The 57,671-nt window shown below is 43.0% G+C and carries 55 protein-coding genes; 36 read left to right on the top strand and 19 right to left on the bottom strand.

Features of this window, described 5'->3' with window-relative positions; all coding sequences use genetic code 11:
• The first annotated feature begins 175 nt into the window (after window positions 1–175).
• Genes AC1MCB_RS01935 through AC1MCB_RS01950 form a run of 4 tightly spaced genes read left to right on the top strand, consistent with a single transcriptional unit; the run spans window position 176 to window position 2,985 of the window.
• A complete protein-coding gene (locus tag AC1MCB_RS01935; RefSeq protein WP_479967062.1) occupies window positions 176–619 on the top strand; it encodes a thioredoxin family protein in 444 nt (147 codons plus the stop codon).
• Window positions 600–1,556 (top strand): FAD:protein FMN transferase, encoded by a 957-nt coding sequence (locus tag AC1MCB_RS01940; protein WP_479967063.1) that lies wholly within the window; start codon window positions 600–602, stop codon window positions 1,554–1,556. The genes AC1MCB_RS01935 and AC1MCB_RS01940 overlap by 20 nt, the downstream gene beginning before the upstream one ends.
• A gap of 2 nt (window positions 1,557–1,558) precedes the next feature.
• Entirely contained in the window at window positions 1,559–1,786 is a 228-nt protein-coding gene (locus AC1MCB_RS01945) for a DUF4266 domain-containing protein (protein ID WP_479967064.1), read from the top strand.
• A 14-nt stretch (window positions 1,787–1,800) separates the two neighbouring features.
• On the top strand, window positions 1,801–2,985 hold the full coding sequence (locus AC1MCB_RS01950; protein WP_479967065.1) for a DUF3570 domain-containing protein: 1,185 nt from the start codon (window positions 1,801–1,803) through the stop codon (window positions 2,983–2,985).
• Between the two features lie 75 nt (window positions 2,986–3,060).
• Here the strand turns inward: AC1MCB_RS01950 and AC1MCB_RS01955 are convergent, their stop codons facing one another.
• Genes AC1MCB_RS01955 through AC1MCB_RS01965 form a run of 3 tightly spaced genes read right to left on the bottom strand, consistent with a single transcriptional unit; the run spans window position 3,061 to window position 6,422 of the window.
• The gene (locus tag AC1MCB_RS01955; protein WP_479967066.1) at window positions 3,061–3,954 is read right to left on the bottom strand and encodes a CvfB family protein; all 894 of its coding nucleotides are present in this window, start codon (window positions 3,952–3,954) and stop codon (window positions 3,061–3,063) included.
• A gap of 59 nt (window positions 3,955–4,013) precedes the next feature.
• Window positions 4,014–5,069, bottom strand: a complete 1,056-nt coding sequence (locus tag AC1MCB_RS01960) for a PAS domain-containing sensor histidine kinase (protein ID WP_479967067.1) — start codon at window positions 5,067–5,069, stop codon at window positions 4,014–4,016.
• Between the two features lie 42 nt (window positions 5,070–5,111).
• Entirely contained in the window at window positions 5,112–6,422 is a 1,311-nt protein-coding gene (locus AC1MCB_RS01965) for a serine hydrolase domain-containing protein (RefSeq protein ID WP_479967068.1), read from the bottom strand.
• A gap of 415 nt (window positions 6,423–6,837) precedes the next feature.
• Here AC1MCB_RS01965 and AC1MCB_RS01970 point away from each other — a divergent pair, with 415 nt between their 5' ends.
• Both AC1MCB_RS01970 and lepB read left to right on the top strand, forming a co-directional pair.
• Entirely contained in the window at window positions 6,838–7,962 is a 1,125-nt protein-coding gene (locus AC1MCB_RS01970; RefSeq protein WP_479967069.1) for an alpha/beta hydrolase-fold protein, read from the top strand.
• A gap of 153 nt (window positions 7,963–8,115) precedes the next feature.
• Window positions 8,116–9,216 (top strand): signal peptidase I, encoded by a 1,101-nt coding sequence (lepB, locus tag AC1MCB_RS01975; protein ID WP_479967070.1) that lies wholly within the window; start codon window positions 8,116–8,118, stop codon window positions 9,214–9,216.
• 9 nt (window positions 9,217–9,225) lie between these two features.
• On the opposite strand, the gene AC1MCB_RS01980 is transcribed toward lepB, so the two are convergent.
• The 4 genes from AC1MCB_RS01980 to AC1MCB_RS01995 all read right to left on the bottom strand — a co-directional run bounded on the left by AC1MCB_RS01980 (window position 9,226) and on the right by AC1MCB_RS01995 (window position 12,502).
• Window positions 9,226–9,702, bottom strand: a complete 477-nt coding sequence (locus tag AC1MCB_RS01980; protein ID WP_479967071.1) for an ankyrin repeat domain-containing protein — start codon at window positions 9,700–9,702, stop codon at window positions 9,226–9,228.
• 73 nt (window positions 9,703–9,775) lie between these two features.
• Window positions 9,776–11,386: a catalase gene (locus AC1MCB_RS01985; RefSeq protein ID WP_479967072.1), complete on the bottom strand. Its 1,611-nt coding sequence runs from the start codon at window positions 11,384–11,386 to the stop codon at window positions 9,776–9,778.
• A gap of 222 nt (window positions 11,387–11,608) precedes the next feature.
• Window positions 11,609–11,983: a YybH family protein gene (locus AC1MCB_RS01990; protein WP_479967073.1), complete on the bottom strand. Its 375-nt coding sequence runs from the start codon at window positions 11,981–11,983 to the stop codon at window positions 11,609–11,611.
• A 9-nt stretch (window positions 11,984–11,992) separates the two neighbouring features.
• Entirely contained in the window at window positions 11,993–12,502 is a 510-nt protein-coding gene (locus tag AC1MCB_RS01995; protein WP_479967074.1) for a GNAT family N-acetyltransferase, read from the bottom strand.
• A 410-nt stretch (window positions 12,503–12,912) separates the two neighbouring features.
• On the opposite strand from AC1MCB_RS01995, the gene AC1MCB_RS02000 reads away from it, so the two are divergent.
• Window positions 12,913–14,346 (top strand): APC family permease, encoded by a 1,434-nt coding sequence (locus AC1MCB_RS02000; protein WP_479967075.1) that lies wholly within the window; start codon window positions 12,913–12,915, stop codon window positions 14,344–14,346.
• An 87-nt stretch (window positions 14,347–14,433) separates the two neighbouring features.
• Entirely contained in the window at window positions 14,434–14,979 is a 546-nt protein-coding gene (locus AC1MCB_RS02005; RefSeq protein WP_479967076.1) for a class I SAM-dependent methyltransferase, read from the top strand.
• Window positions 14,980–15,061: 82 nt separating this feature from the next.
• Here AC1MCB_RS02005 and AC1MCB_RS02010 read toward each other — a convergent pair whose 3' ends face one another.
• From AC1MCB_RS02010 to AC1MCB_RS02020, 3 genes are all read right to left on the bottom strand, one after another.
• Window positions 15,062–16,402, bottom strand: a complete 1,341-nt coding sequence (locus tag AC1MCB_RS02010) for a serine hydrolase (RefSeq protein ID WP_479967077.1) — start codon at window positions 16,400–16,402, stop codon at window positions 15,062–15,064.
• A 117-nt stretch (window positions 16,403–16,519) separates the two neighbouring features.
• Window positions 16,520–17,794 (bottom strand): hemolysin family protein, encoded by a 1,275-nt coding sequence (locus tag AC1MCB_RS02015; protein ID WP_479967078.1) that lies wholly within the window; start codon window positions 17,792–17,794, stop codon window positions 16,520–16,522.
• A 22-nt stretch (window positions 17,795–17,816) separates the two neighbouring features.
• Complete coding sequence (locus AC1MCB_RS02020; RefSeq protein ID WP_479967079.1) at window positions 17,817–19,271, bottom strand: PQQ-dependent sugar dehydrogenase; 1,455 nt, start codon at window positions 19,269–19,271, stop codon at window positions 17,817–17,819.
• A 141-nt stretch (window positions 19,272–19,412) separates the two neighbouring features.
• Between AC1MCB_RS02020 and AC1MCB_RS02025 the strand changes: the two genes are divergently transcribed.
• A complete protein-coding gene (locus tag AC1MCB_RS02025; protein WP_479967080.1) occupies window positions 19,413–19,541 on the top strand; it encodes a hypothetical protein in 129 nt (42 codons plus the stop codon).
• Window positions 19,542–19,659: 118 nt separating this feature from the next.
• Here AC1MCB_RS02025 and AC1MCB_RS02030 read toward each other — a convergent pair whose 3' ends face one another.
• Window positions 19,660–20,115: a cold-shock protein gene (locus AC1MCB_RS02030; RefSeq protein ID WP_479967081.1), complete on the bottom strand. Its 456-nt coding sequence runs from the start codon at window positions 20,113–20,115 to the stop codon at window positions 19,660–19,662.
• Window positions 20,116–20,470: 355 nt separating this feature from the next.
• Here AC1MCB_RS02030 and AC1MCB_RS02035 point away from each other — a divergent pair, with 355 nt between their 5' ends.
• From AC1MCB_RS02035 to AC1MCB_RS02055, 5 genes are all read left to right on the top strand, one after another.
• Complete coding sequence (locus AC1MCB_RS02035) at window positions 20,471–21,190, top strand: hypothetical protein (RefSeq protein WP_479967082.1); 720 nt, start codon at window positions 20,471–20,473, stop codon at window positions 21,188–21,190.
• Between the two features lie 267 nt (window positions 21,191–21,457).
• Window positions 21,458–22,636, top strand: a complete 1,179-nt coding sequence (gene dinB, locus AC1MCB_RS02040) for a DNA polymerase IV (protein WP_479967083.1) — start codon at window positions 21,458–21,460, stop codon at window positions 22,634–22,636.
• Complete coding sequence (locus AC1MCB_RS02045) at window positions 22,626–25,580, top strand: DNA polymerase III subunit alpha (RefSeq protein ID WP_479967084.1); 2,955 nt, start codon at window positions 22,626–22,628, stop codon at window positions 25,578–25,580. The genes dinB and AC1MCB_RS02045 overlap by 11 nt, the downstream gene beginning before the upstream one ends.
• A gap of 47 nt (window positions 25,581–25,627) precedes the next feature.
• A complete protein-coding gene (locus AC1MCB_RS02050; protein ID WP_479967085.1) occupies window positions 25,628–25,804 on the top strand; it encodes a hypothetical protein in 177 nt (58 codons plus the stop codon).
• Window positions 25,805–25,912: 108 nt separating this feature from the next.
• Window positions 25,913–26,662 (top strand): hypothetical protein, encoded by a 750-nt coding sequence (locus AC1MCB_RS02055; RefSeq protein WP_479967086.1) that lies wholly within the window; start codon window positions 25,913–25,915, stop codon window positions 26,660–26,662.
• Here AC1MCB_RS02055 and AC1MCB_RS02060 read toward each other — a convergent pair.
• Window positions 26,659–28,491, bottom strand: a complete 1,833-nt coding sequence (locus AC1MCB_RS02060) for a serine/threonine protein kinase (RefSeq protein ID WP_479967087.1) — start codon at window positions 28,489–28,491, stop codon at window positions 26,659–26,661. The two genes, AC1MCB_RS02055 and AC1MCB_RS02060, sit on opposite strands and share 4 nt — an antisense overlap.
• Window positions 28,492–28,704: 213 nt before the next feature.
• Here AC1MCB_RS02060 and AC1MCB_RS02065 point away from each other — a divergent pair, with 213 nt between their 5' ends.
• Window positions 28,705–28,896: a hypothetical protein gene (locus AC1MCB_RS02065; protein ID WP_479967088.1), complete on the top strand. Its 192-nt coding sequence runs from the start codon at window positions 28,705–28,707 to the stop codon at window positions 28,894–28,896.
• Between the two features lie 11 nt (window positions 28,897–28,907).
• The gene (locus AC1MCB_RS02070; RefSeq protein ID WP_479967089.1) at window positions 28,908–29,825 is read left to right on the top strand and encodes a PRC-barrel domain-containing protein; all 918 of its coding nucleotides are present in this window, start codon (window positions 28,908–28,910) and stop codon (window positions 29,823–29,825) included.
• Between the two features lie 22 nt (window positions 29,826–29,847).
• Here AC1MCB_RS02070 and AC1MCB_RS02075 read toward each other — a convergent pair whose 3' ends face one another.
• Window positions 29,848–30,522: a hypothetical protein gene (locus AC1MCB_RS02075; protein ID WP_479967090.1), complete on the bottom strand. Its 675-nt coding sequence runs from the start codon at window positions 30,520–30,522 to the stop codon at window positions 29,848–29,850.
• A 192-nt stretch (window positions 30,523–30,714) separates the two neighbouring features.
• On the opposite strand from AC1MCB_RS02075, the gene AC1MCB_RS02080 reads away from it, so the two are divergent.
• Entirely contained in the window at window positions 30,715–31,107 is a 393-nt protein-coding gene (locus AC1MCB_RS02080; RefSeq protein WP_479967091.1) for a DUF1398 family protein, read from the top strand.
• Window positions 31,108–31,270: 163 nt separating this feature from the next.
• Here the strand turns inward: AC1MCB_RS02080 and AC1MCB_RS02085 are convergent, their stop codons facing one another.
• The 4 genes from AC1MCB_RS02085 to AC1MCB_RS02100 form a co-directional block, all read right to left on the bottom strand.
• Entirely contained in the window at window positions 31,271–32,809 is a 1,539-nt protein-coding gene (locus tag AC1MCB_RS02085; protein WP_479967092.1) for a SulP family inorganic anion transporter, read from the bottom strand.
• Between the two features lie 134 nt (window positions 32,810–32,943).
• A complete protein-coding gene (locus tag AC1MCB_RS02090; RefSeq protein WP_479967093.1) occupies window positions 32,944–34,182 on the bottom strand; it encodes a hypothetical protein in 1,239 nt (412 codons plus the stop codon).
• Between the two features lie 4 nt (window positions 34,183–34,186).
• Window positions 34,187–34,756: an RNA polymerase sigma factor gene (locus AC1MCB_RS02095; RefSeq protein WP_479967094.1), complete on the bottom strand. Its 570-nt coding sequence runs from the start codon at window positions 34,754–34,756 to the stop codon at window positions 34,187–34,189.
• Window positions 34,757–34,921: 165 nt separating this feature from the next.
• Window positions 34,922–35,626 carry a DUF4397 domain-containing protein gene (locus tag AC1MCB_RS02100; protein WP_479967095.1) on the bottom strand — a complete coding sequence of 235 codons (705 nt, stop codon included), beginning with the start codon at window positions 35,624–35,626 and terminating at the stop codon, window positions 34,922–34,924.
• A gap of 211 nt (window positions 35,627–35,837) precedes the next feature.
• Here AC1MCB_RS02100 and AC1MCB_RS02105 point away from each other — a divergent pair, with 211 nt between their 5' ends.
• The 12 genes from AC1MCB_RS02105 (at window position 35,838) to AC1MCB_RS02160 (ending at window position 46,020) form a co-directional block, all read left to right on the top strand.
• On the top strand, window positions 35,838–36,140 hold the full coding sequence (locus tag AC1MCB_RS02105; RefSeq protein WP_479967096.1) for a hypothetical protein: 303 nt from the start codon (window positions 35,838–35,840) through the stop codon (window positions 36,138–36,140).
• 42 nt (window positions 36,141–36,182) lie between these two features.
• Window positions 36,183–36,968 (top strand): exodeoxyribonuclease III, encoded by a 786-nt coding sequence (xth, locus tag AC1MCB_RS02110; protein WP_479967097.1) that lies wholly within the window; start codon window positions 36,183–36,185, stop codon window positions 36,966–36,968.
• A 143-nt stretch (window positions 36,969–37,111) separates the two neighbouring features.
• Window positions 37,112–38,479, top strand: coding sequence for a 3-keto-disaccharide hydrolase (locus AC1MCB_RS02115; RefSeq protein ID WP_479967098.1), 1,368 nt, complete (start codon window positions 37,112–37,114; stop codon window positions 38,477–38,479).
• A gap of 5 nt (window positions 38,480–38,484) precedes the next feature.
• The gene (locus AC1MCB_RS02120) at window positions 38,485–39,843 is read left to right on the top strand and encodes a Gfo/Idh/MocA family protein (protein WP_479967099.1); all 1,359 of its coding nucleotides are present in this window, start codon (window positions 38,485–38,487) and stop codon (window positions 39,841–39,843) included.
• 275 nt (window positions 39,844–40,118) lie between these two features.
• Complete coding sequence (locus AC1MCB_RS02125) at window positions 40,119–41,558, top strand: MATE family efflux transporter (RefSeq protein WP_479967100.1); 1,440 nt, start codon at window positions 40,119–40,121, stop codon at window positions 41,556–41,558.
• 360 nt (window positions 41,559–41,918) lie between these two features.
• Window positions 41,919–42,221: an ArsR/SmtB family transcription factor gene (locus AC1MCB_RS02130; RefSeq protein ID WP_479967101.1), complete on the top strand. Its 303-nt coding sequence runs from the start codon at window positions 41,919–41,921 to the stop codon at window positions 42,219–42,221.
• A gap of 13 nt (window positions 42,222–42,234) precedes the next feature.
• Complete coding sequence (locus AC1MCB_RS02135; RefSeq protein WP_479967102.1) at window positions 42,235–42,738, top strand: SRPBCC family protein; 504 nt, start codon at window positions 42,235–42,237, stop codon at window positions 42,736–42,738.
• Window positions 42,739–43,830: 1,092 nt separating this feature from the next.
• Window positions 43,831–44,448 (top strand): DUF6266 family protein, encoded by a 618-nt coding sequence (locus tag AC1MCB_RS02140; RefSeq protein WP_479967103.1) that lies wholly within the window; start codon window positions 43,831–43,833, stop codon window positions 44,446–44,448.
• A gap of 66 nt (window positions 44,449–44,514) precedes the next feature.
• Window positions 44,515–44,706: a hypothetical protein gene (locus AC1MCB_RS02145; RefSeq protein WP_479967104.1), complete on the top strand. Its 192-nt coding sequence runs from the start codon at window positions 44,515–44,517 to the stop codon at window positions 44,704–44,706.
• A gap of 65 nt (window positions 44,707–44,771) precedes the next feature.
• Window positions 44,772–45,167, top strand: a complete 396-nt coding sequence (locus tag AC1MCB_RS02150; RefSeq protein WP_479968774.1) for a hypothetical protein — start codon at window positions 44,772–44,774, stop codon at window positions 45,165–45,167.
• Between the two features lie 239 nt (window positions 45,168–45,406).
• Window positions 45,407–45,784: a cupin domain-containing protein gene (locus AC1MCB_RS02155; protein ID WP_479967105.1), complete on the top strand. Its 378-nt coding sequence runs from the start codon at window positions 45,407–45,409 to the stop codon at window positions 45,782–45,784.
• 11 nt (window positions 45,785–45,795) lie between these two features.
• Entirely contained in the window at window positions 45,796–46,020 is a 225-nt protein-coding gene (locus tag AC1MCB_RS02160) for a YdeI/OmpD-associated family protein (protein WP_479967106.1), read from the top strand.
• A gap of 308 nt (window positions 46,021–46,328) precedes the next feature.
• Here the strand turns inward: AC1MCB_RS02160 and AC1MCB_RS02165 are convergent, their stop codons facing one another.
• The gene (locus AC1MCB_RS02165) at window positions 46,329–47,780 is read right to left on the bottom strand and encodes a PAS domain-containing sensor histidine kinase (protein WP_479967107.1); all 1,452 of its coding nucleotides are present in this window, start codon (window positions 47,778–47,780) and stop codon (window positions 46,329–46,331) included.
• 262 nt (window positions 47,781–48,042) lie between these two features.
• Between AC1MCB_RS02165 and AC1MCB_RS02170 the strand changes: the two genes are divergently transcribed.
• From AC1MCB_RS02170 to AC1MCB_RS02195, 6 genes are all read left to right on the top strand, one after another.
• On the top strand, window positions 48,043–48,528 hold the full coding sequence (locus tag AC1MCB_RS02170; protein ID WP_479967108.1) for an acyl-CoA thioesterase: 486 nt from the start codon (window positions 48,043–48,045) through the stop codon (window positions 48,526–48,528).
• A gap of 63 nt (window positions 48,529–48,591) precedes the next feature.
• On the top strand, window positions 48,592–48,825 hold the full coding sequence (locus AC1MCB_RS02175) for a hypothetical protein (protein ID WP_479967109.1): 234 nt from the start codon (window positions 48,592–48,594) through the stop codon (window positions 48,823–48,825).
• Window positions 48,826–49,104: 279 nt separating this feature from the next.
• The gene (locus AC1MCB_RS02180) at window positions 49,105–49,701 is read left to right on the top strand and encodes a hypothetical protein (RefSeq protein ID WP_479967110.1); all 597 of its coding nucleotides are present in this window, start codon (window positions 49,105–49,107) and stop codon (window positions 49,699–49,701) included.
• A 2-nt stretch (window positions 49,702–49,703) separates the two neighbouring features.
• Window positions 49,704–50,033 carry a DUF6438 domain-containing protein gene (locus AC1MCB_RS02185; RefSeq protein ID WP_479968775.1) on the top strand — a complete coding sequence of 110 codons (330 nt, stop codon included), beginning with the start codon at window positions 49,704–49,706 and terminating at the stop codon, window positions 50,031–50,033.
• Between the two features lie 8 nt (window positions 50,034–50,041).
• Complete coding sequence (locus tag AC1MCB_RS02190) at window positions 50,042–50,587, top strand: hypothetical protein (protein WP_479967111.1); 546 nt, start codon at window positions 50,042–50,044, stop codon at window positions 50,585–50,587.
• Between the two features lie 211 nt (window positions 50,588–50,798).
• Window positions 50,799–51,872, top strand: a complete 1,074-nt coding sequence (locus AC1MCB_RS02195) for a polysaccharide deacetylase family protein (RefSeq protein ID WP_479967112.1) — start codon at window positions 50,799–50,801, stop codon at window positions 51,870–51,872.
• 116 nt (window positions 51,873–51,988) lie between these two features.
• Here AC1MCB_RS02195 and AC1MCB_RS02200 read toward each other — a convergent pair whose 3' ends face one another.
• Window positions 51,989–56,065 carry a chemotaxis protein CheB gene (locus tag AC1MCB_RS02200; RefSeq protein ID WP_479967113.1) on the bottom strand — a complete coding sequence of 1,359 codons (4,077 nt, stop codon included), beginning with the start codon at window positions 56,063–56,065 and terminating at the stop codon, window positions 51,989–51,991.
• A 268-nt stretch (window positions 56,066–56,333) separates the two neighbouring features.
• Between AC1MCB_RS02200 and AC1MCB_RS02205 the strand changes: the two genes are divergently transcribed.
• A complete protein-coding gene (locus tag AC1MCB_RS02205; protein WP_479967114.1) occupies window positions 56,334–57,599 on the top strand; it encodes an ice-binding family protein in 1,266 nt (421 codons plus the stop codon).
• The last annotated feature ends 72 nt before the right edge of the window (window positions 57,600–57,671 follow it).

Here is a 57,671-nt window from a genome sequence, read left to right on the forward strand (position 1 = left end):
TTTCAACGCAACGCCAGCCATGTAAGCAGTTGCTTTTCTGCTTAATTGTCACGCAAAAGAAATTTATGTATATCAATCATTAAAAATGATCGTTGAGCACGGCAAAACTTCCATTTGGCAGGTTCTTTGACTGCTAGTAACAATTTAACATTCAACTCCCTATTTGCCAATATATATGAAAATATTAATAGCATCCCTCTTGCTGGCGTTTCTTGTTCCCAGCGGACCTACCTGGCTTACCGATTATAGCAAGGCAAAAATTGAAGCCTCCAGCACACACAAACTCGTTTTAGTTAATTTCTCGGGTTCTGATTGGTGTGGTCCGTGCATCAGAACTAAAAAAGAAATCTTTAATACGGAGAGCTTTCAGAGTTTTGCAGAGGACAGGCTGGTGTTGGTGCAGGCCGATTTCCCCCGGTCTAAAAAGAACCAATTAAGCAAAGAACAGACACAGAAAAATGAGGCTCTAGCCGAGAAATATAATAGGGAGGGTGTTTTTCCGCTCACCCTGCTTCTTAATGCAGATGGCAAAATTCTCCATAAATGGCAAGGTATACCCGCTAATTCTCCTTTAGAATTTGTAAACGAGATAAAATCCATTGAACGAGCTTCAAAATAAACCGTTGACTCAGCCTAAGGTATATAAACGGGTACTTAAATTGATGGGTAACCGTTTTGAGATCAGCGTAATTAGTCAGGATGAACAATGGGCTCAGCAGCGGATTGAAGAGTCGATAGCCGAGATTCGCAGAATTGAAAACCTTTTAACCACATTCAGCCCTGAAAGCGAAACGAGCCGCATTAATGAGAATGCCGGAATCCGTCCTATTGAAGTCAGTCGCGAGATGTTTGACTTGATAAAACGGTCTATCCGAATATCTGACCTTACAGGCGGCGCCTTTGATCTTACATACGGTTCACTGGATAAGCGCTTCTGGAATTTCGATACAACGATGACTTCACTTCCTGATGCGGACAGTGCTCGTGAGATGGTCAAACTTATCAATTATAAAAAAATAGTATTAGATGAGGAGCGATCCACTGTTTATCTCACTGAACATGGCATGCGAATAGGCTTCGGAGGAATAGGGAAGGGCTATGCTGCCGACCGGGCAAAAGCAGTCATGGTTGCAAAGGGAGTAACGAGCGGAATAGTTAATGCTGCCGGCGATTTAATTGCATGGGGGCAACAGCCTCGTGGGCAATCATGGACGGCGGGAATAGCTGATCCTGATGCAAGCACCAAAATCTTTTCCAGGTTAAATATCAGCAATCTGGCAATCGCGACATCAGGAAATTATGAAAAATATGCTGTTATCAACGGTGAAAAATATTGCCATACCATTGACCCAAAAACGGGTTTCCCTGTTAAGGGCATTAAAAGTGTAACCATTATAAGTCCTATAGCAGAGTTGTCCGATGCCCTCGCTACGCCGGTGATGGTTATGGGAATAAAGGCAGGAATCGATTTGATCAACCAGATAAACAACGTGAACTGCATAATACTGGATGATCAAAATAAGTTATATATTTCCAAAGGCATTAATATAAATTAGATATGAGCAGATCAGTTAGTTATATGCGGACTGTAATAGTGGTTTCACTATTGTTTATCCTGGGCTCGTGTACAACCGTTAAACAATATCAAAAAGCTCAGCTGAATGATTCAGAAATGGCCCTTTCGGCAAGAAAGGTTCAAAAGTTTGAGCAAAGTTTTCAATTATACAGGGAAGGTGCTTCAGGGGCGAACGGCGGTAAAAGCGGTGGAGGCTGTGGCTGTAATTAGCTATTTTTAAAATCATGCGGAAATTACCTCTGACTATCATTGCAATGTACTTGGGCATTTTGAGTGCTTTTTCTCAAAATAGTTCTGTTAAGGATACTACCTATAGAAGCCGTAAACTCAAAGTTGAAGAGATTCATTTAGTATCAGGTTATTATCAGCAAGACGGAGATAACTCGGCTGTAACCGGTGGAAGAGGCACAGAACATTTAACCGACCTGGCGAATACCATAGATCTGACTGTTTCCCGGTATGGTCGCAAATCGTTTATTAAACACAAGTTCAATTTCGAATTGGGGATTGATACCTATACTTCTGCCTCGTCTGATAAAATAGATCCCACAACGATTTCATCAGCGTCCGTGTCTGATCTACGCATTTATCCTTCAATTTCCTGGAATATCGAAAATGAGGAGAAAAGAACAAGCGTTGGGCTGGTAGGGTCTTTTTCTAATGAATTCGATTATACTTCGATTGGTGGCGGTATTAATTTTTCGAAAGCTTCTAAAGATCAGAATACCGAAGTAGCACTTAAACTGCAAGCTTTTTTCGATACATGGAAAGTTATTTATCCAATTGAATTAAGAAATAACCCAAATCTGCTCAGTAGTAGTCCAAGAAATTCATACAGTGCCTCTATAGCCCTCTCGCAGGTCATAAACAAACGCTTTCAGGCACTTTTAATGATTGACCCCACTTATCAGGAAGGCTTACTGGCCACAAAATATCAGCGCGTCTATTTTACAGACAATACCGTTCAGGCGGAAACTTTGCCCGACAGCAGGTACAAGCTGCCCATCGGATTAAGACTTAATTATTTCTTTGGTGACAGAGTTATCTTACGGTCGTTTTACCGTTATTATACAGATAACTGGGGTATAACGGCCAACACCTTCGAGCTGGAAACGCCCGTCAAAATAACACCATTTGTATCTGTGAGCCCGGTTTACAGGTTTTATCAGCAGTCGCAGGCAGACTACTTCGCGCCCTACGCTGCCCACATTGCCTCTGAAAATTATTTTACAAGCGACTATGACCTGTCGAAATTTAATAGCAATTTCCTTGGACTTGGAGTCCGGCTTTCTCCTCCAAAGGGTGTGTTAGGCTGGGAGCGTTTAAAGAGTATGGAACTACGATACGGTCACTATAACCGGAGTAATGGACTCAATTCAAACATTATCAGTATGGACTTGAAATTTTAAGAGAATACTAAAAGAGTCGGCACAAAAAAGGAGAGGGTTAAAACCTTCTCCTTTTTTATTTTTCACTTGGTACTATTATTCCGCTTCAGGATCATGTGTTTCAGTAACAAGCCTGATCTCATAATCAGAAATTGTTATTAACCGGTGTTTGTACAGTCCGCCAATCACTTGTTTAAAAGCTTTCTTACTCATCTTCATCTGCTGGCGGATATCCTCAGGCGAACTCTTGTCGCCCAGCGCTATAACGCCGCCACTCTCCTTCAACATATCCAAAACCGAATCCCTTGAATCCAAAATGAACTCAAAACCCAATGGACGCATACTAAGGTCGACTTTGTTATCTTCAGGACGAATCTTCTTAATATAACCCACGCGCGATTCACCAATCTCCAGCTCTTCATAAACCTCGTTCCGATAGAGCAGGCCCATATATTTATTGTTGATGATGGCACTGTATCCCAGCTCACTGGTGTCACAGATTAACAGACTCACTTCGTCACCTTCTTCCAGGTCACTCAGATCTGTGTCTACTTTGTCATCCAGCCAGGTGGTGGCTGTCAGCTTGCCGTCATGTTTATCTACGTAGACATATACCACATACTTTTTTCCAAGGTGCAATGGATGTTCCTGTTTATTTGCCGGAACAAAAAGGTCTTTGTCAATGCCAATATCCATGAACGAGCCGTTATCTGTCTCATCTACCACTTTCAGGAATGCAAAATCACCAACAGCTGCATAAGGCCGTTTGGTCGTAGCCATCACCCGGCCATCTTTATGATGGTAAACAAAGACAAATAATTCTTCACCCTCCTCTGCATCAGGCTTTTCAGGAAGCAGGGCCTCCTGTTCCCCGTCTGTAAGAACGAGTCCTTCAGGGGTTCTATTTTTTACTTTAAGATAATTATAAGTACCAATCTGAATCATGATGTTTTGAGTATGCTTTTTACGGGATTGTGTTTGCAGGGGCAAAGGTAACCATTTACGCAAATGAAATAAGGCGAAAAGGCAGCATTAGATGGCTGGTCATCTTAGTTCCGGGGAATTTCTATAAAAAAAGTAGTTCCCGCACCTTCGTCACTTTCAACCCAGATCCTTCCGTCATGCCATTCAATGATTGTTCTTACAATAGATAGTCCAAGACCTACAGTCGCCTCGCCCCTTAGACCTGTTCGTCGGGCATCAGTAAATTTTTCAAATAGGGTAGGTTGATGATGTTTTGGAATTCCAATGCCGTCATCAGAAAAGGCAAATAAAACCGAATCCTGCTGATCCGTTATAGTCAAAGAAATGCTTCCGTCGTCTTTAGTAAATTTCAGCGCATTCGTCATCAAATTGTTCATAACCTGCATGAATTTTGATTCATCAAGACTTAAAAAAATGCTCTTACTGGAGCTGTAAAAATTAAATGTCCTCTGCTTCATAGCAGATGATCGCTGCGCTTCCTCCATGTATTCTTTAAGCTTCTCTGCAATATTGACGCGCTGTTTGACAAGTTCTACGCCAGTTGTTTCCAGAAACTCCCTTCCGGTAAGATCGGTTATCAGGTCTATGCTTTGATCTAGAATTTTGGAAACTGTTCCAATCATATCAATTAACTTGGGGTCCTCAACTTTTTTTGTTAGCAATTGCGTTACGGTATTGGCGATACCCAGCGGCCCCCGCAGGTCATGTGAAATTATGTTGAGCACTGAATTCTTTTTGTTTGCATACTTCTTCATCATCTGAAGGTTGTTAGTATCAGCAGTAATGTCTGCTGCGTATACTATAATTAACCTTCCGGATCCTGACGTCAGAAGAATGGGGGTTAGGCGAACATACTTTTCTTCGTTATCTGATACGAGTCGTAAGTCAATCGTTTGCTCATTAACCCCCTTGAGTAAGGCCTGAAAGCTTTCTGACAGATATTGCCGGTCTTCCGGATGGACAAGTTCAAAAAGTGAATTAGCAGACACTTTATCTCCTCCGGAACCGGTTAATAATTTAAAAGCCTGATTGACATACACAAACCGATCAGAATTCAGATCATATACAAAATTTGCATGAGGCGATTGCTCTGCAATTGCTTTATAAATCTCGTCTGCCATACTTTTTTATTTATTGGACCGGCATCTTATAAAAGGTGAATACTAACGCAAAGTCTTAGTACTATTTTCGCTATAGAATTCCATGCCATCCAGCGCTATATTAACTTGCTTTTCAAACTCGCTAAAAAGTCGACGTTCATCATCACCCGGAAATACCTGGGTCATCAATATCGCTATAGAACGTCGCTGTGGATCTATCCAAAACACCGTGTTAAAAGCGCCCGACCAGGATAATTTACCTGGCTTAATCCGCAGGTCCGGATCCTCTTCATAAGTGATCATAAATCCCAGCCCGAACTTATGGCTGCCATCCATCTCAACTTGTCCGGAGGTCATGAGGTTCACCGTTTCCGGACTCAAAATTTGTTTGCCTTTATAACTGCCCTTATCCAGAATCATCCGAAGGAATTTAGAATAATCATAGGCCGTAGAACTTAAGCCACCGCCTCCGCTAAAATAGGTGCGAGCTCCTTCTGAAGGGAAATTGACATCTGGATATTTATCTTTTGACATTCGGTGCAAATCTTCTCCTTCTTTCCAGCTATACATTACGCCTAACCTGTCAATCTTGTTTTCCGGCAGGAAGAAATAAGTGTCATTCATTTCAAGCGGTTTCATGATGTTCTGGCTGAGAAATTTATCAAGAGGAACGCCGGAAACAATCTCGATCACCCTGCCAAGTACATCTATGCTTAATCCGTAATAAAAGCTGGTTCCAGGCTGCGCCCCCAGGGGGACAGCGGCCAGCTTGTCCACCGTAGCCCCAATGGTGGTGTTTCTGATAGTGGTAATATCCGGAATATTATTTTTTCCATATATGGTAGCCAGTCGTTTGTCAATAAAGCCATAGCCAATGCCTGAGGTATGGGTCATCAGGTTGCGGATGGTAATTTCTTTCCGGGCAGGTTCAGTTGTATAGGAGCTGTCTTTAGAGTTGAATTCTGTTAGTACCGCCATATTTGCAAATGCGGGAACGTACTTTGAAAGCGGCGAATCGAGGCTAAGTTTGCCTTGCTCAACCAATATCATCGCAGCTGCGGTTACTATCGGCTTAGTCATAGAGGCGATTCTGAAAATATCCGAGGTTTTCATGTCTTGATTCGCTTCAATGTCTTTTTTGCCAAATGCTTTGTGATAAATGATCTTGCCGTTTTTCATCACCAGGGCCGTGCTGCCGGCAGCCCATTTGCCGTTAGCGGCGGTAAGTAAACTATCCAGGGAAAGGAACCTTCGAGCCTCCGGGTTGCTCAGGGTGCTGGTAGTTGTTACGACCTTTTGCTGCTGGACGTTGCATGACTGCAGGCTCAGCAAAACAGCCAGTCCGACGAAAAAAATTCTTCTAGATGTGTTCATAGGTGTTAGTTAGCTTACCTAAATATAATTTAATTTTAACTGATGAAGGGGAGGATGGAGACCTGATTTTCAAATAACTAGCAATTTATCCGGATAGGATTTGTAGCATTACCAAATTAGAGATTTCTCATTGGCGGTGACTGAGCTCCGCAAGCTTTAGTTCATGGCGCAGTGGCCGAAATCGGATCAGCTCAGTGCCTGCTACTGCTCTTCTTCGGTGATCCTTAGATTAGGATCGTTTTAATCTTAGGATGGTCGAAGGAGACTCGAACATGGTAGGTAGCCAGACAATCTGCTTTAGTTAGTGCTATGCTTTTTAATTATCATTATTCGTCGATTAATCGCAAACAATATTTATCTTACTAACTGGAACGTATCGTCACATATTCTTAATATCAAAGCTAATCAAGCAATTATGAGAATGCTAATTACAGTTGTTTTGCTTACTGCCACATTGGTAGTGAACGCCCAAACCAATGGCCGTCCGCCAGTGTTAGTTAAATCTCCTGAGGTAGAACAGGGCGGGAAGGTAACCTTCAGATTCCTCGCGCCGAATGCACAGCACGTGATGTTGCAGCGGGATGGAGCTACTCCAAAAGCTATGAATAAAGATTCCAGCGGCGTTTGGGCTTATACCGAAACACTCGCACCGGATATTTATCCTTATACGTTTAATGTAGATGGCAATAATCTGCCCGATCCGACCAATCCGGCGTTAAAGCCAATCTATAAGATGTCGCTTGGTCAAAGCATGGTCCATATTCCCGGTGCGGCTTCTTTAAGCTGGGAACAAGGCGATGGGCCGCATGGTACTATAAGCCGTCATTTAAATAAGTCTGCCATAATTGGTACTGACCAGGATCTGTATGTATATACTCCACCAAAATATGACGCGAACAGAAAAAAGCCTTATCCAGTGTTATACCTTTTTCATGGTTTAACGGATGAGGCAAGTGCATGGACTGCTGCAGGAAAAGCCAATGTAATTTTGGATAACCTGATCGCCCAGGGGAAAGTTGAACCGATGATCATGGTAAACACCCTTGGATATGGTGTGCCCGATCTGCTTGATAAAGGTTTTGCCGGAATGACGGCTGAAAGATTTAAAAAGAATAACGAGTTGTTTGTGTCATCACTCATCAAAGAAGTACTTCCGATGATCGAAAGGAGTTACAATACGGGGAAGAGTCAGAATACCAGGGCTGTTGCCGGTTTATCTATGGGCGGTGGTCAAGCCCTGCTGGCAGGACTTAACAATCCTGGTTTGTTTAACTATGTAGGTGCTTTTAGTCCGGCAGTATTGGTGGGCCCGGATTTTAAAGCAGGCTTTCCACAATTGAATAATGGGATTAATAAGCAGTTAGCTTTAATATGGATCGGCATAGGCAAAGATGATTTCCTTCTGTCTCAGAATCAACAGTTCAAGCAATTGCTTGAAACTAATGACATTAAATTCGACTACAAGGAAACTGAGGGTGCTCATACCTGGATGGTGTGGAGGCGCTACCTTACGGAGTTTGCACCATTGCTCTTTAAGTAAATTAAATTGACTCTTAATGAGTGACAGTGCTTCGTTCAGGCAGGCTTACTCGATAGTGTTTGTGCACCATTTCGTACGCTAATTGTAACAAAAAGCAATTTCTACAGTCTTAATTTGGGGTGTGAACACTGCATTCCAATAATCTTTAAGGCTATGAAATTTCCTTTCATTACAAAGAGTAATCATTCAATCGCAGGAAAAAAAAGAAGTAAGGGTCGTGAATGGCTGGATGCCATTTTATTTGCCGTCATCGCATCCACAATAATCCGGGGACTTCTTTTTTCTGCTTATGCGATACCTACAGCATCAATGGAAGGCACACAGCTGGTTGGAGACTATCTTTTTGTTAGCAAGATAGCCTACGGTCCGCGGATGCCTATTACACCGGTTTCAGTTCCTTTTATGGAGTCGACGGTGACTTCAAATAAAATAAAGACCTATTGGGATGGCATTCAGCTGCCGTATTTTCGCTTGCCAGGCCTTGGAAGGGTTGAGCGGGGGGATGTGGTGGTCTTCAACTATCCCCCAGAAGCCGGCAGCAAACCTGTTGACATGCGTACGCACTATATTAAACGCTGTCAGGCGCTTCCGGGAGATGAGCTAGCCATCATTAACTCAAGAGTTTATGTAAACGGTAAACCAATGCCTGTGCCGCCAAAGGGACAAACATCATATATGGTCCGTACTGATGGAGAAAGCTTAAACCCGGAGCTTCTTAAAGATCTCCAGATCCAGGTTCGTCAGCAGTTTAGCCTTTCCGACTACGAAATGATCATGCCTGTTAAAAGCTTCGAAAATTTCAAGAAGAGGGAAAATATCCTGGCGATTGAACCGGTGATCGTTTCACGGGAGCAATCTGATGGCAGAGTCTTTCCGCATAGCGATTTATTCAAATGGTCTGAAGATAATTATGGGCCAATAAGAATCCCAAAGGAAGGCTTAAGAATTGCCTTGAATGACTCCACACTTGCATTGTATCAATCAACGATAGAGAATTACGAGCAGAATAAGATTACCCGGTCGGGAGATGATATCTATGTGAACGGCAAGCCGGCAAGCAACTATACATTCAAATCGAATTATTATTGGATGATGGGCGACAACCGGCATAATTCAGAAGACTCACGCTACTGGGGTTTCGTACCTGAAGACCATATTGTTGGCAAAGCCATGATTACCTGGATGAGCATTGACAGTACTCAGGATTTGCTCCACAAGATCCGGTGGAACAGGATATTGGGCCCCATTAACTGAAAAGCCACGTTAAGCACTTTGCAAAATTTCAACAGCTTCTACATTGCCCTGCTGAACGGCGAGGTCCAGGGCAGTTAATCCCCGGTTTTCACGTATTTCTTTATTGGCGCCGTGAGCGAGAACGAGTTTAACCAATTCATTCCGTCCAAACAGGGTGGCAAACATCAGTGCAGTTCCGCCATTGCCATGGCGGGCATCCAGGTCAGCACCATGTGCTATCAGAAGTTCAGCAATCTCGGGATAACCCTTAAAGCATACTCCCATTAAGGCAGTATTGCCACCATGATCAAAAGCATTTACATCAGCACCGGCTTCCAGAAGAGTTCTCGTTGCTTCCAGCTGTCCGTTATATGCGGCTATGATTAAAGGGGTGTAACCCTTGGGGTCTTGAATATTGAGGTCTTCAGTTTCAGGGATAAGTTTTTCTAAAAGAGCTGTATTACCCGTGCGGGCGGCATTGAAGAAATCATCAATTAAGTTGTCCATTGTCAATAGTATGTTCAGGGTAAAAAAAAGGAGCACTTTAATTAAAGCACTCCTGAAATAACATTCGAATATATTAATACTGATCCGCTCCTTTTGAAACGCTTTCTGCTTGTTGTACGGCTTCCTGATCAGACGTTTGTATATTGCTGGCTTTATTCTTTAAGCCCTCAGATACACGTCGGCCATAGTCTTCATCGCAGGCAGTAAACAGTTCTACCATCTTATCCTTTATATGCTGTTTAACTGGTGCAAGCGTATTTACCAGGTTTGTGATCAGTTCATCACGTTCCCAGTCTTCAAAGTCGCGATAGGTTTGCCCGGCCTGCTGAAAGTTGTTTTGCTTTTCGATCTTGGCTCGTACCAAAGCAGCATTGTACTGTGGCGTGTGATCTTTGCCTGCTTTTTCAGCTTCTTTCAGTCCGCCTAAAGTCGATGGTTCGTAATTTACATGCGGATTCATCCCTTCTACAATGTCCTGGTGGTATGCCATCTGACCGTCGCGCTGATTGGTAGCCACATGCTTTCTGGCGGCGTTAATCGGCAGTTGCAGATAGTTTGTCCCTACGCGATAGCGTTGCGTGTCTGAGTAGGAGAAGGTACGACCCTGAAGCATTTTATCGTCAGAGAAATCCAGTCCGTCTACAAGCACCCCGGTACCAAAGGCAGACTGCTCTACTTCGGCAAAGAAGTTTACGGGATTTTTATCCAAAGTCATTTTACCCACCGGTAACCACGGGAACTGTTCTTTGGGCCAGATCTTGGTATCGTCAAGCGGATCAAAATCGAGTTCAGGATGCTCTCCGTCGCTCATAATCTGAACATTCAGTTCCCACTCAGGAAATTCGCCTTTTTCGATAGCTTCATACAGGTCCTGGGTTGCATGATTGAAATTCTTGCCCTGGATTTCCTGCGCCTGCTCGGTGGTCAGATTCCGAATTCCCTGTAGAGGTTCCCAGTGATATTTTACAAGAACGCCTTCACCATCTTTATTTACCCATTTATAGGTGTTCACACCTGAACCTTGCATGTGCCTGTAACTTGCCGGAATTCCCCATGGAGAAAACAGGAAAGTGATCATGTGCAGCGCTTCGGGTGTTTGACTGATAAAGTCGAACTGCCGTTCACCATCCTGGCGGTTGGTTACCGGATCTGGTTTGAAGGCATGTATAAAATCAGGGAATTTGATAGCGTCACGAATAAAAAAGATCTTTAGGTTATTACCTACCAGGTCCCAGTTGCCGTCTTCGGTATACATTTTTACGGCAAAGCCACGCGGATCGCGCAGAGTTTCGGGCGAGTGACCGCCATGTATAACTGTTGAGAAGCGAACAAACAAAGGTGTGCGCTTTCCTTTTTCCTGGAAAACCTTTGCCCGGGTATATTTTGAAATGGGATCGTTACCTACCATTCCGTAAGCTTCGAAGTAACCGTGTGCGCCTGTGCCCCGGGCGTGAACTACCCTTTCAGGCACTCGTTCCCTGTCGAAGTGCGACATTTTCTCAAGAAAATGATAGTTTTCTAAAGTCGCGGGACCGCGGCTTCCTATGGTTCGCAGGTTCTGGTTGTCGTAAACCGGGTGACCTTGGCGCGTGGTCAGGATGTCGGAAGTTTCCTTTCCCGAACTTTTTACGTCTTTTTGAACGTTTTCAGGATCACCGTTTGAAGAATTTGGAAATTGACTCATAATGACTGGATTTTAGACCCTTTACGCTGAGTCCAACAGCATAAACAAGGGTTAGTTTTATTTAACAGATCAATACAGAAGATTTTAAATTTAACCAATTCATATTCCAATGTCAATAACGAATATTTAAAAGCTGAGTGATTGGATTTTCGGCGACCAGGCTGTTGCTGGGCTGTAGAAATTTTACCAGAGAGATTATCAAACTATTGTCCCGATGGAGGTTTAGTCCAGGGAGACAAAGAGTTCAGCCTGCGTAAGCCACCGGCCATTTACCTTTCGCCACATAGCGGAGTAATTACCTCTAAGGCGTTCGTTTTTATAGTTCCATGTGCCGGTCTCCCATGCTATTATTCCGCTTTCGGCGATGACGATTTCGGCAGGCAAACGCTCAAAAATTGAAGGCGAGGCTGCGAACATTTTCTTGAATACGTTTAAAAGGCTATTTCGGCCAATGTACTGACCACCTTCGCCGGAAATCACTACGACGTCCTTCATCCAGAATTTAGCCACGCCTTCAGCATCATGATCTGCAATCGCTTTGTTAGATAACTCTCTTGACTCGCGTATGATCGCTTCGTTATTATCTTTGTAGTGCATAGGAAGCTTTCAATCAATTTTAATTTCAAAAAGACTTAGTGACAGCCCTTCGTAATGTTTCGGTAATCCCTCGGTATTATCCATCACTGTGATCCCAAGATAGTCGAAGCCACATTGCACATAGTAATTTCTTAACCTCTCATTATCGCCCCAGGTATCCATACGGACAAACTTTTTGTTAATGCTTTTCGCATATTCCTTTGACCATTTTACAATCTCCCTGACGTAGGCACCTCCACGGAATTCTGGGTTAGTTACAATGCGGTGAATATAGATCGCGGGGGCTTTATCTTTTTCTTTCCAAATCAGGGCATCATTAAAAGTGATCGCAAAAATGCAGGCGACCTGCCCGTCAATTACTATTTTCCACTGGCGATTTTCTTTAATCTCTGTTTCCACCAGGCTTCTCTCGAAGCCCTGCCACTGCTTATTGAACACTGTTTTTTGAAACTCTACAGCCTGGTCATAAAGTTTGAAGATGGTATCGATATCATTACTGGTGCTATTGGTAATTATCATGGTCAATTTATTTTTCAGGAGAATAATCTCAAGGTTGTTTATCGGAGCGGGTCTATCGTTTGCGGAGATTTATGTATCTCAAGGTCATCAAAACGGCAACGAACAGCAGGATGAGGATGAATATTTTCATTTGCTATCAAAAGTATCAATTTACTTTCAGGCAAATAAGCTCAGAGCTTTTTTAAGGTTCAAAAACGAATTAGCAACTCTTGAAGGTTGTTAGAAACCAAGGGTCAGGAGCGTAGATCTCAATTTTGTAACGTCCTTTTTATCATCATGTTAAAACATAATAAAGGTAATGCCTGTAATAAATAAACTATTGCAGCCGAAGCTGACGGGAATACGAGATGCTGTATATTTTTAAGCATTAAATGAGCTATAGAAGCTGGTATTAAGCGAAGAGCCGCATTATGAAGAAAAATATCACTGTGAGATCCTCATTCACCGGCCCTGCGAAAACCGGCGGATCTGTTACCGCATCAGGGTCCGCTGCCAAAGGATCGCAACCGGCAGCTGTTCTTAGCCTTGCAGATGCCATCGCCCTGATTGTGGGAATTGTTATCGGTGCAGGGATCTTCCGAGCCCCTTCTTTAGTAGCTGCAAATTCCGAAAGTGGGCCCATGTTTTTATTGGTGTGGCTGGCTGGCGGCCTCGTTTCACTGGTTGGTGCTTTGTGTTATGCCGAGCTCACCACTACTTTTCCGAATACCGGCGGTGATTACCATTTCCTAATGCGGGCCTTCGGTAAACGCCTGGCCTTTCTTTTTGCGTGGGCAAGAATGAGCGTTATTCAAACAGGTTCTATCGCCCTGCTTGCATTCATTTTCGGGGATTATGCGTCGCGATTAGTAAGCCTGGGTGAGTATTCATCAGTAATCTATGCTGCCATAGTCGTTATTTCGCTCACGGCAATCAACGTAATGGGAATCACCTTCGGCACTCTGACACAAAAGGTACTAACCACCGTAGAGGTGACCGGTATAGTGCTGATCATTGCGGTTGGCTTTTTTCTGGCACCCGGGAGCCCTGTGGCTTTGGCAGCTCCGGCGGCTTCCGGAAGTAATTCCTCTGCGGGATTAGCCATGGTGGTTGTGTTGTTAACGTTCGGCGGCTGGAACGAAGCGGCTTATATCTCAGCTGAACTTCGATCAGCAAAACGGAAAATGGCCACGGCTTTGATCTTTAGCATATTGCTTATTACCATAATTTACCTGCTGGTGAATATGGCTTACCTGAATGTACTGGGGCTGGCAAATATGGCAGGATCCAAGGCCGTGGCTGTGGATCTTATGCAGATTACCTTCGGTCAGCCGGGAGTGGTTCTTATTGGGTTATTGGTGGCGATCTCGTCGCTTACGTCGGCGAATGCAACCATTTTTACCGGTGCCAGAACTAATTATGCCCTGGGCCGCGACTTTCCTGCATTAGGTGGCCTTAGTCAATGGAGCTCAAGCAAGTCAGCACCGGTTAATGCATTTCTCCTTCAAGGCGCGATTTCTCTGGCCCTGGTCAGCTTAGGATTAATCACCAGAAGTGGCTTTGAAACGATGCTGGACTATACCGCACCCGTGTTCTGGTTCTTTTTTCTCCTTGTAGGAATCTCTTTATTCGTTTTGCGTTACCGGGAGCCGGATGCCGAACGACCTTTTAGAGTTCCACTGTACCCGTTAACACCACTCATATTTTGCCTGATGAGCGCTTATCTTCTTTATTCAAGCGTGGTCTATACAGGTTTTGGGGCCCTGCTAGGTATCGGCGTTTTAGTAGCCGGAGTGATATTTCTTGCCGCATTAACCTACAGGGAAAAAAAGCAATTGCTAAAATATACTTTGAAGGAAAGCTAAATGATACGATAAGCTCCGGCGCTCAGGATCATACGAGTACACAACAAACCAAAATATCAGGATTTCTCATCATCAAAAAACAAAACCATGAAAACATTTAGAAATGTCTTAGTTGCGGTTGTTTTAACTATGGGAGTTACGACGTATGTATCCGCACAGAGTACCGCAGAGGTGAAGCTTGATGTTCCCTATGTTCCCACCAGGCCTGCAGTGGTAGAGGCCATGCTTAAGCTTGCAAACGTTAGTTCTAAAGATGTAGTTTATGATCTTGGTTGCGGCGACGGGCGCATAGTTATTACCGCTGCTAAGCAATACGGTGCCACAGGAAAGGGAATCGACATAAATCCGGAGCGGATTACAGAAGCTAAAGCGAATGCGCTAAAGGAGAAGGTTAATGGCAAAGTGAAATTCGAAGTAGGGGATCTGTTTAAGTCTGATTTTAGTCCTGCATCGGTTGTAACCTTGTACCTGTTGCCTGCTATCAACCTCAAGTTACGACCTCAGCTGCTGCAACAACTAAAACCGGGAACACGAATTGTATCGCATGCTTTTGATATGGGTGATTGGAAACCGGAAAAAACAATGGAAGTAGATGGCGCAACTATTTATCTATGGACGGTGCCTAAAAAATGACTTCAAAAATTGTCGGTCACCACGGAAGATTAAGTTAAGTCCGTAATAATAAACCCCGGTTATTGCGACCGGGGTTTTTATTTTACTTATTCACTTTTTTGCCGGGCTGACTTCTCCCGCCCTGAATTAATACCATCTCGCTAAAATTGCCGTCCTTATCTTTTCTAAATTCTATATCTGCATCTACTTCTTTAACAAAAAAAGTATCTTCCTTAAATGCATAGAGCTGCACTTTTGGCTGTGAAGTGGGTTGTCCAAATAGATGGCCATCCTCCAAAGAAAAGGTGATTGAAAATTGTGGCGACAGTTGGTAGGTGCCTGTATACTTTTTCAGTATATCGGCGCTTACGGTTATTTCTTTTTTGGCTTGCGGAAGCTTATAAGGTTGGTCATACAGTATGGCTAAAGCGTCCCTGGTGATCTGGCTGAGATTGGAATTACCGTAGTTATTCAGAATAATGATGCAAACATTGTCTTCGGGGATCCTGGCCATATTAGATGTGAAGCCAAATATTCCTCCTCCATGAGCGATCACTCTTTTTCCGAAAGTACTATCAATACCCATCCCGTATCCGTAATTATTCTTAACCGGAGTGGCAGCTTTGTCGAAGGAGGCTTTGCTGATGATCTGGTTGGTTAATAAGCCTTTGTGCCATTTATACAAATCACCGGTTGTGCTGTATATAGCTCCGGCGGCGTATGATACGGTTGAATCCACAATAGGTGCTTCGATACTCTCCTTCGTTGAAATAACAAAATAGCCCTTTGCTTTACCTGCAGCTTTTAAACCGGTAAAATCAAAACCTGTCGAACTCATGTTTAAAGGTTTGAAAATTAAATCACGTAAAGCTTGTTCATATGCTTTGCCGCTTACTTTCTGAATAATATATCCCAAAAGCATGTAACCAGAATTACTGTAGGCATAGTTAGTTCCCGGCGAAAAGTTAAGAGGTTTATCTTTAAACAAAGCAATCATCTTTTCTTCAGAGATAGGCTTAACCGCCTCTGTTTGCATAAAAGCCGGGTCGTTGGTGTAATTGAAAATGCCGGAAGTGTGCGTCAGCAGGTTCTCAATGGTTATGCTGTCGCCTTTTGGAAATGCTGGGAAATACTTACTGACCTTATCACTGACATTCAACTTCTTCTGTTCCTGCAGTTTCAAAATGGCTGCAGCTGTAAATTGCTTGGTCACTGATCCGATCTGAAATATAGTGTTAGGTTCATTTCGGACACTGTCTTTAAAATTACTAAAACCATAGCCCTTGTTCAGCAGGATCTCCCCGTTCTGTGAGATTAAGATAGTTCCGTTGAACTTGTTGAGCTTTGAGTAGTTTTCGATAAGTTCCGCCAGCTTTTGCTGTTTGGTCTGGGCAGATAAGGCTGAGCTTATCCCGATCAATAAAAAGATGAGTAAATTTTTCATGGTTGATGTGAAGCTTAGGTTAATGTAGCTAAAACTAAATAAGTTATCAGATTGGACGAGCCAACCACGAAGAAAGTTACAGGAAATTAATAAGGAATCGTCTCAAATAAAGGGATGCTAGCTAAGCCTGGTGATCATCACTTTATCAATTCGCATTGAATCCATATCAACTATTTCAAGCTCAAAGCCTTCCCATACTATCCGCTCTCCTGCAACAGGGATATTATTTAGCTTGCTGAGAATAAGCCCGGCGAGGGTTGTAAAGCCCTCGGCATCCTCGAAATCAGTAAGCTGAAAGTATTCAACGAGCTTGTAGTAGGGACATAGGCCATCAGCAAGCCAGGAGTTATCACCTCTTTTAATTATGTTAAAATCTTCTGGATTAACTACCTGAGTATCTCCAATCAGTGAATCTACGATATCTTTAACTGAGAGAACTCCCTGCACGGCACCGTACTCGTCTACAACGACAACCAGGTGTATTCTGAACTCTTTAAACTTTTCGAGTACACGATAGGCAGGCATATTTTCCGGAACATAAACCGGTTTCCTGACCAGATCGTGCAACCTGAATGCAGACGGTTCAAAGCTGTGTTGAAATATCTGGCTGACAGACACGAGGCCGAGAAGTTTATCGGGTGAGCCATCACTGACGGGATAAACAGGATGCGAGTTCTGCCTGATTATTTCCCGGATCTCCGGTAAACCATCATTGATATCAATCCACACTAATTCTGAACGATGAGTCATCAGCTCGCCGGCCTTCCGATCGCCAAGTGCAAAAACTCTTTTTACGATGATCTGCTCAATCTCCTGAATTTCCCCGCCACTGGTGCTGGTTGCAATAATTGACTTGATCTCTTCTTCGGTGATAATACCGTCCTGCTTTTCTTTAATGCCGAAGATCCGGAGAAATAATTCGTTTGTATGCGAAAGAAGCCAGACAAAGGGTTTCATTATGCGGGATAAGATATTCATCGGTCCGGCAACAAATGAAGCAATTTTTTCGGGAAATGTAAGCCCGATGCGTTTGGGTAGTAGTTCGCCGAATACTATTGAAAAATAGGTGATGACCATAACCACAAGCAGAACTGCCAACGTGTCGGAATACTTACCAACGAACGGTATTGTATTTAGAAAGGATTCAAGGTTGCTGGTGATCTTGTCACCGCTGAATATTCCAAGCAAGATTCCGATGAGCGTGATGCCAATCTGTACTGTGGAGAGAAAAGTGTTCGGGTTTTCTGAAAGGTCCAGTGCCTTTCCAGCTTTTTTATTCCCCCTTTTAGCAGCGTTCTCTAGTGTAAATTTCCGCGACGAGATAAGAGCTATCTCACTCATGGAAAAAGCTCCGTTTAAAAGGATTAGAAAAATGATAATTAGAAACTCCATTACTAGTTAGAAACCCCGTCTATTACTCGTTAATCGGTGTTAGCCTGTAAATAATTCCAGGATTCTCTACAGCTATATAAAGGTACCCATCCGGGCTCATTCTAACATCGCGCACTCTTCCTATATTTTTAAAAAGGATTTCTTCGCTGACCACTTTCTTGTCTGTTAAAACAGTCCTGTTAAGGTATTGAAATCTCAGGGAACCCGACATCAGGTTGCCTTCCCAGCCCTTATACTTATTTCCAGTGACGAATGCCATGCCACTAGGCCCGATAGAAGGCGTCCACTGGTGAAAAGGCTGTTCCATATTTTCCTTCGCGGTTTTAGTGTTGGGGTTGATTGGTTTGCCATCGTAATTAATGCCGTAGGTGATATCGGGCCATCCGTAATTTTTACCAGGCTCAGCAGCATTTATCTCATCTCCGCCGCGTGGACCATGTTCATTCAACCATATTTTTCCGGTTACAGGGTGCATAGTCATACCCTGCGGGTTACGATGTCCGTAGGAGAAGATCGACGCTTCCGCACCGGCAGTCTTAACGAAAGGATTATCTGCTGGAATCGAGCCATCAGGATTTATCCGGTGAACTTTTCCCTGGTCACTTTCTTTGATTGACTGAGGAAATCTGTTATGGTTGCCACGGTCACCAACAGAGAAATACAAGCTGCCGTCTTTAGCAAACTGCATCCGCGAGCCGTAATGATGTCGGGTGGAAGTATAGGGCTCAGCAATAAAGATGTCTTTCTGATCTGTTAACTTTCCATTATCAAAGCGTGCCTTCATGATCGCCGTGGTTGCTAACTTGCTGTCATCACTTTTGGCCTTTGAATAGGATAGATATATTAGTTTATTTTTTGGATAGTCAGGGTCTATAATTACATCCAGGAGGCCACCCTGTCCCGCGTTAACTACCGGCGGGGTTCCGGTAATAAGAGTTTTTGCACCGTCTTTCTTGACATAATAGAAGTTTCCGTTCCGGTCAGTTACCAGCATTTCTTGATTTGGCAGAAATGTGAAGCCCCACGGAATTTCAAGCCCCTGTACAACGGTGTCGAGACGGATGGTTAAGGTTTCAGTTTTGAAGATATTAGACTTGGGCTTGTCGGAAGCTGCATACCGGTCGACATTTTTGATCCCGGTGATAATGTAATCTGCCAGCTGGTATGTTTCCTTATCGGTAAAGGAGGCATCGAAAGAGGGCATTCCGTCATCAGAATAGCCAAGCTTAATAGTTTTAAAAAGGTCTTCCCTGCTATTGCCGTATTTCCATTTTCTGTCTGCGAATGCATTCATTTTTTCGCCATGACAACCTCCGCAATAGGTTTGGTAATGAAGAGCCGCTTTCCCAAAGCTGCTGTCCGGTGCAGAAATGTGGGTAATCCTGAGATGGTTTTCCTGCCTTTCGGATATGTTGAAGCGCATTAAAAAGAAGCTGCTGCTGAAAATTATAAACAGGGTTCCGAGGTATTTGAGCATATGAATGGTTAATTGAGCTTAGAGATGAATATAATTTGCTAACGTATTAAAAAGAGTTAATGTTTTAACCCTCCAGGTAAGCGAATTTTACTGTTATAGGTAATCGCATAAGCTTGCAATATACTTATCAAAAGTCATGATTTGAGACAGAAAATAGATTGGGTTGCTTATTCGGAGGCGGATCTGGGACTTTTAATCAAATTGGCTGCGGAGATACTGGTTGAAGTATGGGAGCAGTGGAACTGCGTTTTACAGTTGAATGATAAATAGTTTTCTCTCCATTGTGTCGTAAGAAAAAAGGCTGTAAATGCACCAGGCTCCCGGAAACCGGAAGCCTGGTGTATTTAGCCGTCAACATCCTAAGGGGAATTGATGCTGCCTGCTGTATTTAGACTTTCTTAACAGAAATCGCGTTTGGTCCTTTTTGACCTTGCTCTGTTTCAAAAGTTACTTTATCGTTTTCTTTTATCGGATCGACTAGCCCATTTATATGAACGAAGACACTTTCCTGGGTATCCTGATCCTTAATAAAGCCATAGCCTTTAGACTCATTGAAAAAAGTAACTGTACCTTTTCTCGGTCCTGCCGGTTGATCAGAAGGAACTTGTTTGGCTACGCCAATCTGAATATCTTCAGCATTGATCACCTTTTTCTTCCTGGTCGGATCAGGAGGAGTTGACGTAATGTTGCCATTTTCATCAATATAAGCCATCATTTCGTCAAGACTCTTGCCTTTAACGGCACTGGCTTTACGCTCTTCAGCTTTCTCTTTTTTCTCCTGCTGCTTTTTTAGTCTTTTCTTTTCTTTTTCTTTTTTGTTAAATGTTTCTGTAGGTCTACTCATCTTTTTTTATTGTTGCAATTTTGCGCAGAACAAATATCGGCATTTAGAATTGAAATCTCATTGATTTTTAGAAACTTATCCCCGGCTCGACTATTATTACCTGCTTTCTATAAAATTATTATTATTCTCAGAAATTAAACTGGTTTTCATGAAAAAAGTTTAAGCTTTCAAAAGTTTAAGCATTAATCTATTGAAAGCCATATAAAGAAGCTTCCGTTCTGGCCGTATAATCTTATCGCTCCTAATTTGGATAATGGCGTTTATTTCTGTAAATTATATAATACAAGCGCCCCGTGCTGTCTACAAACCAACTTGCCTGATCCCAAAATATTGTTCACCACTAAATCTTCATATCATGAGAAAAGTTTTTATTTTCCTGATGCTTATTCCTGTGTTAGCAATAGGCCAGTCAAAGAATGTTCTAAACTCCTTCCGGGTATATCCCAAAACCGACAAACAGATCGATTTCGAAAAGGCATTAACCAGTCATGCTCAGAAATATCATACGGGCGATTGGAAGTGGCGGGTTTGGAGCATTGAATCCGGTCCTGAATCAGGTGGCTATATGGTTACAGAAGGTCCGTCCAGCTGGGAAGCTATAGATAAGAGAGGCGATATCAGTAAGGAACACATAGCTGATTGGGGGCAAAATGTTTTGCCGCTAACTACCGGTCAGGGCACATCCGTCTACCCGGTATTTATGCCTGACCTGAGTACAGTCCAGCTGACTGATTATGCTGATAAGATTGTGATTAATCATATGACCGCCAGACCAGGGATGATCAACGCAGTACTCGACTTGATTAAGAAGCAACAAAAGGTCTGGATGAAAGACAAACAATCGGTGGCCGTGTATTCATTAGTTGCCTCCGGGGAGCCTGGGTATATTACGGTTTCCCGCTTAAAGGACGGGCTTAAAGAGTTAGAGGAAAGCTATCGCAAACCCATGGCTGAAAGGTATAATGCTGTTCATGGTGCAGGGGGCTTCGATGCCTTTCTAAAGGATTATGCACTTGCTGTAGAAAAACGCTGGTCAGAATTGCTGATATATCACCCGGAATTAAGCTCAAAGTAATAGAAAAAGGGTATCAAAAGCAGGGGTAATAAGAGAACTATCCCTGCTTTTAATTACAAAATAAGCTTCTACAGAAACATCGCGCCGGAGGCTTCTATTCGCTGCCCGTTGATATGACTCAGGTTATCTTCCGGGTCGTGATGATTTGCACAGGAGCTAAACACTCTTAAATCGCCAGGATGCACGAAGGTAAGCCGGCTTCCGTGGGTTTAGGATGCTTTGATTACTAAAGTATTTAGTAATTTAGCAGTCTCAATCCATCTCTAAATGCTAACTGTTAATGACCGGCGGTATATCGCCCATTTCGATCTCGACAGCTTTTTTGTCAGCGTTGAGAGATTAAAGAACAGTAAGTTTATAGGAAAGCCCATCATTGTTGGTGGCCTTAGCGACAGGGGAGTAGTTGCTGCCTGCAGCTATGAAACCCGGGCATTTGGGGTACACAGTGCCATGCCTATGAAACTGGCCCTAAGGCTTTGTCCGCAGGCCGAGGTCATTCGCGGTGATTTTGACAGCTATAGCCACTACTCAAGACTTGTCACCTCCGTTATTCGAGATGAAGTGCCGGTTCTTGAAAAAGCCAGCATTGATGAGTTCTACATGGACCTGACGGGTATGGACAAATTCTTTGGGTGCAGTAAGTTCACGGCCGATCTTAAAACAAGAGTGCTGAAAGAAACAGGACTTCCGATCTCGTATGCTCTTGCTTCCAATAAACTCATTTCTAAGGTGGCCACGAACGAAGCCAAACCGAACGGACAGATTGAGATAGATTTTGGCAATGAGAAACCATTTCTGGCACCTTTAGCCATTAACAAAATGCCCGGAATAGGCGAGAAGACCTCGGTGCTCCTCAGACAGATGGGTGTGGAAACCATCAAAACCCTCAGTGAGATTCCGCCCGCGATGCTTCAAAGTCGCTTTGGCAAGACCGGAATTGAACTATCCCGTAAGGCGAACGGGATTGATCTTAGTCCGGTTATCCCATATTCAGAACAGAAAAGCATAGGCAAGGAAGAGACCTTTGAAAACGATACGATCGATGTGGGATTCCTGTACGGCGAATTGGTGAGGATGACCGAAAACGTGGGCTTTCAGCTTCGTCAGCAAAAGAAACTAAGCGGTTGCGTGACAGTAAAACTTCGTTATGCAAACTTTGATACGGTAACTAAACAAGCTGTGATCAGTTACACGGCGTCCGACCAAGTACTGTTGCAAACAGCTAAAGAATTATTTAAGAAGGTATATGACAAACGGCTCTTAGTAAGGCTTCTAGGAGTGCGACTTAGCCATCTAATTCATGGTCAGCAACAGATCAATCTTTTCACCGATACCCATCAGAGCATTCGTCTTTACCAGGCGCTCGATCATATCCGTAACAGGTACGGAGAAGAGGCCGTTTTTCGTGCGGTTTCCCGAAACTTAACAAGCCAACATGTACATTAACTGCAAAACTTATTTCAGCTATCGATATGGGACATACAGTACCCGGGCATTGGTGGATGAAGCTGCGGAGCGGGGCATTCGCAGTTTAGCATTAACCAATATCAACGGCACCCCTGACGCCTGGGACTTTGTCGACTTCTGCCGTCAGAAGGATGTTAAGCCGCTTCTTGGTTCTGAGATCCGTAAGGGGAATAAGGTCTTGTATATTTTGCTGGCCAAGAGTAATGCCGGCTTTACGCTGATAAACCGGTTTATATCTTTTCATAAAACTTTAAAGTCTGATTTTCCGGAACGGCCGGAATTCAACGAGCATGTGTATGTAATTTATCCGCTCGCAACTCTGCCTCCTGATGAGCTGCGTGAAAACGAGCTGATAAGCGTTACACCGGCAGAGTTGAATAAGCTTTTAAATATTCCTGTCTATAAGTATCCTGCTAAGTTTGTCATCCGGCAACCAGTAACTTTTCAAAGTAAAACATACTACAATCTGCACCGCCTGCTTCGGGCAATAGATCAAAATACCCTCTTGTCAAAATTGCTTGCTGAAGATGTTGCTTCTCCAGATGAAAGGTTTCTCCCGGAAGCAGAACTTATGACTCATTTCCGGGCATTCCCGGCAATGATCGCCCGGACTATTCAGCTAATGGAGGAGTGCTCTATCACCACCGAACTTGGGATGGATAAAAACAAGAAAACCTACACCGGCTCTCTTGAAGGCGACCGTTCGTTGTTGCATAAGCTGGCATTTGAAGGGGTAAGCAACCGTTACGGAAAGGGTAATAAGGAAATAACCGAGCGGGTGAAGAAGGAATTGAAGGTTATCAATGAAATGAACTTTAATGCCTATTACCTGATTGTTTGGGATGTGATTCGTTATGCCAGAAGCCGTAACTTTTTCTATGTTGGCAGGGGAAGCGGCGCTAATTCTATTATTGCATACGCGCTTCAGATAACAGAGGTAGATCCCATTAGCCTGGACCTTTATTTCGAAAGGTTCCTCAATAGACACCGCTCGTCACCGCCAGACTTTGACATTGACTTTAGTCATACCGATCGCGACGAAGTGATTGACTATATCTTCAAGCGGCATGGAACTGAACATGTAGCATTGCTGGGAATGTACAGTACCTTTCAGCGTAAAGCTATTGTACGTGAATTGGGAAAGGTACTTGGATTGCCAAAAGCAGAGATCGATCATTTGGTCTCTAACAACAAAAGCTCGTTTGGTGAAAATAGCTTGCACAACATCATTCTTAAGTATGAGAATTTGATCAGAAGTTTTCCAAATCATCATTCGATTCATGCTGGAGGAATGCTTATCTCGGAAGAACCGATCTATGCCTACTCAGCCCTGGAGTTGCCTCCTAAAGGCTTTGCAACCTCGCAGATGGATATGTTTCTGGCCGAGAAGATCGGATTGTTTAAACTGGATATTTTAAGCCAGCGCGGGCTAGGTCATATCAAGGAAGCTATGCGCCTGGTAAAGCAGAACCGCGGGATTAGTATTGACATTGAGCGAACGGCAGATTTCATGGAAGATGAAAAGGTGGCCGCTCAGATCCGTTCTGCCAATACTGTCGGCTGCTTTTATATAGAAAGCCCGGCGATGCGGCAGCTGCTGTTAAAACTCCGTTGCGATAACTACCTGACATTAGTTGCGGCCAGCTCTATTATCAGGCCCGGCGTTTCACAGTCAGGCATGATGAAGCAGTACATAATAAATTTTCATAACCAGGATAATATCAAATATTTGCACCCGAAAATGGAAGAATTACTTCAGGAAACTTTCGGGGTGATGGTATACCAGGAAGACGTTATCAAAGTGGCTCATCACTTTGCCGGACTTGATATGGCTGAGGCCGACGTCCTCAGGCGCGCCATGTCAGGAAAGTACCGTGGTCATCAAGAGATGAATTTGTTGGAAGCGAAATTCTTTGCTAATTGCAAGGACTTCGGTTATCCCGAACATATTAGTCGGGAAGTATGGAGGCAGATTGCCAGCTTCTCCGGATATTCTTTCAGCAAAGCGCATTCAGCGAGCTTCGCGGTAGAAAGCTACCAGAGTTTATATCTCAAAACCTATTACCCGCTCGAGTTTATGGTGGCGGTGATCAATAATTTCGGTGGGTTTTATCACACACAGTTTTATTTTCATGAATTGAAACGTGCGGGAGCAAATTTACATGCACCTTGTATTAATAACAGTGGGAAATACACTTCAATACATGGTGAGGATGTATTTATCGGATTTATTCATCTTGAAAAGCTAAATGCCGGATTGATTAAAAAAATCACTGCAGAAAGAGATCTCCATGGGTCTTTTACCTGTCTGCAGGATTTTATCGAACGCGTGCAACCAGGCATGGAGCAACTAAACATCCTGATCAGGATAGGGGCTTTTCGTTTCACCGGAATGGATAAGAACGAGCTGTTATGGAAGGCCAACTTTTTACAGAAGCGTACACAGGAACATCCAGTAACAACTGCCCTGTTTGAGGAGCCAGCAATCGAGTTTTCATTGCCTCAGTTCAACAAATACCCGCTGGAAGACGCATTTGATGAAATTGAAATTCTGGGATTTACATTAGGAAACCCTTTTGAACTGCTGGATCACGAACTTGGAGGAATCAGCTATGCAAAAGATCTCGCGAGCAACTCAGGCAAGCAGGTTACCGTGATAGGGCAACTGGTAACTATTAAAGATTCCCGGACATTTAAATCAGAACGGATGGCTTTTGGTACTTTCCTGGATCCGAAGGGTGACTGGTTGGATACGGTACACTGGCCTGACTCGCTGCAAAACTTTGCATTTGCAGGAAATGGGTTTTATAAAATGTCCGGAAAAGTGATTGAGGATTTTGGAGTTTTTGCAGTCGAAGTGAGGAGAATGCAAAAGATTGGCCTTAAAGATCGTAACTTCATAAAGCAAGACATTGTGCGTTAGTTAGAGCGTTAAAACATCGAGTATTAGTAACTTAACAATTAACCGATATGAAAAGGAATAACGCATTGAATATAAGTGGTATTATACTGATATTATTAGGAATAGTAATGATAGTACTCGGTGTAAATACAGGCCCAAAGATTCTAATACCCCCGATAGTAACCGGAATTGGGTTTATGGTTATTGCCTGGACATTCATGATGTTCAAAGAAAGGCAGGGCTAAATTAATATTGGCATGGTTTGCGAAGAGGTATGCAATTTTAAGATTTGAAACGTTTAGAATATCTTTAGCCGCATCAAACACCCGTAGTCAGTCAACTTAGCATACCGAATGAAGAAACCTTTTTATTATCTTGTTAGTTCAGCAATCCTATTCTTCTCCTCCTGTTCTTCCATTTATATTCCAAACGTGCCTAACACACCCATGTTAAGTTCTAAAGGCGAATTAAGTGCTAGTGGACACATCTCTTTGAAAGGCAATGCTAGTTTCAATTCAGCCTATGCGGTGTCGGATCATTTTGGGGTCCTTCTAAACGGCTCGGTGATGAACAGCAACCGGACCAAAAAAGACTTCAGTCATAATCTTTTGGAGACTGGTGCAGGTTATTTTACGACTTTCGGAGCGAACAATGACCGCGTTCTGGAAATCTATGCCGGTTTCGGAAGTGGTAACAGTGAGCGAATTTATAAGGAAAAAACAGACGCAGGATTGTCTACTACTGATCGTCAGGAATTTGCTTTTGGAAAATACTTTATGCAGGTGAACTACAGTTCGAAAGAGAAAAAGAATCTCAAATTGTTCGGTAAGAATTTCCCCCTCAATTACGGCACAGCTGTTCGCGCTAGCTATGTGAACATGAAAGAGTTTATCCGGAATGATTTGAATCAACCTACTGAGGACAATATTTTCATCGAGCCGGTATTCTTCACCCGGATGGCATTAAATCGCACGGTACAGATCCAATATACTAGTGGAAGTAACTTCGGTTTGAAAAACCGTAAATTTTTAACTGCCGGAAGTTCAGTGTTTACTGTAGGGTTGGTAATTAACGTGGGAGGTCAAAACCTGAACGGTTATTAGTCGATCCTGCGGAGATCCACCTTGCGCAGCCAGCCCTTAGTGATCTGGCGATCTGTATTAAAGAAAATTACATAGATAAATCCATTAGTGTCTTCTGATGCAGTCAGTTCTGAATCGTTGACGTTGGACAGATAAATTGGCCTTCTGCTTCTTATGTCTGGTTTATCATAGAAGTAGGCTTTCGGTACAGCCAGCGTATACCTGTTAGTTGTTGACTTGCTTGTTTTAGGTTCATAATATTCTGGATTCTGGTAAGGCTCTTGATCCAACTCAGACTTTGTCTTTTTAGGAGCTGATTTTGCCGTTTTCGATGTAGTGCTTCTGGATTCTGTTTTTTTTTCTTCGAGCTTTTTAACGGCCGGCTTCGGTTTGGAATCCTCGTCGTTTACTTTGCTTGCACTTGTTTCTGTCGGTGCTTGTTTATTCTCCTCCGGTATTGGTGGAAGCGACCGAACAAGCGCAGCTGTATCAATCGCAGATAGGCTGTCGGCGTACATGTCAGCCGTCAGGTTTTGAAACGTGTCTCTCCCAGCTCCCGGACTATCCAGATCAGAGTAAGTGGTCATCGTAGTTAATGATTCAGGTTTTCTGAAAAAATAAGAATAAGCTGCAATGATCCCAAATAAAACAATCAAACCCACAAGTGCGTAAAAGACAGGCCGTGATAAATTCAGCTTATTACTATCCGGATTGTAATCGGCAGTCTGGTATTTGTATACGTCCAGCTGTCCTTCCTTTTGAATGATCAGCGCCTTCAGACGTTTTATTTCCGCCTCTTTATCATCCACATCTTTCGGCTTTTCGATGCCTTCTTTTGTTTGAAGAGTAGATACTATTGGCGGAGGAGTAGTTGGTGCAGCAATAACTTCCTTTTTTTCAGCAGGTTTTACTGGAGTAATTGCACTCTCAGTTGAAGTCACTTCTTTGCCCTTAACCTGGCTGGTTCTTAAAGCTTCCTGCAATTTAATGCCATTACTGTACCTTTTTGACGGGTCCTCCTGCAGACAAATACTTACGATATTAGAGAGCCATACCGGAATGATCATTTCTTGTTTCTTCTCTGTATCTGTCCAGCTAAGAGGCAAACTCTCATAACGCCGTTCTTTAATCTGTTGTCCGATAGAAGGAGCAGGTATCTTATCAGGATCTGCACTGGAATGGGTTTCAACACTCTGGCGTTCCGGTAGAGTTCCCGTAAGCACTTGAAATAATATCATCCCAAGGCCGTAGACATCGGTTTCGAATAAAATTTCTCCGTTGAGTTGTTCTGGTGCAAGGTATTCTGGTGCACGTGCATGCTCCAGCTCGGTTTTTCTCTGTTCATCCGTGAGCAATACCCTTCCGAAATTTAAAAGAACATAACTACCGGTTTCTGAATTTAACCGGATATTGTTGCTGTTGATCCGACCATGTCTAACCATGGCAGAATGACAGTGCGCGAGTGCGTCCGTCAACTGAGTTGCAAGATCCACGGCCTGGTCCAGTTTAAAAACTGCATTATTGGGCAGCGTTAAAAGCTCCTCCAGGTCAGGACCCTGAATATATTCGGTTTCTATATAAGGAAACTGTTCCTTTTCAGTAAGACCTGTGTTAATGATCTTAACCACATGGATATTTGGGACATGGTTCAGGTGCTTTAATCTCTTAATCTCCCTGAGATAGGTAAGTGTTCCCGGATCATCTTTCCTGCCCAAGTTTATAGAGTAGGGAAGGATTTTGATAATGGTCTCGATTTCCTTTACTCTACGACCCTTAAAAACAGTTCCTTCACCGGTCTCGTTTAAAGCATTAATCTTTTCAAGCCCCGCTATTTTAATTTCTCTTCTCATAATAATACTCCAGCCTGTGATAACGAAAAATGTCGTTGTTTAATACAATCTATTCCAATATCATTCCAAATATCTCTATAATGAATGAAAATAAGTGCAGAATAATCCTGAATTCGAATGACTTATACAGATCTATATACGGCGAGGGTCGATTAAGGGAAATTAAAAACTTATGATTAACTATGCTGTTGTTTAACAAAAAAACTTAATGATATGGCTGAAATTCATGTACAACGTAAACGCAGAAACCTTTGGTGGTTATGGCTTTTGATTATTCTGATAATTGCAGCGGTGATTTATTACCTGTATACAAACAATTACTTCAACAGCGGAGATCTGAAAGCGATGATTCATTCTTCTCACGATATGCTGATCTATACTTCAAGAAGCTTTTCACTAGTTTAAATTAATCAACTATGTCATCAAATAGCAGCGATTACAGCCATCTAATTGAGCTGGGAAAAAGTAATTACGAGATCGCCACAGGCGAATCTGATATCCGGAACTGGGTTGTTAAAAATGAAAATGGAAATATCTTAGGTGAAGTTCAAGACCTGATCTTTGATTCAAAAGCCAAAAAGGTAGTATACCTGGTTCTGGATCTGGATCGCAATGAACTCAATCTCAAAGAGCGCAAAGTTCTTCTGCCCGTTGAATATGCTGATATCAACGAAGCTTACAAGAACGTTGTGTACAAGGGTTTAATGCCTAATGAACTGGCAGCCCTCCCCACCTACGAAAAGGGGAAGATTAGCCGCAATTCTTTGGATCTTACCATGAGCACGTTTCTTTCCAGCATGCGTACGGATGCCACAGTTAATCATGGTTCGGCGAGCGGCTCAAGGCAGACTGAAGTTCGCAATGTAGAAACCAGGGAAGAAGCAGCAACAATTCCACAGCAAAAAATACAAGATACGCCTGTAAGCAATAATGATACATTCTATACCGTAATCGGTGCGTTTGACCAGCCACGGCAATTGCAGTCTGTTGTAGAATATTTATTAAATCATGGATTTCGCAGGGATGAGATTACGATTTCAACCCGCCATGAGGACTTTGAACATGAGCAGCACAACCGTGGAGAAAGTGAAATAACTCATTTTTTTAAGGCGCTATTTAATAATGATGAGGAAGCGAGACAGTATTCTGAAGCTGCGGCCCGCGGTTCGGTGGTAACGGTGGACGTTAACTCAGCCAAGCAGGCCGAAGAGGCAGCTAAAATTCTTGATAAGCATGGCAGCGTTGATATGAGTGCCGGCAGGCTTGCTAATATGAGTACATCAGACAGTAAGACAGGACATAGCAGAATTTTTGAACGACGCATTGGTAGGTAAAAAGGACCTTACTGCTGCTTTATTATAATCCTGATTTTAAGAATTCCACAGATATTGAATTAACATCCTCCGGAGTTCCCCATACCATTAAGGGCGAAGGTACTCTGGGGGCATTTTTTAACTTTTCTACTTCAGTATTGTCCAGGTCCGCGGGGTCTCCCCAAACCATTTTTGGAGCAGGCACCAGTGGAGCGTTCTTCAGCTTTTCAATAGACGCTGAATCAAGTTGATCCGGGCTTCCCCAAATCATCGCGGGAGCAGGAACCAGAGGAGCATTTTTCAACCTTTCTATAGAAGCCAGGTCAAGATCTTCCGGACTTCCCCAAATCATCGCGGGAGCAGGAACCAGAGGAGCATTTTTCAACCTTTCTATAGAAGCCAGGTCAAGATCTTCCGGACTTCCCCAGATCATTTCAGGTGCTGGAACTAGAGGAGCATTTTTCAATTTTTCAATAGAAGCTAAATTGAGTTCTTCAGGAACTCCCCAAACCATTTCGGGTGCTGCAACAAGATCTGCAGCTTTTAAAGATTCCACTGTGGGTGAGTATACGTCCCCGGGATTACCCCATACCATTTCGGGATTTCTGAATGCTTTGCTTGTTTCTTTTTTAGCTGTTCGGTCAGGGTTACCATCAGCAAAACCGTTGAATGAAAATCCTATGATCAACGCTGCAGTTAAGATGTTTTGAGTTTTCATGGCATTAATTATTTTCAGTGTTTATTGTTATTTTGTTGATCAAATTTATAGCGGGTCTCGATGCAGGACAATTGCTATCTGGCAGGCATCCTAAACAAATCGGTAAACGGGGGAATTTTTCCGGTAAACGTTTTGAACGAAGTTGGTTATCTTTAATAGGTCGGTGAAACCGGCTTTTTAGCAGAAAAATGTATGAAACTAAGCGAAGAATTGATCTTAGAGGTAGATCAGCAAGCTAAAGTCTTATCTTATCCTGAGTATGTAAAAAGGTTGAAAGAGATCGGTGTAGCCAATTACGAGGTGCGCCTAGAAAATCACAACCGCAAATTCACTTCACGGAACGGAGACGAAGTTTTATTAACAGGCGACGTACCCGTTGTTGATTGTGCTAAGAATTTTAATCTTGAAGCCGTCAAAGAGGCTTTGAGACGCACGCAAAATGGCTTGACTGATTATTCTCAGTTCTTAAGCGAGATCGCAGCTGCAGGAGTTCATAACTATCTTGCAGACCTCGGAGCTATGAAGATACTTTACCTGGGTGTCAACCCCGCTGATCTGTATACGGAATTGATTCCAGAAGCATAGACTTGAGCAATGTGGATTATGGGGTTATAGGCTTAGATGGTTATGACCGGGTAATAGGTTAGACCCTTTCAAGTTATGCTTTGCAATTGAAATGATAGTTAATGATTGTACGGCTTAGCATAACCCTATCACTCCCTAACCCTATAACCATTTTCATACTTGCTTATTTCCCACCAGCAACTTGGTATCCCGGGTCTTCGATAATATTCACATCGATCACGTCATCAGCATTTTTTAAAAGCCTAATGCAATCCGGACTTAAATGTTTCAAACGAAGAGATTTCCCTGCCTGTTTGTATCGGCCGGTTAGTTTATTCAGGGCATCGATTCCCGACATATCGGCTACGCGACTTTCCCTGAAATCAATGATCACCTCGAGAGGATCCCCCTCAAGATCAAATTTCTCATTAAAAGTGGCTACAGATCCAAAGAAGAGTGGTCCAAAAATTTCGTAATGTTTGACACCCGCATCATCTATATATTTTCTTGCCCTGATGCGTTTAGAGCTCTCCCAAGCAAATACAAGAGCGGAAATGATCACACCTATCAGAACCGCCAGTGCGAGGTTATGTAGTAGCACGGTAATAACTGCGACCAGCACACCAACAAAAATGTCGGAGCGCGGCATCTTGTTGATGATTCTGAAGCTGATCCATTCGAAAGTGCCCACCGCGACCATGACCATTACACCGGTAAGCGCAGCCATAGGCACCAGTTCAATAACAGGGGCTCCAAAAAGTATAATGACAAGAATTGTTAAAGCCGCGACAATCCCTGAAAGCCGCGCGCGTGCTCCTGCTGATAAGTTAACCAGTGTCTGAGCGATCATCGGACAGCCGCCCATGCCGGAGAAAAAGCCATTCAGTATGTTGGCGCTACCCTGGGCCATACATTCCCGATTGCCATTACCGCGCGTTCCTGTCATCTCATCAACCAGGTTGAGTGTTAACAGACCTTCTGTTAAACCAACACCCGCCATAATTAGCGCATAAGGAAAGATGGTTTTCAAAGTCGCTATGTTCAGCGGGATCTCCGGGATATGAAAAGGTGGAAAGCCACCACTCACAGAGGCGATGTCCCGCACAGTTTTAGTATCAATATTGAAACCCAGAACAATTAGAAATATTACAATAATCGCGATTAGCGAAGGAGGTATTGCTTTTGTAAACCGTGGAATAACAACGATGATTGCAATGGTTAGCCCAACAAGAGCAAGCATGATTATTAAAGGGGATCCGCTTAGCCAGGTGCTTTCACCATTTACTACCGTTTTAAACTGCTCGAGTTGTGATATGAAGATAACGATCGCCAGGCCGTTAACAAAGCCGTACATTACCGGTTGGGGAACCAGCCGTACAAACTTGCCTAACTTAAACAGCCCTGCCAGGATCTGAATAATTCCGGCAAGAGCTACCGCCGCAAACACGTATTCAATCCCATCGGATTGCATCAGCGCAATTAATACGATCACAGTTGCACCCGCTCCGCCGGAAATCAACCCGGGCCTTCCGCCGAGTAGCGAAGTAACTAACCCCATAATGAAGGCAGCGTATAAACCCATGAGGGGAGGAAACCCCGCCAGGATAGCGAACGATAAAGATTCGGGCATCATGGTCATGGCCACGGTAATACCAGCCAGAACCTCAGTTTTATAATTTACCTTTTGTGAAAAATCAAAAAGACCGAAATAAGACCTCGTCATATACTTAATGAGCTTGAGCTCCCCTTAAATCGGGGAACAGGGGCCAAAATTGCAGAAATTAATAATGCATGTGGTGGTATACAACTAAAGATTCCCTGACTGGTTTGGTGCTGAGCTATTTTCTACTACGCCTGTCAGATTTCTATCTTAAGCCTAAGCCCGGTTCCAAGGAGTTTTAGACCTTCTTGTTTGCTTTCCTTAAAAGGCACTTTAACGAACGGCTCGATCGAAAGAGATGTGTTTTTAGAAACCTGTTGTTTGAATCCGAATGAAAAATTATACAGCCCTAAATATTTGCTATTTTTCAAATCGGCGTTCGGTACCTTTTCAACTGTTCTTTGGCTTTCGACCAATGTTCTGATCTCTTGTTTGCCTTCCGCTATATTGAAGGACCGCTCAATCAATTTTGCTTCCACATAGGTGTTTTTACTACTTTGATTCAGCACGGCAAATGCGGATACTCCCATATTTGCATAAACATTTTTACTGAGGTGGAATTTAACATCAACAGGTATATCTATACCTGTAAAGTTCGACTCCGCGGATTCAAGGACCTTTCCCGCTAACATGATCGTTGTTTCTGGTTGCACAAAGTCTTTCGCCGCTGCCAATTGGTTAATAGAAATTCCAGAACTCAGCGAAAGCTTATCGGAAAGGGCATAAGCCATGCTCACACCATATCCCAGGGTTAGTTTTTTAGTACTACTGTAAGATGGTGATACAACAAGCCCCATATCCCATTTACTAGCTTCTTCACCAATGGCAGGCTCTTTTTTGGTTATACTAACTGATCTGTTTTCAGTAGCAAGAAATTCTCCAAAAGAGATCTTGCTGTTTTCGGACTTTTTCTCCTGCGTTACCGGAGCCATAGCAATTGCCCCCGACTCAAATAATAATTGAAGGGAGTCAGCCGTAGAGTTAGCTTGCGCCGTAAGAACTATTTTTGATGCTTCGAGAAATTCAATGACTTTCAGGCTCAATTCATTTTGATTTTTATAAGCGCCGTCAACCGGATCAGGTAAATTGTATTCCAGTTGAACAGAATTTAATGCAGCATCTATCTCTTTTATGTTGACTAAAGCCTCATCTGAATGACTGATGATATCGCCATCTGTAGCTTTGTCGTGGGCTATGGCCATTTGGGTACTTTTTGCAACCCTGCCTGTTTTAACAGACTCCTTAAGTGTGAACAAACCGAAGCCAACCAGCAACACGGCTGCCGCACTGCTCAATGTTCGTAGCTCAAAAGTTAATCCCTTCTTGCTTTTTTGTCGCTGGTTAAAATTCTCCCAGGTCCCGTCGATATAAGGTTCTTCATAATCCTGCAGGCCAGCTTTAATGCGTTTAATTAATTCGTCATCCGATGGTTTCATTCGATCATTTAGTTGCATATGATTGAATTAGAGTTTCTGAATACAATGTTCTAAGTTTAGTTTTCGCCCGGGTGAGGTATACCCTGCTTGAGCTTACCGGGATATTGAGCATTTCAGCTATTTCATCGTGAGAGAAACCTTCAATTTCATACATGTTAAAAATCAGGCGATGCATCTCCGGTAATGCGTGCAGCAGACATAAGATATCCTGCACGTTCAATTTCGAGATCACATTGACATCACTGCTGGGATGCTGATATTCTGTGATATCTTCAATATACAGATAGGTTTTTCTTGTTCGGAGAAAGTCAATTGCTGAGCGGGATGAGATCTTCGCAATCCAGCCGCGAAAGGCTTTATTTAGATCTTCCGGTTCCCGGGGAAAATTAAACTGTGATATATTTTTGAAGATTTTTATAAAGCTGTCGTTAACCAATTCTTCCGAATCGTTCCTGTCAGTAATGTAGCGCGAAATAACACCCATAGCATAACCATAAAACGCCTTGTAGACCCGTTCCTTGCTATTGTTGTCGTTCCGTAAACACCCCGCTAAATCGTCTCTTAGTTTCAGCATTGTTGTTTCAAAGACCGGCGATTACTGCTGTTATCATTTCTGACAAAATAAGGAGGGATTATACGATACAAATTTTGAGGCTACGTAGGCTTAGACAGCTTGGCCTCATTAGATTGTTAGGGTGTTTTAAAAACCGGTCCGCACGCAGACCGGCTTTTATCATTACTATTTGTGTGTAAAAACGGCAACCCCCAATTTTGTATCATCGGTCGCGGCTTTAAGTCCTTTTACCCAAACGGTATAGATCTTTCCGGCCTCTATTTTCACGTCGGCGATAGTGGCTTCAGTAGCACCGGTTGCCTTATTTTTAACGTTAAACGTTACTTTTTCTGCGGGATCGATAGATTCAAAAGCAGAGAATTCTTTAAAGGCTTTGTTTGTAAAAACATCAGTTGCTTTACCGGCAATAGCTAAATTCAATGCCGGGGCATCGGGGCTAGCATTTACAAAGCGTATCCTGGCTTTACCTGTTGCAGGTTGAGTCAGATCGTCTTCCAGAAATAAAAACTTCACTGTTTCAAGTTTGTCGATAACGAAAAGTGAATAGCCAAACCGCGGCTTAAACGTCAATGAATCGGATAGAAGAGCGGTCGTCACTCCTTTTTTAGTGATACTTAATTTACGTTTTCCTGAAATCACGTTAACGTAATCCATTTTGTTTGTGTAGCCAAAGTCAGCGGTGTTTGCCTTTTTTGTATCCACTAGTACATCCAGCTTTTCCGTGGTCGGAGATGCATGAATAACACTAAGACCTGAAATTTCCTGAGGAGTGATTCCCTCGTCTTTAGAACAGGCTGACAGCGCAACCGATAAGGTAATTGCGGCAATAATTATTTTCGATGTTGCTTTTACTGAGTTTATAATTTTCATGACTTATTTTTAAAGTGAATAAACGGATAGGATAATGGCCATTACCTTCTTTCTTTAAAACGAGATGTAACGTGAAAACGCTACAGTGAGGAAAGGTTTTTTTCGGAAAGCTTACAATCATTTGGTTTCATTCCTATTCAGCCAATTATTGGTACAATGTCTTAGAGCATTGTTATTTCTTTAAGTTTACATCTAACTTAAATCATCTGTTATGAAGATATTCCCAACAAAATTCCTTTTTCTCTTATTTAGTGTCGGGCTGATACCGGCGTTATTGAATTCTTGCCTGTCCTCAAAAACGTATCATGGAACAGTATTGAATACAGAGCAGGGAAAGGATGGCTATACGGCTTACCTGGTTAATAAAAAGGGTGAAAAGTTTGATGCTGTATTTTCGATACCGAGGATGGAAGGCAACTTTCGTTTATTGAAAGCAGGGGAAAAAGTAAGACTTGAAGGAGATACCATACATCTCGAACAAAGAGTCAGAGTTCTCGTTAAGAAAATACGTTAGCTTACCTTCATATTTATAGATATCTAGCAAAAATCCGATCCCATGAAAATTGCCACCTACAACGTAAATGGTATCAATGGCCGTCTGCCGGTGTTACTTCGCTGGCTTAACGAGTCTGCACCTGATGTAGTTTGTCTGCAGGAGCTGAAAGCTCCTCACGAGAAATTTCCTGAAGCAGCTATTGCGGATGCAGGTTATAGCGCAATATGGCATGGTCAAAAGAGCTGGAACGGTGTAGCCATTTTATCAAAAAATGGAAAACCACAGGAGGTTCACCGGGCACTTCCGGGAGATGATGAAGACGTGCAGAGCCGCTATATCGAAGCTGTTGTCGATGGCATTCGCATTGCCTGCCTATACCTTCCCAATGGGAATCCGGCTCCCGGTCCTAAATTCGACTATAAGCTTGGATGGTTCAAGCGCCTTCAGCTCCATGCGCTCCAGCTATTGTCAGCGGATGTGCCCGTAGTAATGGCTGGTGATTTTAACGTAATGCCCACCGAGATTGATGTTTACAAGCCGGAGCGCTGGGTGAAAGACGCGCTGTTCCGTCCTGAAGTGCGGTCCGCGTTCAAAGAACTCACTGATCAGGGCTGGACAGATGCTATCCGGAAACTGTATCCTACGGAAACCATCTATACTTTCTTTGATTATTTCCGCAACGCCTATGCCCGAAATGCCGGTTTAAGGATCGACCATTTTCTGCTAAGTCCACACCTGGATAAACGCCTCTTGGCTGCCGGGGTAGATTTGAATGTGCGCGGATGGGAGAAAACAAGCGACCACGCACCCGTATGGATAGAGTTGGAGGCTGGTTCTAAAACGTAAGTTGTTTTATATGCTCAAACGTTTTCGTAGTTTAAAATCTTCATATTTCAGTTGGACAGGTTTAAACCCTTAATTTACCGATTTAAGAACAACCACTGAAGATAAGCGGTACTCAAAACTCTGATTATAAATACGCAAGCAATATGCTAAATCTAAGAACCACTATTATGCTCCTCTTGCTTTTTACCTGTGTTCAGGCTATAGCACAAAGTAAAAAAGCTGAAAAGTGGACAAGTCTTTTCAACGGCAAAGACCTTAAAGGATGGAAACAACTGAACGGTAAAGCTAAGTACGAAGTTAAAAACGGTGAAATTGTCGGTACTACCGTCAGCAATGAACCCAATTCCTTTTTAACAACCGAAAAGAATTATGGCGATTTTATACTAGAACTCGAGTTGATAGTTGATACTTCGATGAACTCAGGTGTTCAGTTCCGGAGTTTAAGTTCTCCGGATTATCAAAATGGTCGGGTACACGGATATCAGGTAGAGGTAGATCCGGCAAAAAGAGCCTGGAGCGGTGGCATCTATGATGAGGCGCGCCGCGGATGGCTATACCCAATGGAATTGAACCCTGGAGGCCAAAAAGCATTTAAAAATAATACTTGGAATAAATACCGGGTGGAATGTATAGGGAACACCATTCGTACCTGGGTTAATGGCATACCGACGGCTCACTTGATCGATAATTTGACTAAAGAAGGTTTTATTGCATTGCAGGTTCATTCTATTTCAAACGATGTAAAGCCAGGCACGTCTGTACGCTGGCGCAAAATCCGCATTCAAACCAGCGATCTGAAAGCAAGTCCGCTGGATGACATCTTTGTGGTTAATCTGGTTCAGAACGATCTATCCGCCCAGGAAAAACTGAATGGCTATTCCTTGTTATGGGACGGCAGGACAAGTGCCGGGTGGCGCGGGGCTTACAAATCCGCTTTTCCTGAGGCAGGCTGGGAAATCAAGGACGGTATTCTGAGCGTGGTTAAGGCAGGTGGCGCCGAATCAACTAACGGTGGCGATATAGTAACAGAAAAAGAATATTCAGCCTTCGAACTGAAGTTTGATTTCAAACTTACTGAAGGTGCCAACAGCGGCATTAAATACTTTGTGACTGAGACAGAGGGAAACAAGGGCTCTGCTATCGGAATGGAATACCAGATCCTGGATGATGCCAGGCATCCGGACGCTAAGTTGGGCAGGGACGGAAACCGAACCCTTGCTTCGCTCTATGATCTCATTGCCTCTAAAAAGATACCAGCCGCTATTAAAAAGATTGGTGAATGGAACCAGGGTATTATCCGCGTGTATCCGGACAATAAAATTGAATACTGGATGAACGGCTATAAGGTGTTGAACTTTCAGCGTGGATCTAAAGAATTTTTAGACCTGGTTGCGCAAAGCAAATATAAAGATTGGCCAAACTTTGGGATGGCGGAAAGAGGAAGGATCCTTTTGCAGGATCACGGGGATGCAGTATCATTCAGGAGCATTAAAATCAAAGAATTAAACTAGATTTCATGAGCACTTCAAGAAGAAAATTTATTAAGCAATCTGCCATTGCCTCTGCCGGCGTTTATTTAGGGACAATAGGCTTCAGCGCTAAAAGCTACGCACGTATTATCGGTGCCAATGATCGGGTGAGGGTAGGAGTGGTTGGTTTTTCAGACCGCTTTCGTCAATCTCTGTTTCCCTGCTTCACTCATCACAATAAAGAACTCAACTTTGACATTATCGGGGTATCCGACCTCTGGAACTACCGCAGGAACGAAGGTGCTGCTTTTCTTAAAGAAAAACTCGGTCACGCTGTCACTTCTTGCCGCAACAACGACGAGTTGTATGCTCTTAAAGATCTCGACGCCACTATTATTAGTACTGCTGATTTCCAGCATGCCCTGCACGCCATTGAAGGCGTCAAAGCCAACTGCGATGTATATTGCGAAAAGCCTTTTGCCGAAACGATGGAGGACAACCGGGCGGCCTTAAAAGCCATCAAGGCTTCCAACCGGATTGTGCAGATAGGATCGCAGCGCCGGAGCGGGGAAAACTACATGGCTGCTGAGAAGTTTATTAAGGAAGGCAAATTCGGCGATATCACCATGGTAGAACTTAGCTGGAACTTAAACCAGCCGGGTCGCTGGCGGCGTCCCGATCTGGTGGCAAAACTGAAGGAGCAGGATACCGACTGGAAGCGCTTTCTCATGAACCGACCCCTTGAAGAATGGGATCCGCGAAAGTACCTTGAATACCGTTTATTCTGGCCGTATTCGTCGGGAATGCCCGGTCAGTGGATGTCGCACCAGATTGATACTGTGCACTGGTTTACCGGATTAAAACATCCGCGAAGTGTGGTTTCCAATGGCGGAATCTATCAGTGGAAAGATGGTCGCAGAAATTGGGATACCACTACCGCTGTTTTTGACTATGGCCCCTCTGACGACCAAACCAAAGGCTTTCAGGTGGTATTCACCTCCCGGATGCATAATGGTGATGAGAACCCGGCTGAAATCTACTATAGTAACGGCGGTGAGCTTAACCTCAACACCAATATGATTTCCCCGAAAGGAGGTCTGAAGGAAAACCAGGCTGCCGCAATGGGCATGAAACCAAACCTGCTGCCCGAGTTAAACATTAATCCTACTACGGTCAAAGTGGAAACATCGGCTAATACCGGAGGAGACCCGCTTACTTCAAGCCACATGCGTAACTGGATGGAATGCGTGCGGAGTCGTAAACAGCCGCATGCGCCAGTCGAGGCTGGCTACTACCATTCTATAGCTAACATCATGACTACTGCCGCAGGTCGTTCAGGAATGAAAGCAACATTTGATGAAGCGACACAAGAGGTAATGGTGAACGGAAAAGTTTTCAAATATTAGTACTCACATTTTTATGTAGAGGGCTGCTTTCTTCGGAAGCAGCCCTTTTTTGTTTTCTTCAGGTGATACGCTATCAGGCTCAAGCGCCATATATCCCTTAGTCGCAAAGCCGGGTTAAGCTTTTTTATTTTCTACGTCCCTGAATTTAATCATTTGTTACCTATTTTTATTACTGCGAACTAAAGCTGACAGGGTTCCAAACCAACGCTGACAGGGTTCAAACTAACGCTGACAGGGTTCCAAACCCTGTCAGCGTTCGGAAAATCAGATCGCTTATGAAAGAAACAGATGGAAATATTGCAACCATTGATTCTGCGATAGAAAACCAAAGAACCTCAATCTGGCAGCAACTAAAGAATGCTATCCGTGGAACAGAAGCCGATTACACACAGATCGCAATGAAGAAAGCAATCTTCCTCTTGGCGGTGCCTATGATCCTGGAACTGGTGATGGAATCTACCTTTGCTGTTGTGGATATCTACTTTGTCAGCAAACTGGGTGCATCAGCGGTGGCCACTGTAGGGCTTACCGAAACCTATTTATTCCTCTTATATTCCATAGCAATGGGATTGGCTATGGCCGTTACTGCGATCATTGCCCGAAGAGTCGGCGAAAAAAACACCAAAGACGCCGGCGTGTCAGCCGTTCAATCTATCTTCCTGGCCATTCTGGCTTCGGTGCCATTTTCTCTTGCCGGAATTTTCTTTGCAAAAGATCTGCTCACCATCATGGGGGCCGATCCGTGGTCCATTGAGCATGGTTATATCTATACCCAATGGATGCTTGGCGGAAATATGGTTATCATGCTTTTGTTTGTTATTAATGCCATTTTTCGCGGAGCAGGGGATGCCGCAATCGCTATGCGCATTCTCTGGATCTCTAACGGAATCAATATAATCCTATGTCCTACGCTTATTTTTGGCTGGGGTCCCATTCCACCCTTAGGCATAGAAGGAGCAGCTATTGCAACCAATATTGGCCGGGGCGTGGGGGTATTAACGCAACTTTGGATTCTTTTTAAAGGCGGTAAACATATCCGCGTGAAACGTTCGCAGGTTTATTTGCAGGGCAAGAGTATGCTCCATATTCTGAGCACCTCCCTGGGCGGAATGGGCCAAATGATCGTGGCCATGACTTCCTGGATCTTTCTGATGCGTATACTCGCTGAGGTAGGCAGTGAAGCAGTGGCCGGCTCTACTATTGCCATCCGGATCATGATGTTTACCATGATGCCTGCCTGGGGGATGTCGAATGCTGCAGCAACGCTGGTAGGGCAGAACCTGGGTGCAGGTAATCCCGACCGTGCAGAATCGGCCGTATGGAAAGCCGGAACTTACAATATGGTTTTTCTGATCGCTGTTTCCATCGTTTATTTTTTCTTTAATGACTCCCTGATGCGCATCTTTACTGACGATCCTAAAGTAATAGTCGTTGGCGCCGAATGGCTTCGCATCCTTTCATTCTCCTACTTTGTATATGGCTGGTGGATGGTGTCAACATCAGCATTTAATGGCGCCGGAGATACCCAGACACCGACGAAGATTAACCTGGTGTTTTTCTGGCTCATCCAAATCCCATTGTCTTACTTACTGGCTATCCAACTCGGCTGGCAGGAGTTGGGAGTATTCTGGGCGGTGTTTATCTCAGAAACTTCAGTCGGACTGTTTACACTATGGTTGTTTAGTCGGGGTAAGTGGAAGACTGTGAAGGTGTAATATATTTTGGTAATCGATTTAATAACCGCAGGTGAAGCAGTAGAAGGGTATCAGTTCAAATCAGCAGGTGTTTAGCTAAGGTTCTGCAGCCACACCGTTCACATTGTTGTCGGCGCTGGAGCATCGGACATATGACTTAAAGAGAGTAGAGCTGGTATCTATCAGCGCGCTGGAAACTATGGACCTGGGTAAGCCAGAGTATAAAGACAGCTGTATTTCAATTCACTCTTTGTCTCAGCAAGTATCCGGCAGGCTGTTAATGAAAACAGGGGCGATTATTGGAATATTATAAAATAAATTTGTGCAACCAATTGATTGCACTTATATTTGCAACTGAATGGTTGCAGATATAAAGAGAGAATGAGACGAGACGTATTCCAGGCAATTGCAGATCCTACCCGACGGGCAATTTTAAGTTTAATAGCCCTGCAGGCCATGACACCGAACGCACTGGCAGAACACTTTGGCAGCAGCAGACAGGCGGTATCCCGGCACATCAAAATTTTAACTGAATGCGAGCTTATCAAACAGAAACCAATCGGAAGAAAGCTTTACTATCACTTTAATCCTGAAAAAATGAAGGACCTGGATAACTGGCTTGAACCTTTCCGCAGTATGCTCGAACAACGATTTAATCAACTTGACAATGTTTTAGATAAATAAAAACCAAAGAATTATGAAAACAGCAACAAGGGAGACAATGATCTCCAAGGATCTGGGAAATAAGAAAATGGTAGTCGTTCGTGAATTTGATGCCCCGCTTGAGCAGGTATGGAAAGCATGGACTCAAAGTAATTTACTAGATCAATGGTGGGCTCCAAAGCCATGGAAAGCCATCACTAAGTCGATGGATTTTAAAGAAGGTGGTGTCTGGCTCTATTACATGCAGGGACCCGAAGGTGAGAAAAATTATTGCCGTGCAGATTTTAAGACCATTGATGCACCACGATCGTTCACTGTAATCGATGCTTTCTGTGACGAAAACGGTAATCCTACCGGGGAATTACCCGGCATGCACTGGAAGAATGAATTTTTTGAAACAGAAAGCGGAACCAGGGTAGAGGTGGAAATCACATTTGAATCAGAGGAAGACCTTAATAAGATAGTGGAAATGGGCTTCCAGGAAGGCTTCACAGCAGCCCATACTAATTTGGATGAATTGCTGGCAAGCGGTTTCTGACGAGCGATATTTTTCATGCATCAAATTTGCTTCCTGAACCAAATCGTTTGAGGAACAATTTATATTACTTGCTTCATTTGCCTGCAGCTTTAGCTGGAGAAATAGGGCTGGATATTAGTTGGCTTTAGCCAAACCTTCAATTGTTATATTGCATATTGTCAATCCCAATAGGTTTTGGCTAAAGCCTGTTTAATGAGTAGGCCCTATAAGCCACTGGCTAAGCCAGTGGCAATTGAATGACTATCCCTTTGACTGAGCTGCTTCCGTTGCCTCCAGCTTTGGCTGATTGTAACACAAATTTTCTTGACGCTTGGCAATTGAGTTTGGCTAAAGCCTAATTATTGGCAACTTAATCCACTGGCTAAAGCCAGTGGCAATTGAATCACTATCCTCTGAATGATCTGCTTCCGTTGGCTCCAGCTTTAGCTGAGAGTAATAGATAGATGTGTAAATAGGCTTTAGTGATGCCTTTCTTGTTGACTTCACCTTAAGCCTATAAATTATTGGCAACATAATTCTTGGCTAAAGCCAGCGACATACACCGGCTAACCAGATTCAAATTGCCTCCAGCTTTAGCCTGAGGGTAATAAAAAGATGTGTAAATCAGGCTTTAGCCAAAATTTCAATTGTATATTGCATATTGTCAATCCCAATAGGTTTGGCTAAAGCCTGTTTAATTATCAGCCCTACAATCCACTGGCTGAAGCCAGCGGCAATTGAATATAGAATGAGCCTGCATTACCTATTGCTACTCATCTTCTAATTCATTAATTCTTGAATCCATATTTGCTGACAACCCCGGCGTATCTTTTCTGAGACATTAACGTCACTTTATCACTTTTTATAATTCCCATCAATTAAAAATAAATTCGACTTGACCGATCGATTCCGATGTTTCGCTAAAAGAAAAAACGGCATACCGTACAGGCTTGTTTTAACCATCTAATGCTCAACTCTTGGTCAGTTTTCCTTTGGGTTTCCTAGTAGTTTCCTAGTAGTTTACTTAAGGCTTCCTAGGGACGTCACAGGGATTTTTTACTAGCTGACTACTATTATGCTTTTATTATTATATTTAACTATTATGATAATTCTATGGCAATTGTAAAAGATGGTATTAATGGGCCTTTCCGCGGTAGGATAGGTGCAGCGGTGGGAAGCACCTGGCGCGGTTTAAACGTTATCCGGTCGCGGCCCAAGCCGCCCACGCATTTCAGTCCTAAGCAACTGGCCAACCAAATGAAGATGAAGGTTGCAATGGAATTCCTAAAACTCCTGGTCGAACCCATTCGAATTGGCTTCAGGGATGAGCTAATCTTGCAAACGGCTTTTAACAGCGCAATATCTTATCACAAGAAGTTTGCGCTTGCCGGTGAGTATCCTCATCTTACCATAAACCTCGCTGCGGTGAAGACTTCGCAGGGTCAGCTTTGGATTCCGAACGAAATGACCATGCGATCTGATGATGAACGTTTGGTAATAGCCTGGTCAGCAGACCTGGAGGATAACGCCCGGAATGATGACCAGCTTTTGCTGGTGCTATGGGACAAAGAAAAGAAGCTGGCGCTGTATAGTCTGCAGGGCTACCGCTCTGCGGGCCAGTTTGGCTGGGAGCCGGGAGTACTTCCGGCCGGTGCTCATGTATGGGCTGCTTTCATCCGGCAAGACCGTAGTATGCAAAGCGAAAGTATTTACCTTGGGGCAGCACTTTAGAAGTTTATGAGCGCTATGAAGTAAAGTAGTTTCTTTAGGACTTGACAGAATTATTCTCTCGCAAAAATGATCTACCTATTCTATGACGGAATGTTAGATGGCCAGCGGGTGGTTAAAAGAGGAATAGGAAGATCTTTAATAAAGCTTGACGGTTATAAACTGGAGTTTAAAGAATCTGCTGATAAATCTATTAATGAGGTAATTCTTATTCAACCGGAAGGCTCATATAAAGCAAAGAGGAGATTGGGCCAGCAATAGAACGCATAAGTCAATTAATATGGAATCTGAAATGGGAGCAGTTAGACAGAAACAGTCAATTACGAATAGTGGCCATATTAATGATAATATATGGATTTAGTGGATTCTTCTGGCCCCCTATGCATCAGATGGAGGTTTTGGCCGCGGGCGGTGGAACGATGTCTGATACGATGCACATCGTTTTCACCTTTATAACTGTGATCCTTATGACGCTGGCTATTGGCTTCGGATCAGTTGCCCTGGGCAAGCGGTTTCGTAACTATTCGATTGCAACAATGGTTCTGCTGATTAGCTTCGGCGCCCTCACAGGCGTAGATGGTCCAAAGATAACCCATGATTTGCCGACGCCGCTGATCGGTGTTTGGGAACGAATTAACATTGCCGTCTTCATGATCTGGGTGATTGTATTAGCTATTTTTTTGTTGCGCGATACCAGGGAGCGAGGCTTCAGTTCGATATAGCGGCGGGTATCCCGCTTGTCAGACTGAATGTATATTGTGATACATATCCCGCATTTACTCTGATGTGACTTGAGAACAGATATCCGCATGTTTCATAATTGGCTTTCAATTCTTGCCCTTGAGCATGCTCAGGATAATTATGTGTTTATTTGTTCCAGCCTTCGTACTTTTTCGTTATTTTTCATACCAACTTTTTAAAAAAAAAATTCGTTTTGATCTGTGAATTAAATGGAGAGGTCATGAAAATAAACAAGAACGATATCCCGGTAACCATGGAGGCTCCGGGTACAGTAATGCGAGCTTATTCCAACTTTGGGAATATGACCGTTGCATTCAATGAGTTGCCAAAAGGCACTGATATGGCTCCTTTGCTGCGAGGATTGGAACATGACAGTTGCCAGTGCCCGCATTGGGGTTATGTGTTGGAGGGGTCTATGCTGATCAGGTATGATGACGGCAAGGAAGAACTCCTTCGGGCAGGTGATGTTTGTTACCTGCCGCCCGGCCATACAGCAGTTGTACAGGAAGATTTTAAATTCATTGATTTTAGTCCGACCAGCGAGTTCAACCAAGTAATGGAACATATAGGGAAAAGGATGGAGGAGCTGGCAGGGTAGCAAGTCTTAATATGGAGATAAAGGACGGGAAGCAAGCGGTTTATGCTAAGACACGAGAGGACTGGCGCAACTGGTTAGAACAACATAGCCAGTTAAAGAAATCTGTTTGGCTTATTTTGTATCACAAGAAAAGTAATACGCCTTGCATAAATATAAATGAAGCTACCGAAGAAGCTTTGTGTGTTGGATGGGTTGACAGCCTGGCAAAAAGTAGAGATGCTAAATTTACTACTTGACTTTTACTCCGCGGGACCCCAGGAGTAAATGGAGTAAGCCGAATATGGAACGCGCACAGAGAATGATTGAAGGTGGTTTGATGATAGAACAGGGGCAACGACTGATTGATATTGCGAAAGAGAAAGAGACGTGGGAGGAAGTTCAAGGATGAGGGTTGAAGGTTGAAGGATGAAGGTTGAAAGGTGAGGGTTGAAGGTTTTGGGATGCAGTTTAAAGGATGGAAGGAGGAGGGCGATTGGCTATGGGGATCTGAGAATGTTTTTGTCTTCCCAAACAACTTAGAATACAAAAGAGGGGCTTTTGACCATTAAAGCGGCAGTGTAAACCAAAATGTGCTCCCCTGGCCGACGACGCTGTCAACTCCCATTTGTCCACCGTGTTTAGCGATGATCTCGCTGGATATATATAAGCCCAGGCCTAAACCTGAGATCTGATTGCCTGTGCTGTCCGCACGGTAATACCTGTTAAAAAGATGCTGCACTTTTTCAGGATCAATACCGGGACCTTTGTCGCTGACAGAAACTTTTACATAATGAGGCTGCCGTTCAATAAGAATATGAATGTCCTCAGATTCGGATGCATACTTGACGGCGTTGTTAACAAGGTTTACCATTACCTGGTCGATCCGGTGAACGTCTCCAAAGAGTTGCAATTTCAGATCTCCTTCCAGCACCAGGTTGTGTTTTCCTTCCATTCGTACATGTTGGCAGCATTTATCAATAAGGTCGGACATGGTGAATACCTCTTTATTCAGCATTAGTTGACCTTCATTCAACTTAGTCACGTTTAACAGATCTTCCACCAGGTAGGAAAGCTTGCTGACGCTAACATTGGATTGCTGAATTAATTTGTAGAGCTTAGATTCTGGCTGATACACCACCTGTTTATCGATGATTTGCAGTGAAGCTTTCAAGGTAGTTAAAGGAGTCTTTAGCTCATGACTGGCTATCCCGATAAAATCATCCTTTCGCTTTTGCGCCATTACTTGTTCGGTCACATCAGTTGCAACTACAATGACACTAGTGATAGTGCCATCACCTTGTTTTATAGCTTCGTAAACAAAGTTGATGTAGACCGTTACCATTTTTCCGTTCCTCATTATTTGAAGCGGGTGTTCAGACGCAATGAATTGAATGCCGGTAGTATAAACTCCGTGGAGGAGTTCTTTGAATCCCTGACCGATGGTTTCAGGCAAAGCTTCAAAAATAGGCTTACCAATCGTGAGCGGTGATGTGCCCCAAATTTCAAGCATCCGGTCATTAGCAATCTCTACATGAAACGCTGGGCCTTTTAAGATACAGATGGCCACGGGAGCCTGCATGATCATATTGCGAAGGCTTTTCTGGCTTTCTTCGACGGCCTGTTTAGAATGCACCAGCTCGGTCACATCAGTTGCGGTCGCCAATACACCCCATATTTCGCCGGAAGGGTTTTTTAATGCCTGGTAGGAAAATTTGAAATAAAAAGTTTGCAACTTCCCATCCACTTCCAGGTCGGCACGGTCGTTTTCTGTATGATATGGAATCCCTGACCTATAAACTTCCCGCAGTAGTCTGGGAAAGGGTTGATCGACAATTTCAGGGAGCGCTTCAATAAACGGTTTTCCGAGCACAGAACTGTCTTTACCCCAGGCTATTAGTGTTGCCTCATTGGCATATTGCACTATAAGTTCTTCTCCTGTACAAACATATATAGGGCTTGAAGAGGCATTGAAAATGGCGATGAGGTGATCCTCGGTAAAGGCAGTGTGTTGTTTCAATTCTTTTTTTGCAAATAAACAGTTTTTTTCGGCTAAGAGCAGAAGATGTAATTTTATTCAGGGAAACAGAAAATTATAGAAAGTGTTTTGAAGGGTCTTAATCTTAAGTCGGCGATCAGAAAATAATTTGTTTAATGGCAAAAGGTCGGTAGGGATTAATAATAGCCTCAGATCTTTAAAAAATGTTTTCATTTACCCGGTTCAACAGGGTTTCTTTAACTTAGCGCTGGCTTGACTGGATGAACCCAGCAACCTTCTAGGTATGGCAGAAAATAACAGAATCTCATTTCAGTTCATCAGTGAACCTTCTGATATAAACTTTGGTGGAAAGGTTCACGGCGGTGTGGTAATGAAATGGATAGACCAAACGGCTTATACCTGCGCGAGAACCTGGGCTGAAACATATTGTGTTACAGTTTATGTGGGCGGCATCCGCTTTCTAAAACCGATCAGCATTGGCGAGGTCATTAAGATTAACGCCTATGTGATCTACACCGGGAATACCAGCATCCATATTGCAGTTGATGTTTACTCCAGGAACTTTGATCAGAAAGAATTTGAGAAGAAGACACATTGTGTGATCGTGTTCGTTTCCGTGAACGAGAAAGGAAAACCGATCAAGGTGAAAGAGTGGAAGCCAGCTACTGAAAAAGAGATGAAACTGGCGGAGTATGCAAAAAAACTGACTTCGCTGCGCGAGAAGATCGCTTCGGAAATGAAGCCTTTTTTGGAAGATGGAACAGAGTAAATGATACCGCAAAGCTCTTGAAACAAGTAAAAAGTTCGACTGTTTCTATTTAAAAAGATCAGGATGAACCGGTCGACATTTGCCCTCATATTGTCCAGTCTTTACCTGCTGCTTTTCCTGATATCGGTGCAGCTTGGATATAGTTCGCTCACCTGGATCTTATTTTTACTCTCTCCGTTTAACATAATTTTCCTGGCTTATTCAGTAATCCGACATGGAAAGTATTCCGGAACTGAGTTAAAAGACGGGGAGGAATGGGGATATGAGGATATGGATAAAAATCAGACCTGGAGGTAAGGGATCGGCTGCTATATTTTGTCTGGAGAGGTCATCAACCAGTCAGATGTCCCAATAAGTTGGAAGCTCATACCAACCTTCAATACCAGGAAGATCCCGTGAAGTCTGCTCACAATAAGTCGGCGATCAGATTAGCCCAGTGATTCAGGTTTGTAAAGTATTCAACCCAACAGTTAACAATTCTTATTACTCAGGTTACTCGGTGTATTATGTTGTAGAAGATTTGTTCTGTAATTAAGTTATATTGGGTTTTCAATTTAACGGGTTTTACGGCACAATATGAAATTAGCTTTAGTAGTATCACTCATTATCTACTCCAATCTCAGCTTAGCTAATACGATTGACAGATTGCGAACTACTGAGGAAGTGGTTGAGTTTTCAAAATCAGTTAATCCGGATTTCAACACGGATAATCGGTTTAAATTTCAGCTTAGAGCAAGTGAGGCAATTGCTAAAGACTTACAGTGCGGCGGGATTATCAATGAGTGGAATATTAAAAATTGGGAGAAGGCGGATCTTAATAACGATGGTTTAACGGATTTGCTAATTATGCCATATTGGTATGAATACAAATCTTACGCAATCATTGATAAAGGGAAGGGGCGGTTTAAAGTGCATGAGATATCCCGAAGTCCTTTCGAGGAATGTGAGCTGTCAAAGCCCCTCAGGATGGGTAAAAAGAATTATTTGAAGATCTATCAAAAACGCCAGGAGACAATCAGTTTGACCGACGTGAAGGAAGTTATCGTGGTAGACACCTTAACTTTCAAATTTGATGAACTTGTTGAGTTGAATGACCAGCCCGCGGACTACAGCATTAGATCTGTGACACTCCAGCAAACCAGTTCGGAAATAGGTCCACCAGTTTTTCATTAAAAATTACCAGGGAGGGAGATACGGAGTATGACCGAGAACCCAGTTATGTTTATAAAGACAAGGAAGTTTCTTTAGTTCGTAAACGGAATTTTAAAAAGAATTTGGGCCAGGAGACATTCATCGGTTTAGTGGAGATGCTTAATTATATTAAAATAAAAGAGCTTAGAGATTCTTACTCCGTATCCTGGTTTCATGCGGGAAATATCACTCTAACAGTTGAATTTGCAAATGGGGAAGTAAAAGAGATTAGCGACTATGGCATGCAGGGAACCTTTGGTTTAATGGCAGTTTATTCCAGGTTAACAGAATTGGCCAGCCAAATTGAAGAGTAATTAAAAATATGGCTAAATCATTTCTGACGCTTATTGCACTGGTTATTTGTTTCCTCTATACTTCATGTGCCTCTCCCGGTGGTCTTTTTAAAAGTTATCTTCATAAAAAAGGTAGTCTGACCTTCCTGCAGTTCGATTCTCTGAAAACATATTTGTCGCGCACAGACTCGTCTCCAAAAGATACCATCATAATCAAGTATGATTTTAACGGTGAAACTTGTTGGAATCAATTGGACCTGCAAAGTGATGAATATATTGCCAGAGTGATCGAAATTGCCCAAAATAGAACGCTTTCTGTTTTGAAAGACAGGCCCGGCATATCCGTTTATAAGTTCAGAGAGAATGGCACTTCATTTAACAAGTTAAAGCTTCGTGATTCAGATATTAAAGTTGATAGCGGCGGATTTGTCAGGGACCTCTTGTTTAAGGAAAAGCAAACATGCGGAACTTCGGGCATTATCCTTCCTTCGGGGGAATATATTTTGGTAAAGTTTGATTCTCACTTTGATGCATTGAGTTTGAGTGGAAAGAAGATCGCGGCGGTGCTGAAGTGATAATTACTATGATTGTTAACGGCTAATCCTGCGCGATTAATTGCCTTGATCATCCTAATCAATGAACTATTGAAATCAGAGTTCAGACAATTTAGCGCTTAATCCTGCAAAGTCATTAATCATCTCAATATTAGTTAATCATGCTAATCAATAGTCCAGATTCTTGTATCATTGTGGAACTTTACTGCTACAATAAAATTCTACCTGCTACATGTCACCTTCCGGAAAAAAAACCTTTATCACCGCACTTACTATATCAAGCCTTTTTGCTTCATGTTCTGAAAGCAATAATAAGTCGGCTTCTGAAAAAGATTCAGTAAACACTATTGCTGATAGCATCAAAACTGTCAGCACAGTGGAACCTGCAAAGAATTTAAATTTCACACCCAATGAACTGGGCAAAGTCATGGTATTAGAATACCATTTGATCGGTTATCCGGAGGACCGGTGGAGAAGAACTCCGGAAAACTTCCGTAAAGATCTTCAGATGATGTACGACAATGATTTTTACCCGGTATCGGTATTAGACATAGCTTACGGTAATCTGAGCGTGCCTGCGGGAAAGACACCTTTTGCTATTACGCTGGATGACAGCAGCGCCGGGCAGTTTCGTTACCTGGAGAAGAACGGGGAACTGGTGATCGATCCGAATTGTGCATTAGGGATCATGGAAGAGTTTAAAAAGAAATACAAGGACTTTCCGCTAACTGCAACTTTCTACGTATTGCCGGCAATTAAACCCACGTTGCGTCTTTTCGCTCAGCCTGAGTATAAGAAGCAGAAACTGGAATGGCTGGTTAAGAATGGCTATGAGATCGGCAGCCATAACTGGTACCACTCCATGCTTTCTAAATTAAGTGATGCTGGTGTTCAGGAACATCTTGGAATGTTCGTGAAAGAGATCAGGGAGTTTCTACCAGATTATGAGGTGAGGACCATGGCACTTCCTCTAGGGATGCATGCTAAGAACCGCGCATTGGAATCAAAAGGAGAATTTGAAGGAACTAGATACAATCACGAGGCAGTGATGCTGGTTGGCTCAGTGAGTTCAGTATCTCCATTTTCAAAAGATTTTAACCGCTTAGGTATTCAAAGGGTACAGGCTGGTGAACATACTGAAAACCCGGAAAACTTTATGAAGAGCCAGATCAAACACGGAACAAGGTTTGTTTCCGATGGAGATCCGAAGACCCTGTCTGCTCCCGAAAAACTGAAAGATCAGCTGAAACCGGGATTGGAGAAGAAATTCAACGTGAAGTGGGTGAAGGAGGTTGAGAGCTTATAGCTGTTTGGGGTTAGGTAGAAGGTATCAGGTAGAAGGTATTAGGTTTTAGGTGTTACTCTTCACCGTATACTTCCATTATGTAAGCTCGATTCAAAGGGAGTATACAGCGACTGCCATTAATTACTAGTCAGAATATCTAAAGGTAAAGTGAAGCCGATTACAGAGCCTTTTCCTTCTACACTTCTAACCGACATATGGCCATGGTGCCTTTTAATGATTTGGGCCGAAATGTATAAGCCCAGACCAAGGCCGGCAAAGGTGTATTGATCTAAACTAATAGCCCGGTAAAACTGATCAAATATTTGCACCTGGTTTTCCAGAGGAATACCAATTCCAAAGTCTTCCACCAGGAATTCAATTGTGTCGTTGTTCTGAGATAACGATATATTGATTAGTTCAGCATTAGGGGAATATTTAATGGCGTTAGATAAAATATTGGTGATTACCTGTCCGATACGGTTTCGGTCACCAAAGAAGACAGGTGTTGGTGCAAGTAGTGTTTTAATTTGATGGCTTTTAGAGGTTTGCTGCATCTCTATAGAAATTTCAGCTACAAGCTCATTCAGATCAAAAAAGTCTTTACTAAAGATTAGATTACCGCCACTTGCTTTTGTTGTATCCAGCAGGTCATTAATCAGATGGGTTAATTTATCAAGTTGCTTATCCATCCTGCCTACAAAGCTAGCAGCCTCCAGATTATTGTCTTTCTTAAACTTGAGTTGAAGCAATTGGGCATAGGCTTTTATGCTGGTGACAGGCGTTTTCAATTCGTGAGAAGCCATACTGATAAAGGCATTTTTCTGCTTGTCCAGGATTTCTCTTTCTGCGACCTGCTTGATCAGTTCTTCAGAAAACAATTGCTCTTCATGGATATCTGTACTGGTGCCTACACAAAAGGTGATATTACCATTGGCATCTTTAAGTGCATGAACCCGGCTGAGATGCCAGCGGTATTCTTTATCAAACCTTTGCAACCGATGCTTTACGGCAAAATCTTCCTGTTTATTGATAGCATGTAGCCATACCTCTTTGTTATTGTCCCAATCCTGCGGATGGACAATGCTTCTCCATCCATAACTTTTCAGCTCATCAAATGATAGTCCGCTATAGTCAAGCAATTGCGTGTTGAAGTAGTTGAAATTATCGCCGGCATCAGAGGTCCAGATCTTTTGGGGCATGGTATCCGCCATCTGCCGTAGCCGGGTCTCGCTCTCCTGAATCGCGATCTCCAATAGCTTATGATCAGTAATATCCCTGGAAACAGCAATAAGTTGTGTAACCTTACCATCAATCCTGCTCACCGGAGAAACCATTACATCCCACCACTTGATGTTTCCTTTGGCAGTGGGGCTGCTGGCCTGGAACTGGCCAATCTCACCTTTAAGACCTTTTTCAATCACTTGTTCGATCATCGCCTTGTGATCATGATCCCACATTTTCCACCAAAAGACATTTTCTACCGTGCTGAGATCGTCAATTTCCAGTTTGCATAGCCCATTTTTATTTAAAAATATAATTCGGCCCTTGTTATCCAATACTTTTACACAATCCGGGCTGCTTTGAAGTACGCTGCTGCTGAACTCTTCGGCAATACGGAATTTTTCGGTAACGATTTTTTGTTCCTGAACGGCTGTTACTCTTGAAGTTATATCTTCCAGGGCAAGCATAATCAAGTGTTCGCCGTTATCCTGCTGGATTAATTGAATATTGATACAGATAGTGCGTTTACCGAGATTTGGAAAATCATGGAATATTTCAACTTCTGTTTTCTTCTTTTTGCTGCTTTTAATCTTGCTTAATTCGATATGTAGTTCAGGGATATTCCAACCGGAGTTCTGTAGTTCAAAAATATTTATGGTCAGTGTATCCTTTTCTGAGATTTTAAAAGTATTATAAAAAGCAGCATTCGCACTTTTTATGCAGTTGTTTTTATCCAGAATAAGAAGAGGTTCATGCAGTAAAGAAATGGTTGTTTCGGCAAACTTATAACTTCCTATCAACTCCTCGTTCCGGTCATCCAGTTCCTGGTTTAGGGTTACGAGTTCTTCATTCGTACTTTGTAATTCTTCTTTACTGGTTTCCAACTCTTCATTTAAACTTTGGAGCTCCTCACTGCCGCTAAGCAACTCCTCATTAGCACTTTGCAGCTCTTCATTATCGATTTCCTGGTCGTCGGTGATATTGCGCATATCCTCCCGCGCCTGTGCTAACTCTCTCTCCAGATCACTTATCCGAAGTGCCTGACTATCTTTTCTTGGCTTAGATGATGCCTTACCTGATGCCGTAGATATTGACCCGGTGCTTACCGTTTTTGTAAACAGAATTAAGAAATGCAGCTCAATTGCTTTTAGCAAAGGAATTACTTCAATGGTGATCAGCAAATTATCTTTTACAGGAATGCACGGTTTGACAATAGTCTCTTTTCCGTTTTTAGCCTTATTCAATGCATTCCTGGTTTCAAAAGCCAGGCCTTCCTTAACCATCTTTAAAACATTGAGGCTGGCTTTGCCGGGCGCTGGTTCTAGAAAATCCCCCGTAACACCCCGAAACTGGACAATATCATATTGAGCGTTTACTATAACTCCGGCGGGAGTGTACCTAGACAGCAAAATATCATCTGCGTTCTTTTGAAAGGTCTCAGGTTTTTGTTCACCATAGGGTACAAAAGGTTCAGGTGTATAGGAGCCAACAGGGTTTCTGCTGTTGGAAGTGATGTTAAACTTGGCAGGAACGGTTTTGCGGTTATAAAACTTTTCTTTTTTTCCCAAGGGAATAAATAAATCGGCTGCGCTTCCTGGAGTTTCCGATTTACCCAGCCAAAGAATGCCCTGCTTGTCGGCAGTTTCATTCTGGCCATTTAAAGCATAATGAAAAGTACTCAAAGCCTTTTTTTGAAGGTACGGCTCCAGGTAAATAAGCACATTGCGGCAGGTCACCAGATCGACTTTCACAAAGGGAGGATCAGTCAGAAAATTGTGCCGCGCAAATATGCACATGTCCCGGATGGTTTTTATTATCTGGAAAGTTGTATCATGATCAGTAAAGTAGTTAAGTAAGCGTTCTTTTGAAATCCCGGTGATCTCATTCGTTAAGTAAACTCCGGTTCTGGCTTTTGTTATGGCCCTCTCAGAAAGGTCAGTGGCGAAGATCTGCACCTTCACTTCTAACTTTTTCTTCTTCAGAAATTCATCCAGGCAAATGGCTATAGAGTAAGCTTCCTGACCCGTTGAACAGGCTGAAACCCATATCCTGACCGGGTCCTGCGGCGACTTGCCGGAAATAATTTTTTCTAAAACTTCCTCGCATAAATGATCGAATGCCGCCGGATCCCTGAAAAAAGAGGTGACCGGGATTAACAGGTCGTCAAACAGAATAGCCTGTTCTGCCTGATTTTTTTGCAGCAGGTTAAGGTATTCCTTCAAGGTGGAGAGATGGTTCATACCTATCCTGCGAAAAATCCGTCGGCTGATTGTAGGCTTTTTATAGAAACTAAAATCGACTCCGATCCTTTGCCGCAGTAAGCCCATAATTTGGTTAAACGCATTAGACTCTTGTTCATCGGACTTAAAAGCTTGGTCTGCTGAATTTTGTAACTTGATTAGCTTTTGTAATTCACCCGGGATTTTTTCAGCCTGCAGGATATAGTCAATAACCTCATGATCGATAGCATTTTGAGGCATATTCTTATAGGTCGCTGAAGCCGGATCCTGGGCAATAGTAAAGCCGCCCTGGCTTTTGATTGCAGCTAATCCGGCTGTGCCGTCTTTTCCGCTGCCCGACAGTATAACCGCGATGGAATGGTCACGGTGTACCTCTGCCAAAGAAGAAAAGAAAATATCGATGGAATTAAGGAGTTTATTGCCCGCTGGCCGGGGACTTAGTTCTAAAATTCCATCATTAACTGTGAGGAGTTTATTAGACGGAATAACATATACATGATCAGGTTTAACCTCCAGGTTGTCGCTTATTTCAACTACTGGAATTCTACAATCTTTCTGTAATATTTGTGGCAGGGAACTCTCGTGCCCCGGTGATAAATGCTGAACAATGATATAAGCTATTCCCGAATTAGGTGAAATAGATTTCACTAATTTTTGAAACGCATCTAAACCGCCGGCGGAAGCACCGATTCCAATAACAGGAAAATTGTTTTGAGAGAGAATGGTAGGATCTTCGTTATTAGTTGTAGTCATGGTAGCTTGGTTTCCGTCAGAACTTTCCAGGGCTATAACAAAAAATAGATGAGAGTTTGTAAATGTACCTGTTTTAATTGGCTCACAATGTTTTATGTTTTGAGGCGGGGGAGGTGAAGCGATTTTAAGAATGACCTAATAAATTTTGTTTGTCTTTGGCTATATTAAGTCTTTTTTAATTAAATTACTCTAATTTTTATTAATTTATTCTAAACGAAACAAAGGGTTGCTGGAGTTGTTAGCGATGTCAAACCTTTTAATAACTTTTATGAAAGCTCTCCGTCAATCTGGCGCTGCAATAATCTTTGCCGCCTTTCTATTATCCCTTTACAGTTGCGATAAAAACCAAACTGACCAGCCTTTGAAACCTGAGGTTGCGATGGCCGGATGTTCAAGCGAAAAGCTCATGGCTTCCGGAGCAATGTCTGTTTCATCGGTTAGTCCGTATAATGTGCATATCTCAAATCTTCAGAAAGAAGGAAATAATTGGGTGTGGATCTGGGAGATTAAAAATAGGAAGCCGGGTAACGGTGAGAATGGTACTGTACCGGATTTAAAAAGCTGGGGGATTGATCTGGGCGATTGCATGGGACTAGGTGACATCGTTGAAGCTGCCTATAGCTCAGACAAGGTAGCCTGGACAACCTTTACTCCCAAATTTGAAGCGGATAAATCTCAAAACTGTTCGGAGGCCCGTTATATAAATTTCGACCTGGGTACTACAGGATCCAAATCCTCATACTATAAGCTTGTAATTACCAGGGACATTACCTACACGAGTACAGAAGCTATATATACTTCCGCCGCCGGTTGTGGTATCTTTTTTACCTGCGGATTTGGTTGCGAAGTTAATCCAGTTGCGGCATCTGTCAAGCTTGGTACTGCGTGTGATTTCAGCATTTTAGCAAAAACGGGTATATCAACTACAGGAACTACAAACATCACAGGCAATATCGGCGTGAGTCCGATAGCGGCTACGGCCATTACTGGATTCGGGCTTGTAATGGATCCCACGAACCAGTTTGCAATAACGCCGATGGTTATAGGACGGGCGTATGCTGCCGATTATTCAGATCCTACCCCTGCAAAAATGACCAAAGCCATCAGTGATATGGAAGTTGCTTTTACTACTGCAAACGGACTAACCAGTCCTTCACCTACAGTTGGTTTACTGATTAGTGGAAAAACCTTGCAGGCGGGCATCTATAAATATAGTACTGGGGTAACTTTATCGGATGCTGGTGTCACTTTGAATGGCGGGCCCAATGATGAATGGGTCTTCCAGATAGCAGGCGACCTTACCGTAAATAATAATGCAAAGATTAATTTAACAGGGGGAGCACAGGCTAAAAATGTTTACTGGGTAGTATCAGGCCAGGCGGTGCTCGGAACAAATGTCGATTTCAAAGGTACTATTTTAAGTAAATCACTGATTTCGTTAAACTCAGGCACCACAGTGACAGGCAAATTATTTGCTCAAACCGCAGTGACACTGATCTCTTCCAGGATAATACCAACACCATGTTCTAAATAATCAGGAACAATTCAAAAAGATAAGACGACCGCCCATAATTGGGCGGTTTTTTGAACATTCTGAGTTTTTCAA

This window comes from Daejeonella sp. AP26, from assembly GCF_056680515.1.

Coding starts and splice junctions, on each gene's coding strand:
- AC1MCB_RS02035 (WP_479967082.1), top strand. CDS start 20,471: ATGAGAAAAGTTTTTATTTTCCTGATGCTTATTCCTGTGTTAGCAATA.
- AC1MCB_RS02005 (WP_479967076.1), top strand. CDS start 14,434: ATGAAAACATTTAGAAATGTCTTAGTTGCGGTTGTTTTAACTATGGGA.
- AC1MCB_RS02070 (WP_479967089.1), top strand. CDS start 28,908: ATGTCATCAAATAGCAGCGATTACAGCCATCTAATTGAGCTGGGAAAA.
- AC1MCB_RS01965 (WP_479967068.1), bottom strand. CDS start 6,422: ATGAACACATCTAGAAGAATTTTTTTCGTCGGACTGGCTGTTTTGCTG.
- AC1MCB_RS02130 (WP_479967101.1), top strand. CDS start 41,919: ATGAGACGAGACGTATTCCAGGCAATTGCAGATCCTACCCGACGGGCA.
- AC1MCB_RS02170 (WP_479967108.1), top strand. CDS start 48,043: ATGGCAGAAAATAACAGAATCTCATTTCAGTTCATCAGTGAACCTTCT.
- AC1MCB_RS02020 (WP_479967079.1), bottom strand. CDS start 19,271: ATGCTCAAATACCTCGGAACCCTGTTTATAATTTTCAGCAGCAGCTTC.
- dinB (WP_479967083.1), top strand. CDS start 21,458: ATGCTAACTGTTAATGACCGGCGGTATATCGCCCATTTCGATCTCGAC.
- lepB (WP_479967070.1), top strand. CDS start 8,116: ATGAAATTTCCTTTCATTACAAAGAGTAATCATTCAATCGCAGGAAAA.
- AC1MCB_RS02120 (WP_479967099.1), top strand. CDS start 38,485: ATGAGCACTTCAAGAAGAAAATTTATTAAGCAATCTGCCATTGCCTCT.
- AC1MCB_RS02115 (WP_479967098.1), top strand. CDS start 37,112: ATGCTAAATCTAAGAACCACTATTATGCTCCTCTTGCTTTTTACCTGT.
- AC1MCB_RS02125 (WP_479967100.1), top strand. CDS start 40,119: ATGAAAGAAACAGATGGAAATATTGCAACCATTGATTCTGCGATAGAA.
- AC1MCB_RS02060 (WP_479967087.1), bottom strand. CDS start 28,491: ATGAGAAGAGAAATTAAAATAGCGGGGCTTGAAAAGATTAATGCTTTA.
- AC1MCB_RS02205 (WP_479967114.1), top strand. CDS start 56,334: ATGAAAGCTCTCCGTCAATCTGGCGCTGCAATAATCTTTGCCGCCTTT.
- AC1MCB_RS02190 (WP_479967111.1), top strand. CDS start 50,042: ATGGCTAAATCATTTCTGACGCTTATTGCACTGGTTATTTGTTTCCTC.
- AC1MCB_RS02200 (WP_479967113.1), bottom strand. CDS start 56,065: ATGACTACAACTAATAACGAAGATCCTACCATTCTCTCTCAAAACAAT.
- AC1MCB_RS02065 (WP_479967088.1), top strand. CDS start 28,705: ATGGCTGAAATTCATGTACAACGTAAACGCAGAAACCTTTGGTGGTTA.
- AC1MCB_RS01985 (WP_479967072.1), bottom strand. CDS start 11,386: ATGAGTCAATTTCCAAATTCTTCAAACGGTGATCCTGAAAACGTTCAA.
- AC1MCB_RS02145 (WP_479967104.1), top strand. CDS start 44,515: ATGATCTACCTATTCTATGACGGAATGTTAGATGGCCAGCGGGTGGTT.
- AC1MCB_RS02075 (WP_479967090.1), bottom strand. CDS start 30,522: ATGAAAACTCAAAACATCTTAACTGCAGCGTTGATCATAGGATTTTCA.
- AC1MCB_RS02090 (WP_479967093.1), bottom strand. CDS start 34,182: ATGAAACCATCGGATGACGAATTAATTAAACGCATTAAAGCTGGCCTG.
- AC1MCB_RS02050 (WP_479967085.1), top strand. CDS start 25,628: ATGAAAAGGAATAACGCATTGAATATAAGTGGTATTATACTGATATTA.
- AC1MCB_RS02010 (WP_479967077.1), bottom strand. CDS start 16,402: ATGAAAAATTTACTCATCTTTTTATTGATCGGGATAAGCTCAGCCTTA.
- AC1MCB_RS02030 (WP_479967081.1), bottom strand. CDS start 20,115: ATGAGTAGACCTACAGAAACATTTAACAAAAAAGAAAAAGAAAAGAAA.
- AC1MCB_RS01945 (WP_479967064.1), top strand. CDS start 1,559: ATGAGCAGATCAGTTAGTTATATGCGGACTGTAATAGTGGTTTCACTA.
- AC1MCB_RS02085 (WP_479967092.1), bottom strand. CDS start 32,809: ATGACGAGGTCTTATTTCGGTCTTTTTGATTTTTCACAAAAGGTAAAT.
- AC1MCB_RS02055 (WP_479967086.1), top strand. CDS start 25,913: ATGAAGAAACCTTTTTATTATCTTGTTAGTTCAGCAATCCTATTCTTC.
- AC1MCB_RS01980 (WP_479967071.1), bottom strand. CDS start 9,702: ATGGACAACTTAATTGATGATTTCTTCAATGCCGCCCGCACGGGTAAT.
- AC1MCB_RS02195 (WP_479967112.1), top strand. CDS start 50,799: ATGTCACCTTCCGGAAAAAAAACCTTTATCACCGCACTTACTATATCA.
- AC1MCB_RS02135 (WP_479967102.1), top strand. CDS start 42,235: ATGAAAACAGCAACAAGGGAGACAATGATCTCCAAGGATCTGGGAAAT.
- AC1MCB_RS02160 (WP_479967106.1), top strand. CDS start 45,796: ATGGAGATAAAGGACGGGAAGCAAGCGGTTTATGCTAAGACACGAGAG.
- AC1MCB_RS01950 (WP_479967065.1), top strand. CDS start 1,801: ATGCGGAAATTACCTCTGACTATCATTGCAATGTACTTGGGCATTTTG.
- AC1MCB_RS01995 (WP_479967074.1), bottom strand. CDS start 12,502: ATGATAATTACCAATAGCACCAGTAATGATATCGATACCATCTTCAAA.
- AC1MCB_RS01970 (WP_479967069.1), top strand. CDS start 6,838: ATGAGAATGCTAATTACAGTTGTTTTGCTTACTGCCACATTGGTAGTG.
- AC1MCB_RS02105 (WP_479967096.1), top strand. CDS start 35,838: ATGAAGATATTCCCAACAAAATTCCTTTTTCTCTTATTTAGTGTCGGG.
- AC1MCB_RS02140 (WP_479967103.1), top strand. CDS start 43,831: ATGGCAATTGTAAAAGATGGTATTAATGGGCCTTTCCGCGGTAGGATA.
- AC1MCB_RS01960 (WP_479967067.1), bottom strand. CDS start 5,069: ATGGCAGACGAGATTTATAAAGCAATTGCAGAGCAATCGCCTCATGCA.
- AC1MCB_RS01990 (WP_479967073.1), bottom strand. CDS start 11,983: ATGCACTACAAAGATAATAACGAAGCGATCATACGCGAGTCAAGAGAG.
- AC1MCB_RS01935 (WP_479967062.1), top strand. CDS start 176: ATGAAAATATTAATAGCATCCCTCTTGCTGGCGTTTCTTGTTCCCAGC.
- AC1MCB_RS02015 (WP_479967078.1), bottom strand. CDS start 17,794: ATGGAGTTTCTAATTATCATTTTTCTAATCCTTTTAAACGGAGCTTTT.
- AC1MCB_RS02100 (WP_479967095.1), bottom strand. CDS start 35,626: ATGAAAATTATAAACTCAGTAAAAGCAACATCGAAAATAATTATTGCC.
- AC1MCB_RS02080 (WP_479967091.1), top strand. CDS start 30,715: ATGAAACTAAGCGAAGAATTGATCTTAGAGGTAGATCAGCAAGCTAAA.
- xth (WP_479967097.1), top strand. CDS start 36,183: ATGAAAATTGCCACCTACAACGTAAATGGTATCAATGGCCGTCTGCCG.
- AC1MCB_RS02180 (WP_479967110.1), top strand. CDS start 49,105: ATGAAATTAGCTTTAGTAGTATCACTCATTATCTACTCCAATCTCAGC.
- AC1MCB_RS02175 (WP_479967109.1), top strand. CDS start 48,592: ATGAACCGGTCGACATTTGCCCTCATATTGTCCAGTCTTTACCTGCTG.
- AC1MCB_RS02155 (WP_479967105.1), top strand. CDS start 45,407: ATGAAAATAAACAAGAACGATATCCCGGTAACCATGGAGGCTCCGGGT.
- AC1MCB_RS02000 (WP_479967075.1), top strand. CDS start 12,913: ATGAAGAAAAATATCACTGTGAGATCCTCATTCACCGGCCCTGCGAAA.
- AC1MCB_RS02095 (WP_479967094.1), bottom strand. CDS start 34,756: ATGCTGAAACTAAGAGACGATTTAGCGGGGTGTTTACGGAACGACAAC.
- AC1MCB_RS02045 (WP_479967084.1), top strand. CDS start 22,626: ATGTACATTAACTGCAAAACTTATTTCAGCTATCGATATGGGACATAC.